Source organism: Faecalibacterium langellae (genome assembly GCF_002549775.1).
Lineage (GTDB): Bacteria > Bacillota > Clostridia > Oscillospirales > Ruminococcaceae > Faecalibacterium > Faecalibacterium langellae.
The window spans coordinates 115,058-158,205 of the sequence record NZ_NMTR01000016.1 but is presented as its reverse complement, the minus strand read 5'-3'; the positions used below and the strand labels follow the sequence as shown (position 1 = coordinate 158,205).

The window sequence follows — 43,148 nt, the reverse complement described above, 5'->3', positions numbered from 1 at the left end:
AGCAAGCTCTCTCTCGCTCGTTCGACTTGCATGTGTTAGGCGCGCCGCCAGCGTTCGTCCTGAGCCAGGATCAAACTCTTTATAAATGATATTTATCACTTTTAAAGTGTTAAATCTTGTTTCGCTCAGCACGCAATCGCTTGCGTCCTGTGTGAATTACTTTTGGAATTGTTTTAAGTGTTTTTCCAAACACATAAAGGTTCCTTACAAGTTTTTCGATATTGTTCAATTTTCAAGGTCCTGTGCGCCTCAGCCTTTCGGCTGACGACCTGTTTATTTTACCACCGAAGTGGTTTTTTGTCAAGTCCTTTTTTCGAAGCTTTTGAACTTTCTGAACTTGAATCGTTCAAGAGTTTCTCGGAACAAACCGGAACATTTGAACGCTCATTGGTTCTTTTCAAGGGCTTCGTGCTGAAGTCATTCTTTTGCCTCAGCGCTTGGCGCTCAAATATAGTACCACATTCAACCCCGTTTGGCAAGCTTTTTTGCAAAGTTTTTCGCCTTTTTTCTTCATTTGTATACAACAGCCAGTTTTTCGTTTCAAACCGACCGGGTTTTGGCTATATTTCCTCACGCTTTCCTATTTATATAATAGCACACAAAAACACCCCGCCAGCCGGTCCTGACGGGGTGTCTGCTGCTTTATTTGTCTTCTTTCATCTGCCGCAGGGTCAGCCAGACGGCCAGCGCCAGCATGGGCAGCATCCCGATCAGGCCAATGGGCATCGGACCCAGCACATTATAATAGGCATCCGCCGGGTAGGTAAGCACCTGTGCGATGCTTGCAATGGCATTGAAGGCACCATGCGCAGCAGCGGGCACCCAGATGCAGCCGGTCTTTTCATAGAGATAGTCCAGCAGGGTGTTGAGGGCAAAGCAGACCACGCACCACACCACAAGGCCCAGCACCGGCGCGCCCAGATAGTGCGTGCCGTACTCGTAGCCGGTGAGCAGCATGATGGGCCAGTGCCACACGCTCCAGATCACGCCGCCCAGCATCCGGCCATTGAGCAGACCGAAGCGCTCTTTCAGGCGGGGCATCATGTAGCCGCGCCAGCCGGCTTCCTCGCCCAGCGCAAAGAACATATTGATGGCCGGGGCCAGCGTGATGGCAACCAGACCGGTTTCCAGAATATAGCTGGCGCTGGACACGCCCAGCTGGCTGCGCAGGGTGGCGGCGTCCATCTCACCGCCGTAAGCCGTCACCAACCAGCTGCCGGAGAGATCCAGCCGGGACGGGAACACCGCAAAGTACAGCACTGCCGCCAGCACCGTGAACACCGCCGGGCCGAACCACGCCGCCAGCCAGTAGCGGCGCTTGCCCTGCACCTTCCAGCCGATGCCGGTGGGCTGGTGCAGAAAGACCTTTTTCACCAGCAGCGTTGCTGCCAGCGGGCAGAACATGCTCACGGCCAGCAGTGCCTGATATGCTGTGGCGTTGCCGTCCCGGATGAGCAGCAGGCTTGCATACACCTGCAGCAGCCACGCCAGACCAAATGCAAACAGGAAATAGAGCCCAAAACCCTGCTTTTCTTTAATACTCATACAAACTTCACCGCCGTTCCATAAGCGATCACTTCCGCCGCGCCCTGCATGACGCTGGCCGAGGCATAGCGCATGCCCACAATGGCATCTGCGCCCAGCGCTTCGGCGTCTTTCACCATGCGGCCGGTGGCGATCTGCCGGGCCTCGGTGAGCATCTCGGCGTAGTCGGTCACCTCGCCGCCCACCAGCGTGCGGAACCCGGCCATCATGTCATGGCCCAGGTTGCGGCTCTGCACGGTGCTGCCGCGCACCACGCCCAGCGCTTCGAGCTTTTTGCCGGGGACTTCGTTAATAGTTACGATAAGCATCTTCTTCTCCCTTTCCGATCTCCTCAATGCGGTCCAGCAGCACCTTCAGCGTGCCCACGATGCACCCCGCCGGGATGCCCAGCAGTACGATGACAAGGGGCAGCGGCGGCGCGCCCTGCGGGTCCGTGTAGAAAGCCCACGCCATGGTGGCAATGATAAAGGCCATCAGCGCCGTGAACAGCCCGGCCCCCACCAGCGCTCCTTTGATGCGCTCCGCTTTTCGGTCTGTGCGTTCAATGTTCACAAAAGTCACTCCCTGTTCCTCGCGTGCAGCAAGGCGCGCAAGCGTCTGCTCCACATCCAGCTCATTGAGGCTGACGGTGTCCTTCTCAAGCATCTCGCAGAAACCGATGGCCTCGTTCAGGTCCTTTCGGCGGGTGCTCAGACGTTCCAGCTGCAGGGCCATGCCCTCGGCCAGCGTCTTGCGCCCCTCCAGCATTTCCCGGATCTCCGCCAGAGGCACATCCAGCTTGCGCAGCAGCTTGATGCGGCGCAGGCGTTCCACATCCGCCTGCGAATAGCTACGGTAGCCGTTGCCCGGCTCGCGGCTGGGGGTGATAAGCCCCTCCTCCTCGTAAAAGCGGATATTCTTTTTGGTCACGCCCACGGCGGCTTCCACTTCGTTGATCTTCATGGTGTCCGTCAGCCTCCTTACACGCACAGCTTACACCTTCCAGAAAGGGGAAGGTCAAGTGTTTTTTGAAAAAAGCCCTTTTCCAAGCAGAGAAAGGCTTTTGAAACGCGATTAGAAATAGCACTTGATCTGGAAACGGTCGGCGTTGTCCTGCTTTTTCTCCACCACGATGTGCTCATGGTTAAAGTCGAAGTGCACCGGGGTACACAGGTCGGTGTTGCGGGTCAGGCGCAGCAGCTCCTGCACCCGCTTTTTCTCCTCCGACACATAGAACAGGTAGCTCACGCCCTCTTTTTTGGCGCGGCCGGTGCGGCCGATGCGGTGGGTGTAATGTTCGTTCTCGCTGGGCACGTCGTAGTTGATGACGGCATCCACATCCGACACGTCGATGCCGCGGGCGGCCACATCGGTGGCCACCAGAATGGCCAGCTTGCCGTCGCGGAAGGCCTGCATGATCTGGTTGCGCTCCTTCTGGGAGAGGTCGCCGTGCAGGCAGTCCACCGAGAAGCCCAGCCGGGCCAGCTGGTTTGCCAGCGTGGCGGTGTTGAACTTGGTATCGCAGAACACCATCACACGCTTGTAGCCCTCGCCGATGATGATCTGGGCAAGGTCCGAGAGCTTGTTGCGGCCGGAGGTCTCCAGCATGTACTGGGTGATCTTGGGCTGGCTCTCCTCTTTGGGCTGGACGGTGATCTCCTCGGCGTTGTGCTGGTACAGCCAGCCGATGTCCATCACCTCGCGGCTGATGGTGGCCGAGAACATGGAGAGGGCCTTGCGGGCCTTCATCATCTCAATGATATGCCGCACATCCTTGTAAAAGCCCATGTTCAGCATTTCGTCGGCCTCGTCCAGCACAATCTGGGTCACATGGGAGAGGTCGATGTTGTGGTGCTTATAGTGGTCCATCAGGCGGCCCGGCGTTGCCACCACGATCTGGCAGCCCTCGGCCAGGCGCTTGGCCTGCTTTTCCATGTTGGCACCGCCGTACACGCAGGCCACCTGCACCTCGGGCATGAAGTAAGTGAGGTTCGTCAGCTCCTCGGCGATCTGCTGGGCCAGCTCGCGGGTGGGGGCCATGATGACGGCCTGGGGGTACTTGTTCTCCGGCTGGATATGCTCCGCCACCGGGATGCCGAAGGCGCAGGTCTTGCCGGTGCCGGTGGGGGCCTTGGCGATGACGTCATGCCCGGCCAGCATAACGGGGATGGTCTTTTCCTGGATCTCGGTCATTTCGGCAAAGCCCATGCGCTCCACGGCCTGGCGGATGGCTTCGCTGCACTGCAGTTCACTGTAAAGCATCTGATTCTCCGTTCCTTTGTCCTTTTATATTCTGAACCCAGTATAGCATGAAATGCCGCGCTTGTCAGCAGATTCTTAACGAACTCCTTCCGTCATCGCTAACGCGATGCCACCTCCCTCAAAGAGGGAGGCTTTTCCGCACGGCGAGGCTCCCTCTCCGAGGGAGTTCCAAACAAAAAGAGCTGCGCCCCGAGTGGAGGGCACAGCTCTTTGCATTTGATTTGAGAATCAGACAGCTTCTTCGGTCTTCTCGTCCTTGCCGGCTTCCAGCTTCTGCTTGAAGCGGCCGCTGGCCTTGAAGCCGGGGATGGAGGTGGACTCCAGACGGCTGGAGACCTTGGTCTTGGGGTTGGTGTAAGCCTTCGGCTTGCGGGGACGCATCTCGAAGCGGCCAAAGCCGGCGATGGTCACCTTCTCGTCTGCGCGCAGGCAGTCGGCGATCTGATCAAACATTGCATCCATCGTGGTTTCAACCTGTGCTTCGGTGAAGCCGGTCTTGCGTGCCACGGTCTCGATCATCTGGGAACGGGTCATGTATCTATATCCTCCTGGAGTGTCCAAAAGTAACGTCTTTTGGCAAATTTTGCGTTGTTGAGTATAACATATTCTGCACACGCTTTTCGATGCATTGCGCACAAAACGTGTTTTATTGCGCACGAACTACATTCAAATCCGTGCACTCCGCACAAACACAGCGCCCACCGTTTTGGCGGGCGCTGCAAATCGCGGTTTTAGGAGTAATTCGCGGGGTAATTATTTGCGGTGGTACAGCGTGGCGATATCCACCAGCGGGATGTTCTCCAGGCTGTGGTCGCTGCGCAGGCAGTTCACCAGAGCGTTGGCGGTATCCACGGCGGTGATGCAGGGGATGCTCAGCTCCACGGCCTTGCGGCGCAGACGCACCGAGTCGCGCTTGGGGTCGCGGCCCTTGGCGCTGGTGGAGAACACATAGTCCACCAGACCGCTCTGCAGCAGGTCCACGATGTTGGGCGACTCGCCGGACATGGGGCGCACTTCGTTGCAGGGCACCATGTGCTTGTTGAGCCATGCACAGGTGCCGGAGGTGCCGTACAGCTTGTAACCCATGCTCTTGAGCTTCCATGCAATGTCCACGAACTCGGGCTTGTCGCTGTCCTTCACGGTGAAGATGCAGCAACTGGCCGGGCCGGGGGTCTTGAAGGTGTAGCCCGCGCCGATCAGGCCCTTGAGCAGGGCATCATGGAAGTTGGGCGCAATGCCCAGCACTTCGCCGGTGGACTTCATCTCGGGGCCGAACTGGGTGTCCACGCCGTGCAGCTTTTCAAAGCTGAACACGGGCACCTTGACGGCCACATAGGGTGCGTTGGGGTGCAGTCCGGTGCCGTAACCCATATCGGTGAGCTTCTCGCCCAGGCAGCAGCGCACAGCCAGGTCCACCATGGGCACACCGGTGACCTTGGAGATGTACGGCACGGTACGGGAAGAACGGGGGTTCACCTCAATGACGTACACCTTGCCGTTGGAGACAGCGTACTGCACGTTGACAAGGCCCGTGACATGCAGTTCGCGGGCAAAGCGGCCGGTGTAGTCCACCATGGTGTCGATCTCGGCCTGGGTCAGGTGCTGGGCCGGGTAGACACAGATCGAGTCGCCGGAGTGCACGCCGGTGCGCTCCACCTGCTCCATGATGCCGGGGATGAGGAAGTTTTCGCCGTCGCAGATGGCGTCCACTTCGCACTCGGTGCCCATGATGTACTTATCCAGCAGCACAGGGTGGTCCATGTCCACATGCTCGGTGATGACGCCCATGTACTCGATGACGTCCGCCTTGGTGTAGGCCACGATCATGTTCTGGCCGCCCAGCACATAGGAGGGGCGCATCAGCACCGGCAGGCCGATCTCGTCGGCAGCGGCCAGCGCTTCGTCCAGATTGAAGACGGTGCGGCCCGGGGCACGGGGGATCTTGCAGCGCTCCAGCAGTTCGTCAAAGCGCTCCCGGTCCTCGGCCTCGTCGATGGCGTCCGCCGGGGTGCCCAGAATGGGCAGGCCGATCTCGTCCATGTGCTTGGCCAGCTTGATGGCAGTCTGGCCGCCGAACTGCACCACGCAGGCGTCCGGCTTCTCGGTGGCGATGATGTTGTCCACGCTCTCCGGGTTCAGCGGGTCGAAATACAGGCGGTCGCCGGTGTCAAAGTCGGTGGAGACGGTCTCCGGGTTGTTGTTGACCAGAATGGCTTCGCAGCCGTGCTTTTTCAGGGTCCACACGCAGTGCACCGAGCAATAGTCGAACTCGATGCCCTGACCGATGCGGATGGGGCCGGAACCAAAGACCAGGACCTTCTTTTTCTTGGGTTCGCCCTTGGCGGCAGCTTCGGCTTCCTTCTCGGCAATGAACTCGGCGGCTTCGTTGTCGCCGTCGTAGGTGGAGTAGAAGTAGGGGGTGTTGGCCGAGAACTCGGCGGCGCAGGTATCCACCATCTTGAAACCGGCACGGTAGTTCTCCACGGGGAGCTTGTCCACCTGTGCCAGACGCTTGATGGTCTTATCCTGGAAGCCGTACTTCTTGGCGGTCTTGTACTGCTCAAGGCTCAGCTGGCCGTTGCACTTGGCAAGGCCGTTTTCGAGGTTGGCCAGATGCTGCATCTTATCGAGGAACCACCAGTCGATCTTGGTGATGCGGTAGATGGTCTGGTGGTCGATGCCGCGCTTCAGGGCCTCATACACGCAGAACACACGCTCGGCATCCTGCACATGCAGGTGCGCCACGATCTCGTCATCGGTCAGCTCCTCAAAGGGCTTGTGGGTTAGGGTGTCCATGCCCAGCTCGATGGAGGAGACCGCCTTCATCATGGCAGCCTCGAAGCTGTTGCCGATGCTCATCACCTCGCCGGTGGCCATCATCTGGGTGCCCAGAGACTTGTCGGCGTAGACGAACTTATCAAACGGCCACTTCGGGTACTTGACCACGATGTAGTCCAGGGCCGGCTCAAAGCAGGCGCAGGTCTTGCCGGTGACGTCGTTGGTGATCTCGTCCAGCGTGTAGCCGATGGCGATCTTGGTGGCCACCTTGGCGATGGGGTAGCCGGTGGCCTTGGAAGCCAGAGCGGAAGAACGGGACACACGGGGGTTGACCTCGATGACCGCATAGTCAAAGCTGTCCGGCTTCAGGGCAAACTGGCAGTTGCAGCCGCCCTCAATGCCCAGCTCGGTGATGATGTCCAGCGCGGCGGTGCGCAGCATCTGGTACTCGTGGTCGGTCAGGGTCTGGGAAGGTGCCACGACCACCGAGTCGCCGGTGTGGATGCCCACGGGGTCAAGGTTCTCCATGTTACACACGGTGATCACGTTGCCCTTGTGGTCGCGCATCACCTCGTACTCGATCTCTTTCCAGCCGGCGATGCACTTTTCCACCAAAATCTGATGGATGGGGGAAAGACGCAGGCCGTTGGTGCCGATCTCGATGAGTTTTTCCTTGGTCTCGCAGATGCCGCCGCCGGTGCCGCCCATGGTAAAGGCCGGGCGCACGATGACCGGGTAGCCGATGCGGTTGGCACAGGCCAGTGCGTCCTGCAGGGTCTCCACAACCTCGGAGGGGATGATGGGCTGGTGCAGCTTTTCCATCGTCTCCTTGAACAGCTCACGGTCCTCGGCGCGGTCGATGGTCTCGGGCTTGCAGGCCAGCAGGCGGATGCCGGTGCGGTCCAGATAGCCGGAACGGGCCAGCTCCATGGAGAGGTTCAGGCCCATCTGGCCGCCGAGGTTCGGCAGCACGGAGTCCGGCTTTTCAATATCCAGAATGCGCTCCACGACTTCCAGCGTCATGGGCTCGATGTAAACATGGTCGGCCACGTCCGGGTCGGTCATGATGGTTGCGGGGTTGGAGTTGAGCAGAACGGTCTCGATGCCCTCTGCTTTCAGGGCGCGGCAGGCCTGCGTGCCGGAGTAGTCGAACTCGGCAGCCTGACCGATGATGATGGGGCCGGAGCCAATGACCAGCACTTTTTTGATTCTAGGGTCCTTCGGCATTTCAGCGTGCCTCCTTTTTTGCTGCTTTGACGTTGTTCAGGAAGCGGTCGAACAGGAACTCGGTGTCTTTGGGGCCGCCGTTTGCTTCCGGGTGGAACTGCACGGTAAAGCAGTTCCACTTCTTATATTTGATGCCCTCACAGGTGCCGTCGTTGGCGTTCACCTGTGCCACCTCGCCCATCTCGGCGGGCAGCTCATCGCCCACAACTGCATAGCCGTGGTTCTGGCTGGTGATGAAGGTGCGGCCGGACTCAAAGTCGGTCACAGGCTGGTTGGCACCGCGGTGGCCGTACTTGAGCTTCATGGTCTTGGCACCGGCGGCCAGAGCGCTCAGCTGGTGGCCCAGGCAGATGCCGAAGGTGGGGATGTTCAGCTCGAAGATGTGCTTGAGGTTCTCAATGACCTCCACGGGCTCTGCCGGGTCACCGGGGCCGTTGGACAGCATGATGCCGTCCGGGTGCAGGGCTGCCACTTCCTCGGCGGTGGCAAAGGCGGGCATGACGGTCACCTTGCAGCCGCGCTTGACAAGGCAGCGCACGATGTTGCGCTTGCAGCCGTAGTGCATCAGCACGATGTGGGTCTCGCCCTGCGGGTTGAACACCTCGGGCTCGGCACAGGTGACGTTCTTCACGGCGTCGGTGACGGCGTAAGCGCGAATTTCTTCGAGCAGCTTGTCCGTCTCGGCCTTGTTGGCCGGGTCGGCCGGGTCAAAGGTGGTGAGGATGGCACCGTTCATGACGCCGCTCTCGCGGATGATACGGGTCAGGTGGCGGGTGTCGATGCCCTCAATGCCGATGGTGTTGTTCTTTTTCAAAAAGCTGTCCAGCGTTTCCTCGCAGCGCCAGTTGGAAGGCGTGGTGCAGGCTTCGCGCACGATGTAGCCCTTGGCCCAGATCTTATCGGACTCCATGTCGTCCTTGTTCATGCCGTAGTTGCCGATGAGAGGGTAGGTCTGGGTGATGATCTGGCCGTAGTAGCTGGGGTCGGTCAGGGTCTCCTGAAAGCCCACCATGCCGGTGGCAAAGACCACTTCGCCCACGGTGACGCCCTCGGCACCCACGGACTGCCCGGCAAAGACCATGCCGTTTGCCAAAAGAAGATATGCGTTCATAGTTTTCCTCGCTTCAACCATTACAGGGTCTGCTTTGCTTCCTGCTTCATCTTGCGGCTGCCCAGGTGCACCAGCGGCAGCTTGCCTTCCTTGCAGATGGGGCACTCCTCCGGTGCGTAGTTGGGCAGGTCCAGCTTGAGGGCGCTTGCCACGATGGGAATGGGCGACGGAGCCTCGGGCTTGGTGCGGTCCACCACGCAGGTGATACCCACGCAGATGCCGCCGTTCTCTTCGATCACGCGCTTGGTCTCCAGAGAGGAGATGCCGGTGGTGACCACATCCTCGGCGATGAGGCACTTCTCACCCGGATGGATGGCGAAGCGCTTCAGGGTCATCACATTGTCCACGCGCTCGGTGAAGATGGCGCGCTTGCCGGTCTGGCGGGCCAGCTCGTAGGCGTACACGATGCCGCCCATGGCCGGGCCGACGATCACATCCACGTCCATTTCCTTGACCTTATCTGCCACGGTCTTCATGACCTCGGCGCAGCGGTCCGGGTACTGCTGCAGGTAGGCCATCTGGCAGTATGCGCTGGAATGGCGGCCGGAGGACAGCAGGAAGTGGCCTTCCAGGAACGCGTCACAGCTCTTCAGGATCTCAAGTGCTTCACTCATTGTACTTCTCCCTCTCTTTTATAAAAATGTCTTTTGAACGGTATTGTACCACGCTTTTGCGTGATTTGCAAATTTATGCGGCGGCTTTGTTTTTATGCGTATAAATTAGCATTTTGCTGGTATATCAATCGGATTATTCAGCATTCCGGGCACATCCGCGGATCTCGTCCAGCGTTTTCACGCCGTTCTTGTCCATCCATGCGGCCATCTCGTCGGCAATGGTCTCCATGGCGCGGGGGTTGGCAAAGTTTGCGGCACCCACCTGCACCGCCGCAGCACCGGCCATGATGAACTCCAGTGCATCGCGGCCCGTGGCGATGCCGCCCAGACCTACCACCGGGATGTTCACAGCGCCCACGGCCTGCCACACCATGCGCAGGGCGATGGGCCGCACCGCCGGGCCGGACAGGCCCGCAAAGATGTTGTTGAACACCGGGCGGCGCTTTTCCAGATCGATGGCGCAGGCCTGGAAGGTGTTGGTCAGGCTGATGGCATCCGCACCGGCGGCTTCCACGGCCTTGCACATCTCAGGGATGTTCTCGGCCTGCGGGCTCAGCTTGACCATCAGGGGCTTTTTGCAGGCAGCGCGCACCATGCGCACCACCTCACCGGCAGCTTCGGCTTTCACGCCGTAGGCCATGCCGCCCACCTTGACGTTTGGGCAGGAGATGTTCAGCTCCACGATGTCCACTGCGCTGTCGCTCAGCATCGCGGCACCTTCCACATACTCTTCCTCACTGTGGCCGCCAAGGTTGGCAATGGCCACCGTGCCGTACTTCTGCTTCAGTTCCAGCATCTCGGGCAGCTCCACGTCAATGAAGTGCTGCACGCCAGGGTTCTGCAGGCCAATGCTGTTGATGAGGCCGGAGGGGGTCTCCCACAGGCGCTCGCCCTTGTTGCCGTACTGGCCGTGCAGGGTCAGGCCCTTGCCGGAGATGCCGCCGATCTTGGCAAAATCAGCCAGCTCTTCGTACTCCACGCCGTAGCCCACCGTGCCGGAAGCGCCGATGACTGGGCTGTTCATCACAAAACCCAGCAGGTTCGTTTTCAGGTCTGCCATCAGAAGAACACCTCCGTTGCGTCAAATACCGGGCCGTTCTTGCACACGCTCTTGCCCTCGCCGCCCTTGGTCTCGCAGGTGCAGCCAAGGCAGGCACCAATGCCGCAGGCCATTTTCTTTTCCATGCTCACAAAGCAGGGGGTGCCTTTCTCGGCACACAGGCGGGCGGCATTGCGCATCATGACCGTGGGGCCGCACACCAGCACCACGTCGTAGTCGGCGGGGTCGTACAGCTGGGTGACAAAGCCGTGGAAGCCCACCGTGCCAGTGTCAGTGGACACCTTGACGAGCTTTGCAATGGGGCGATAGTCCTCCATGCAGTAGGGTGCATCCCGGAAGCCGAAGAATACGTCCGGCTTCACGCCCTCCGCCGCCAGCTCGCGGGTGAGCTGGAACATGGGCGCGGTGCCGATGCCGCCGCCCACCACGGCGATCTTCTGATACTTGCTCACGATATCCGGCACATCAAAGCCGTTGCCCATGGGGCCGGTGAGCTGGAATTTATCGGTCATTTTCAGCTGGGCGATCTTCTCGGTGCCCTCGCCCACCACCTGATACAAAAACTCGATGGTGCTGCTGTCCGGGTTCCAGCGGTGCACGCTGATGGGCCGGGACAGGAAGGGCGCTTCGTCCGCGCCCCAGGCACGCAGGGTGAAGAACTGGCCTGCGTGGGGCACATGCTCGTGGTCGGGCCAGACCACCGTCAGCAGGCGGATGTCCGGTGCAATGACCTCATTGCGCAGGACGGTGGCTTCACAGCAGGCTGCACGCATGGGCAATGGCCTCCTTCATATTCACGCACTCGTTGTAAGCGGCTTCGTCAAAGGCAACGCCCGGCTGCTTTTTGTAAGCCAGCAGGATGCCGCGGCTGGAGTTGACCACACCGCCGTTGCCCTTGCTCAGGTACTGGGCAATGTCCTCGGCCTTGCCGCCCTGTGCGCCGTAGCCGGGGATCAGGAAGAAGCTGTCCTGATACTTGGCGCGGATCTCGGTGGCTTCCTCGATGTGGGTGCCGCCGATGACCAGACCGATGGAGGAGTAGCCGTGCTCGCCCATGTAGTCCTTGCCCAGAGCGTTCAGCTTGTCGCCCACCAGATCGTAGACGTGGCGGCCGTCGGCCAGCTTCTCGTACTCAAAGTCCTTGGCACCGCCGTTGGAGGTGCGGCACAGCACGAACATGCCCTTGCCCTGCTTTTCGGCGTAGGGCAGGTAGGGGCTGATGGAGTCCAGACCCATGTAGGGTGCCAGAGTGACGAAGTCGGCCTCGAAGTCGCCGGTAAAGTGGCCCATGGCGTACATCTCGGCGGTCTTGGCAATGTCGCCGCGCTTGATGTCGGCGATGACCGGGATGCCAGCCTCGCGCACAGCCTTCAGGGTATCGGCGTAGGCCTTCAGGCCCTCCATGCCCAGAGACTCGTAGTAAGCGATCTGCACCTTGTAGCAGCCTGCCACAGCCTTGGTGGCATCAATGAGCTTCTTGTTGAAGCGCACGATGTTCTCGCCCTTGGTCAGGGTGCTGTCCACAAAATCGGCGGGCAGATAGCTGAAGTCGGTGTCCAGACCCACGCACACCGGGCCGCGGGCTTCCACAGCTTCGTACAGTTTATCCATGTTCGTCATTTGGGTGTCCTCCTGTAAGTCGTATTTATAGAAAATAAATTGTAACTATGGGTTTTACTCCTCGGCCTGATAGGTGATCTTACCGCCCTTGATGGTGGCGCAGACCTTGCCGTACAGCTGGGCACCGTCGAACGGGGTGTTGTGAGATTTGGAGTGCAGCTTGTCCTTGTCCACGGTGTAGGGGGTATCCAGATCCACCAGCACAAAGTCCGCATCGTAGCCCGGCTCCAGCTGGCCCTTGGCAAGGCCCAGAATTTCTGCCGGGCGGGTGCTCATCAGGTGCACCAGCACTTCCAGCGGCAGGCCCTCCTGCTTGCAGAGCTTGGTGTAGCACACGCCGAAAGCCGTCTCGCTGCCCACCATGCCGGCCATGCCCTTGAGCTTATCTTCCTCGGAGTGAGGGGCGTGGTCGGTGGCAATGGCATCCACGATGCCGCTGCGGATGCCGTCCACCAGCGCCTGCACATCGTCGGCGGTGCGGATGGGCGGGTTCACGCGGTAATCGCAGGTGTCATTGGTGAACCACAGGTGGTGCGGGGTCACCTCACAGGTGACCGGGGCCCCGTGCAGCTTTGCCATCTGGATGGCATCCAGCGCACCCCGGGTGGACACATGGCACATGTGCAGCTTTGTCTGGTAATATTCGCTCAGCCAGCAGTTGCGCACGGTCTCGATGTCCTCAGCCAGACGGTAGTCCCAGGGGCTGATTTCCATATCCTCGGCGTGGCTCATCACGGTGATATCCTTCTGGGTGCAGATGGCAAAGGCCCGGGCCATCGTGGCGTTGTCCTGCACGCCGTGGCCGTCCTCGGTGATGAACTTGACGCTGGCGGGCAGGGTCTTGAGGTGGTCGATGCTCTTGCCGTCAAAGTTCTCGGTGATGGAGACAGTCTGGTTCACGTCGCACAGGCCCACTTCGGCGGCCTTCTGCTCCACCATCATGGCCTGTGCCGCCGAGGAGCAGACGGGCTTCGTGTTGGGCATCAGGTTCACGAAGGTGTAGCCGCCTGCGGCGGCGGCGCGGCTGCCGGTCTCGATGTCTTCCTTATACTCAAAGCCCGGGGTGCGCCAGTGGCAGTGCAGGTCCACAAAGGCGGGCAGCACGGTCAGGCCGCCCGCGTCGATGACAGTCTCATTTTCTCCTGCCAGCGCTTCCAGTTCCTGGCCCACGGCGGCGATCTTGCCGTCCTTTACAAAAATCTCCAGCGGTCGTCCTTCGGTGTTCACAGCGTTTACCAGCAGCATCGCGGTCCCCTCCTGTAGTCAGCATGTTTTGAGCGGCATCTGCCCGCAAACGGGCAAAAAAAAAACTTTTCCCATAAAGGGAAAAGCTCACTTCACAAAAAAAGGAAACAACGAACCCACGGCAAAACCGGACGCGAACTGCTTGTTCAGTTTGGTGCACATCGCGCTTTTCTGCATGGTGCTGTCTCCTTTTTGTATTTGCAATTTCTTCTTAATATTTTAGCATAGAAACGCGAAATGTGTCAATGCTTCCGGGGGTGTTTTGTTGCAAAAAGGTTTGCCGCTTCCCCCTCTGTTTTTTAGCTACTCTACCCAAAACCGCTCTTTTCCTGCACTTTGACGGGTTAGTCGTGCCAATTCCTAGCATATCACTGTACATTCCAAACCTGCTGTGCTATTATAATAAGGTCAGGAGAGTTTGCCTGTGTTTCCGGAACAGGCATCAGGAAAGAGAGGACATCCCCATGGGTTTGTTGGACGACGCACGGAACATCCAGCGCAAGGACCCCGCCGCGCGCAGCGTGCTGGAGGTCATTCTGCTGTACCCGGGCTTTCACATTCTGGTGTACCACCGCATTGCACATTGGCTGTACCAGCACAAGCGGTTCTTCCTCGCCCGGTGGGTCAGCCAGCATGGCCGCCGCCGCACCGGCATCGAGATCCACCCCGGCGCTACCATCGGCAAGTGCCTGTTCATCGACCATGGCATGGGCATCGTGTTCGGCGAGACCACCGAGATCGGCGACAACTGCACCATCTATCACGGCGTCACCTTAGGCGGCACCGGCAAGGACGCCGGTAAGCGTCACCCCACCCTGGGCAACAACGTGCTGATCGGCGCGGGCACCAAAGTGCTGGGCCCGGTGTACATCGGCGACAACTCCCGCATCGGTGCCGGCAGCGTGGTGCTGCGCAACCTGCCCGCCAACTGCACCGCCGTGGGCGTGCCCGCCGAGGTGGTGCGCATCAACAACAAGGCCGTGAACCCGGCGGACGATCTGGACCAGCAGGACCTGCCGGATCTCGTGGCCCAGCGTCTGACCGATCTGGACCGCCGCCTGGGCGTGCTGGAAAACGCCGCCCAGGGCGACACCCCGCCCACAGCCGAGCAGATCGCCGCCCGGCAGAAGCCGTAATTTTCGACAGACAGCAAAACGCCCTTCCGACACAACGCATCGTATCGGAAGGGCGTTCTTTTTCGGTATTCAGCAGCCTTCCCCGTTGCAGAGGGCCTTCACCTTCTGCACCGCAGCGGCCACAAGGGCGCTGATGGGCTGGTCGGGCACGCCGACGATATAATTTTCACAGTGGTTCACCGGAATGAGCACCCGGGTGGCACTGCTCTGGCACACGGCCGTGGCCATGGCGGGGGTGATCTCTCCCAGCAGCGCATCTGCGATGACGATGCCGATGGGCCCCACGATAATATCCGCACGGCGGCAGTTCACCACCACGGCATTCTCGCCGGTGGCGGCGCGCTGGGCACCGGCTTTCAGCATGGCGTTGGCCGCCAGACTGTTGGTGCCCACAGCGGTGAGCTGGGCTTCCGGGCACTGGGCGCTGAGGGCAGCCACCAGTTGTCTGCCCAGGCCGCCGCCCTGTCCGTCAATGACAAGCACATTCACCGGCTGCATCAGAAGTCGATCTCCTCAAGGCGCAGCAGGGCGATGATATAGATCTTCACGGCTTCCAGCAGCTTGTCGATGGGTGCTGCCTCGTTGGCACCGTGCATCGGGCCGCCGAACTCCGGCAGCGGCAGGTCCACATGCTCGGGGCCAAAGCTGACCGCATAGGGGAAGTGGCGGGCGTAGGTGCCGCCGCCCATGGTGAAGGGCTTGGCGTTCTCGCCGGTGACCTCATTGTAAGTGTTGATGCAGGCCTGGATGGCCGGGCTGTCGGCTTCAATATAGAACGGCTCGGCAGCGGTCACATCCTGCAGCTCGGCACCGTCGCCCAGAGCAGCGCGGATCTGCTTTTCCATGGTCTCGCCGTTGGTGCAGGTGGGGAAGCGGCTGTCCATGGTCTGATAAATGCGGCCATCCTGCATATAGATGCGGCCGCCGATGACGGTCAGCGGGCCGAAGGGGCCGTCGGCGCAGTTGATGCCCAGACCTTCACCTGCGGTGGAAGCGTGCAGCTTGCGGATGGCTTCCAGATAAGCGCGCTCGGCGTCGTTGCACAGGCCGTTGTCCAGCAGGTAGTTTGCCACCAGACCAATGGCGTTCACGGTGCCTTCCGGCATGGCGGCATGACCGGACTTGCCCCAGCCGCGGATGCGCACGCCGTCGCCTTCCGGTTCCAGCGTGATGTTGGGGGCATTCTTCAGCTTGGAGATGTCGGTCTTGACCAGTGCACTGGCGCGGTCCGGCACGGCGTTGTTGGCCACACCGCCCTCAAAATCCACGATCACACCGTTGCACACCGGGCTGACGATCTTGGCACCGAACAGGCCCTTCTCACCGTTGCACACCGGGAACTCCGCATCCGGGGTGAAGCAGAAGGCCGGGGCCGGGTAGTTCTTCAGGTAGTAGTCCACATCCTGCATGTGGGTCTCCTCGTTGTCGCCGATCAGCGCACGGATGGGGTAGCGCAGCTCATAGCCCTGCTCCTTGAGGAACTTCAGGGCATACAGGGTAGCCACCATGGGGCCTTTGTCGTCGGCAACGCCGCGGCCCAGCAGCCAGCCGTCCTGAATGCGCATGGTGAAGGGGTCGGCCGTCCAGCCGTTGCCCACGGGCACCACGTCCACATGGCAGATGGTCGCCAGATACTTTTCAGGGTCTTTGCCGGCCAGCTCTGCATAGCCGATGTAGTTTTCGCAGTTGCGGGTGGCAAAGCCCATGCCCGCAGCCAGCTCCAGCGTCTTGTCCAGCGCTGCACGGGGGCCTGCGCCGAAGGGTGCACCCTCTTCCGGGGTGCCCTCTACGCTGTTGACTGCCACCAGAGCGGCGATATCCTTCAGCAGCTGTTCCTTGTTTTGCGCAATATATGCGTCGATTTTCTGATTCAGTGCCTGATCCATGATCTTATCGTTCCTTTCTGTCCGGCAGCTTTTCGCCGCCGGTTTCAAAACACTTTTTTATTTTAGCATACTCAGCGGCAAAATGCCATTGTCAATTGTTGTTCTTTACCGGAACACAGTCTTTTTTTCCTCAGCCCACCGAGAACAGGCTGCTCAGTGCGCCCAGCAGGCCCGCACTGGCCAGACCCATGATGACGCCCGCCAGCAGCACGCCGCCCATGCAGGCCTTGACCACGTCCTTGAACTTCATATCCAGGATGGAGCCTGCCAGCGTGCCGGTCCATGCGCCAGTGCCCGGCAGCGGGATGCCCACGAACAGCAGCAGCGCCAGCGGCAGGCCGCGGCCCGCCTTGGCTTCCAGTGCGCGTCCGCCTTTTTCGCCCTTGTTGATGCAGAAGCGGCAGATGGGCCCGACGAGGGGCTTGTGATAGCCCCAGATGAGGAACTTGCGGGCAAACAGGTAGATGAACGGCACCGGGATCATGTTGCCGATGACGCACACCAGATAAGTGGGCAGCACCGGCAGGCCCATGCCCAGCCCGATGGGGATGGCACCGCGCAGCTCAATGATGGGCACCATGGAAATGAAAAACACCAGCAGATAATTCTTGAGCATAGCTTCTCCTTTTTCTTGGCTCTCCCTCTGGGAGAGCGGACAAAGCCGATGGGCTTTGGCTGAGAGGGCGATTCTTTCTGAAAAAGCTTACAGGTCGATGTCCAGCTCCACCGGGCAGTGGTCCGAGCCGAAGATCTCGTTGTGGATCTCGGCCGCACGCACTTTTTCGGCGATGCGGCGGGAAACGATAAAGTAATCAATGCGCCAGCCCGCGTTCTTCTCCCGGGCGTGGAAGCGGTAGCTCCACCAGCTGTACTTCACCTCATCCGGATGCAGCAGGCGGAAGCTGTCGGCAAAACCTGCGTCCAGCAGTTCGGTCATCTTGCCGCGCTCCTGATCGGTGAAGCCTGCACTCATGTGGTTGGTCTTGTCGTTCTTGATGTCGATCTCCCTGTGGGCCACGTTCAGATCGCCGCACAGGATCACCGGCTTTTTCGCATCCAGCGCCAGCAGGTAGGCCCGGAAGGCGTCCTCCCACTCCATGCGGTAGTCCAGCCGCTTCAGGCCGTCCTGGCTGTTGGGGGTGTAGCAGTTCACCAGATAGAACCCCGGGTATTCCAGTGTCAGCACCCGGCCCTCGTGGTCGTGCTGCTCGATGCCGATGCCCATAGTCACGGCCAGCGGCACCTCACGGCACCAGCATGCCGTGCCGGAGTAGCCCTTTTTCTCGGCCGAATAGGTGTACTCGGTGTAGCCGTCCGGGGCAAAGTCGGCCTGACCGGGCTGCATCTTGGTCTCCTGCACCGAGAAGATGTCGGCGTCCAACTGCGCAAAGCTCTCGGCAAAGCCGTGGGTCAGGCAGGCGCGCAGGCCGTTGACGTTCCAGCTGATGAGTTTCATGCACTTCTCCTTTTATAGTTATGCGTGATATTTGTTCTTCCATACACCGCTGCGGAAGCGGGCCACAAAGCAGATGACGCGGCACACCCAGTCGATGACCATGGCGATCCACACGCCCACAGCACCCCAGCCCAGCTGCACGCACAGCAGATAGCTGAAGCCCAGACGCCACACCGCCATGCTCAGGATGGACACCAGCATGGTAAATTTCACGTCGTTGGCGGCACGCAGGGCGTTGGGCAGCACGAAGGACACCGGCCACAGGAAGATGGCGCAGCCCGCGTGGATGCGCACCAGCGTTTCGGCCAGCACCATGGTCTCGCCGGACAGCGCATAGATATTGACCAGCTGCGGCAGGAAGATAAGGATGGCACCGTTGAAGACGCCCATGGTAATGTAGGCCCACCCCGTGAGCTTGCGGGTATAATAGATGGCCTGTTCGCTGTCGCCTGCGCCCACACAGCGGCCCACCACCGTGATCATGGCAAGGCCAATGGCCTGGCCGGGGATGCAGCCCATACCGTCGAGGTTGTTGGCCACGGCGTTGGCCGCGATCTGCACGGTGCCAAAGGCGGAGATCATGCTCACCACCAGGATGCGTCCGGCCTGGAACAGGCTGTTCTCAAAGGCCGACGGGATGCCGATGCCGAGGATGCGTTTGGTCATGCGGGCGTCCAGTCGGGTGGTTTTGGGCACATTCAGCGCCTGACCCTTCTGGTAGCACTTGCCCAAAATCAGCACGGCCGCCACCACACGGGAGATAACGCTGGGCCATGCGACGCCGTCCACGCCCATCTTCAACCCGAAGATGCACACCGCGTTGCCCACGATGTTGATGATGTTCATCAGGATGCTGATCTGCATGGAAATTTTCGAGTTGCCCATGCTGCGGTAAAGCGCCGCGCCGCCGTTATAAAGCGCCAGGAACGGGTAGCTCAGAGCGATGATCTTTAAGTACAGCACGCTGGCCTCCAGCACGTCCGGCGCAATGGAGCCATAGCACAGCCGGATCATGGGCCGCGCAAAGAAGAAGCACACCGCGCCCACCAGCACGCCGAACACACCGCTGAGCAGGATCAGCTGGCCGGAACTCCGGTCGGCGTCCTTCTGCTCCCGCGCGCCCAGAAACTGGCTCACCACCACCGCGCCGCCGGTGGCCAGCGCCGCAAACAGCACGATGATGAGCTGGTTGATCATATCCACCAGACTGACGCCCGAGATGGCCGCCTCGCCGCAGCGGGACACCATCATGGTATCGGCCATGCCCACGGTCACTTCCAGCAGCTGCTCCACCAGCAGCGGGCCGGTCAGCCGCAGCAGTTCCTTTTGGGTAAACAGCGGTTTTCTGCCGCCGAACAGCGGCGCTTTTGCCCCGCTGGCAACCTGTTCTGCCATTTAAAAAAATACTCCTTTCCCGGTCCGGAGCCCTCTGCTCCGTCCCCTCCCGTCTGCCGCAAGCCGCAGACCTATCCATTATGCATCCATCTTAACACACCATTCTGCTCTTGTAAAGAACTGCGCATCCCCTGTGGATCTTTTGCACGCCGCCGGCGTTCCCGGTACATTTGGGCTTGTTCGTCAGTTTGCCGGGAACTTTTTGTTAAATTTGTGCGTTTCACCGAAAATGCGATTTTTCGCATGTTTTTTGGTGAAAATTTGAAAAAAGGGCTTGTAATTCTTTTTGAAACGTGGTATGTTGTATCCAACAAAGGCACCGTGTTGGATACATTGGCTTCTCAGAGCGGTCTGCGCTCACCCCGGGCACCTTTGTTCTGAAACTGCTATTTTCTTCATTTACCTTCTTATCATTTACCCTGCCTGCCCTGCAAAGGGCAAGAAAAGCGATGACTCAACCTGCACGAGTCACCGCTTTTTCTTTTTGTTATCGGAAGATGCTTCCCGCGCAGAGCGTAGTCGCGTGTCTGAAATTTTGCGCCTTTTGCAAAAGGCATTGCCGCCGGATATGTTCTCTTTTGCGTGCCAAAAGAGAACCAGAAAGGACGGCGGTGCCCGCAGGGCATGAAAGCCCCAGTGGGGCTTTTAAGCCGCAGACCGGTTTGCGTAGCAAATACCGCGCGTTCAGCGCGGCAAGGTCTCCGCTACTTTCGAGGCGCGGGAGGCACGAACTAGGGGCTACTCGCCCCTAGTAACCCCAATGCTGTTGGGCTCCATACAAAAAATCCAAGTCGCTTCGCTAAAGGATTTTTTGTGTTGCGCCGATTTCAAGTCGCTTACGCGACGAAACGCAAGGGCAACAGCATATTTTCATGCTGACGCGAATGCTCCCGCAGGGAGCCAGCGTCAGCAAATACCGTTTGCCGTTACGACCTTTCCCGTGAAAAAGCAAATCAGGAATGACCGCAGTCATTCCTGATTTGTAATATTAAAAATAATTTTTCCGCTAATATTGCCAAAGCGAACGCGGCGGCAATTCCAAATCTTCAGCCTTTTGCAAGCTTTGCAAACGCTTCCCGTACATCGCCGGAAAAATACAGCGTCCCCAGCGCGCACACCGGGCCTTTGCCGCCCAGTTCCACCGCACGGGCCACACCCGCTTCGATGGACGCCGCGGCTTCTGCCGTGCAGCCGTAATGGCGGATATGCTGTGCCAGCGTTTCGGCAGGCATGGCGCGGGGCGTGTGCGCCGCCACCGTCACGAACCGCACCGCCAGCGGGGCCAGCAGGCTGAGCATCTCGTCCACATCCTTGTCCGCCATGATGCTTATCAAAAAGACGAACTTCTGCCCGGGGAAGCGGTCTTTCAGGCTCTGCACGGTGGCGCGCATCCCGTGGGCGTTGTGACTGCCGTCCAGCAAAAAGGCGGGCTGGTGCCGCAGCAGCTCGAAGCGGCCCGGCCAGCTTACGGTCTCAAGGCCGGTGCGGATGGCGCTCTCCGGGATGTTCCAGCCATGGGCACGCATCACCCGCAGCGCCGTGATGGCCAGCGCGGCGTTGCGCGGCTGATAGCTGCCGATGAGCGGCAGGCGCACACCGTTCAGCCCGTCGAAGTCGAACTCCACCGCATCGAGGTTTCCACCATCGTACTGCAGTTTGTTGAAATCCACCTCCGTCAGGGCGGCATGCTTCTCAGCACAGACGCGGCGGATCACGGCGTCCGCTTCCGGCACGCCGCCGTAGCTCACCACCGGGCAGCCCTCTTTGATGATGCCCGCCTTCGCGGCGGCAATGTCCGCGATGGTGGGGCCCAGCTCCTTCACATGGTCCATGCCCAGCGCCGTGATGACCGCGCACGCCGGCGGGTCAATGACATTGGTGGAGTCCAGCGTGCCGCCGAGGCCCACTTCCAGCACCACGATATCGCACTTCTGCTGGGCAAAATAGAGCATGCCCAGCGCCGTGATGATCTCGAACTCGGTGGGCACATCCTGCATGGCGTCGGCGGCAGGCTGCACCTGCTCCACCAGCCGCACCAGCGCGTCATCCGAAATTTGCTCTCCGTTCACCTGAATGCGCTCGTTGAAGCGGTTGATGAAGGGCGAGGTGTACAGGCCCACCCGATAGCCCGCTGCCTGCAGGCAGGACGCCACCATGGCGGCGGTGCTGCCCTTGCCGTTGGTGCCCGCGATGTGCACGAATTTCAGCTGCTTGTGCGGGTCGCCCAGGGCGGCCAGCAGGGTGCGGGTGCGGGTCAGACCGGGCTTATGGCCGGCCCATTGAACGGCATGGATGTATTGCAGGGCTTGTTCGTAGTTCATAGGTACTGCCTCTTTTTAAGGTCACGATTTAGAATGCCCTCCGTTTCACTCTGGGCATATTCAGCGGAAATAATATTTTTATAATTTGTAAATCCGAAACGACTGCGGTCGTTTCGGATTTACTTTTTTCACGGGTAGGGGTTATAACGGTCAACTGCATATGCTGCTGTCAGCCTGCGGCTGTCGCGCAGCAGATAGAGCTCAAGCTTATCCTCACGGCTCGTCGCGTAGCGACTCTAAATCGGCGGAACACAAAAAATCCTCTAGCGAAGCGATTTGGATTTTTTGTATGGAGCCTTTCTTCTTTGGGATTATCAAGGGCGAGCAGCCCGTGATTCGTGGGTCCAGCGCGTCGAAATCGCTGGTGGTTTTCTGGTTCTCTTTTGCCATCAAAAGAGAACATATCCGGCGGCAATGTTTTTTATAAAAGCCATTAAATCTGCCCTACGCGGAATCGCTCTGCACGGGAAACCCGGCCCAGCGAATCGTTACTTCTTCGCCAGCTTCATCAGGCTGCGATTTTCCAGCAAAATGCGCAGCAGCACGGTGTTCACCGCCGCCAGCACGATCGCGTTCGGGATGCGGGTCAGCAGCACGCTCCATGCGTAACCGTAGAAGATGCGCAGGGCCAGCGAGTTGATGACCATGGAGCCCACAAAATGACCCAGCAGCACACTGATCTGCAGCCGCAGACCGGTGCGCAGGTTAGGCAGCTTCTGCCATGCATACCCCGCCACAAGGCCGATGGCACCTGCGCCCAGCGTGATGAGCGGGTTGATGGCGTAACCGGCCAGCACGCTGCCGATCATGTCGGCCACCACCCCCACGGCAAAGCCTGCCCACGGGCCGAACAGCAGGGCCGCCAGCAGCACCGGCAGGCTGCCCAGATTGAACCGCACAAAGCCGGTGGAGATGCTCAGCACCCGGCTGAACACGATGCTCATGGCCACCAGCAGGGCCATCATGGTGAGGGTACGGACGGAAGTTTTCGAGTCGTTCATATCAACTGTCCTCCTTATAAAAGGAATACCGGGCGGGCAGTCTAACCAAATAGAAACGCCCTCCCTGTGACAAACCGCACAAAGGAGGGCGTGAATCCAACAACTTTCACTTCCGGGCAAGGCGGCAGACCGTCTCGCCTGCACCCAAGTCCATGCAGCAGCGGGATGCAGACCATGCACCGCGGGTACACCTTCGTCCACAGCACAACTCCCCGTTGATGCGGCACTTAACGCACATGGTCTTACTCTGTTGATACTTTTATTATAGTCCTTTTGCGGCAGTCTTGCAATCACTCGCGTGGACAACTTTGCCAAAATGCATCGTCAAATTTTGGTGCATGTGCATAGCATCTGCCGGGTTTTGCCCTGCGTCCCCTTTTCATTTGCCGCAGAACGTGGTAAGATGAACCTGACATTTATAATGTGGAGTTTTCTCCCGGAAAGGAATGTTCCCCCATGAAATTCAATGAAATGCCCTATACCCGCCCGGACATCGACGCCCTGCTGGCCCGCTGCAAAGAGCTGGCCGCCAGGGCTGCTGCCGCACCGGACGGCGACGCCCTTGTAGCGCTTTACTATGAGCAGAGCGAAGCTTTTGCCGAGTACAACACGGCTTCTCAGCTGGCTAACATCCACTACACCTGCGACACCCGCGACGCATACTGGAAGGCCGAGCAGGACTTCTTTGACGCCAACGGCCCCGCCGTGACCAACGCCAGCGTGGAGATCAGCCGCGCCTTCCTCGCAAACCCGCATGTGGACGCCCTGACGGCAAAATTCGGCACTACCTGTGTGGCCGGCATGAAGAACGCCGTGCTCAGCATGGACGACCGCACCGTCGAACTGCAGCAGCAGTTCAATGCACTGGTGAGCAAATACCAGCAGATCTACGGCGGCGCACTGGTGGAACTGGACGGCAAGCAGCTCACCATCCCGCAGCTGGGCCCCTACAAAGAGGACCTCGACCCCGCCGTGCGCCGCGCCGCCTACGAGGCCGAAGCCGGTTATTTCGACGCGCATCGCGATGAACTGGATGCGCTGTACGGTGAGATCGTCAAAAATCTGAACACACAGGCCAAGGTTCTGGGCTATAAGGACTACAGCGAACTGTCCTACGTGCGTATGAACCGCATCGGCTATGGTCCCGAGGAGATCAAGAAGTTCCGCGACCAGGTGGCAAACGATGTGGTGCCCCAGCTGCAGAAGGTCATGGCCATGCGTGCCAAGCGCACCGGCATCGCCCACCCCACCTTCACCGACCTGCCCATCATGTTCAAGGACGGCAACCCCAAGCCCATCCCCGGCTACGAAGCCCGCATGAGCGCCGCCCGCACCATGTACCACGAGCTGAGCCCGGAAACGGCCGAGTTCATCGACTTTATGCAGGACAACGAGCTGTTCGATGTGGAGAGCCGCCCCGGCAAGATGTCCGGCGGCTATATGACCAGCCTGCCCAGCTACAAGGCCCCCTTTATCTTCGCCAACTGGAACAACACCTCCGGCGATGTGGATGTGCTGACCCACGAGTGCGGCCACGCTTTTGAAGGCTATGTGGCCGAGCGCAACCCGGAGGTCCCCGCCGACCTCGAGTGCCCCGGCATGGAGAGTGCTGAGATCCATTCCATGGCCATGGAATTCCTCACCGCACCCTGGCACCACCTGCTGTTCGGCAAGGACACCGATAAATATGCCCTGCTCCACGCTGAGGACAGCTTTGTGTTCCTGGCCTACGGATGCGAGGTGGACGAGTTCCAGCACATCATGTACCAGAACCCGGACCTGACCCCCGACCAGCGCAACGCCGAGTGGCTCAAGCTGGAAAAGAAGTACCGCCCGTGGATCGACTTTGCCGATCTGCCCTTCTATGGCCGCGGTGCAGGCTGGCAGCGTCAGCTGCACATCTACGAGTGCCCCTTCTACTATATCGACTACTGCCTGTCCACCATGGCGGCCCTGCAGTTCTTCCTGCTGAGCCTTACCGACCACAAGGACGCATGGCAGCGCTATCTGCGTCTGGTGCGCCGCGCCGGTCTTGCCAGCTACACCGAGCTGCTCCAGACTGCCGGGCTGAAGGTGCCCTTCGAGGACGGCAGCATCAAGGGCATTGCCCAGCAGATGACCGACTGGCTGGAAGCCCATCAGGTGTAAAAAAGTCGTTTCGTGTCGTTCTGCGGGCCTTTCGTGCAGTTCCCGGCCGCAGTGGGCGTCCGCCTGCTATACTCAGGGCAAAGAACCCCGCTGCCGCATGGCAATGGAACTGGAAAGGAGCCCTGTTTTTATGAAACTGTCTGCATGGTCCAAGCGCCTTCTCGCCGGTGTGTGCACGGCCGCCCTGCTGGCGGGCGGTGCCTCTGCGCTGGCCCTCAGCCCCGCCGCACTGCCCACGCCGGAAGCGCTCTCGGTCACAAACGTCTCCGACGCACAGCTGCGCGCCGCCCTGTCCAAGCTGGCCGTCGTCTACAGCAGCGACACCCATGGCTGGCAGGTTTCCAGCCCCTACGAGGACGCAAGCCTGAGCAGCGCTTCCTGCGGGCTGTACCCCTATCTGTTCCTTTCGCAGGACGACGCCACCGTCTCCCTCACGCTGGGCATGAGCTGCTTTGCCGCCCAGAAGATGGAGCTGCAGTCCATCCGCGTGGAGACCAAGGACAGCACCTACAATTTCACCTGCGACGACCAGTACGACGGCGGCTATGACGCCGACCTCAAATCCTGGTTCGATTTTGAATTCTTCGCCATGGACGACCACGCCGAATATCTGACCGAGTGGGCCGCCGCCAAGAGCGTCACCGCCACCTTCACCGGCAAGGACGGCTCCACCAAGGCCTACACCCTGACCAAGGATAACCTGCAGGCCATCCGCGACATCATGGCCGCCTATACCACCCTGCTGGATTCCGACGCCTCCACTGCCCAGAGCGTGCTGAGCAGCCTGGCAAAGTAATTTTTCCCGCTGCCGCAAAGCGGCCCCGGCGTTTGAGCCGGGGCCGCTTTTTTGCGTTTATTCCGTGGCAACCGCCGCCATAATGGCCTTGATGAGCTCCCGCTGCACGGCGGTCACGCGGCGTCCGCGCTTGCCGTAGATGTAGAACTCCCATTTGAGCTGCAGGTCCTTCACCTTCCGCTTCAGAATATCTTCGGGCAGGGCGCTCTCCTTGCCCGCATAGAAAGAGACGAATCCCTGCCGCAGAAGATCGACGGTCAGCTCCCAGTCCGCATCGCCCAGCACACTGTCCACGGTCAGGCCGTATTTCTGCAGGCATTCCAGCAGCCGCGCCTGGGACTGGTTCTCGGTGTTCAGGGTGATGAGTGGAATGTTTTTCAGGTCGGCAAGGGCCAGTGCATCCCGCTGCGCCAGCGGATCCTCCCGCGACAGGATCACCCCGATGGCGCTTTCCGACCGGGCCAGCCGGACAAAATCGCTGCTGGTCAGCGGCGAGGTCGTAATGACCAGATCGCAGTCATAGTTGCGGTAGCTGCGGCTGCGCTCGTTGTCCGTGTAGCTGTGGTAGTGCAGCTTCAGTTCCGGGTGCAGGCGCTGGAACTGCGGGAAAAAGTGCGGCGGCAGCTCCTGCAGAAGGCCCATGAAATACCCGATGCGCAGCTGGGGCTGGGCGTGGAAGCGGTGGAGTTGTAATAAGATCTCATCCCGCTCGTTCAGGTGCGGCCGCACCTGCTGCTCGAACAGCCGCCCGGCCTCGGTAAGGGCCACGCCGCCGGAATTGCGCACGAACAGCTGTACGCCCAGCTCCTGCTCCAGATTGGCCAGCGATTTGCTGATGGCCTGCTGGCTGACATAGCACACCTCGGCTGCACGGCTGAAGCTTTTCTGCTCGCAGACAGCCAGAAAGAACTCAAGCTGCTTATACTCCATGGGCTGCGCCCCTCCTACAACTGAAATTTGTACCAAGCTAACTTTTATTTGATTGCCAAAATCTTAACAAAAAGCTAAACTGTACATAGTATAATGCTTTTGCCCACACGATGCAAGAGCAGGACACACACACAGGAAAAGAAGAAAGGAAGTACCACACCATGGAAAAGATCTCCCGCTCCGGCTTTCTGAAGCTGGCTGCCGCCGCTGCCATGAGCGGCGTGACCGCAGGTGCCCTGACCGCCTGCAATAACTCCGCAAGCTCCTCCACCGCCGCCGCTTCCGGTGCCGCCGTCTACACCCCCGGCACCTACACCGCCAAGGCCACCGGTATGGGCGAAGTGACCGTCAGCATGACCTTCACCGAAAACGCCATCACCGATGTGACCGTGGACACCGCCAATGAGACCATCGACCTGGCCCGCAACTCTGCCGAGGACTTCCAGAAGGCGCTGCTGGACGCCCAGAGCGCCGAGATCGACGGCGTTTCCGGTGCCACCTACACCTCCACCGCCGTGAAGGAAGCCGCCGCCAACTGCATCCAGCAGGCCATGGGCGTGGCTGCCGAGGCCCCTGCTGAGGCTCCTGCTGCCGAGGTGCAGAGCGGCTTCCCCGCCTGCGAGGAGAACCTGGGCGGTGCTGCCGCTGCCGGTCAGGGCGAAGTTGCCTTCGTGGCAGACCCCATCGCCGACAGTGAGATCACCGACACCGTCAACGTGGACGTTCTGGTCTGCGGCCAGGGCCCTGCCGGTATGGCTGCTGCTCTGGCCTGCGCAGAGCAGGGCCTGAAGACCGTCGCCGTGGAGAAGGGCGCTTCTCCCACCTGGCGCAGTGCCACCATGGGTGCCTTCCACGACCGCGTGCACAAGAAGTTCGGCGTGGAGTTCGACACCAAGCAGTGGCTGGACGATGCCATGGTCAACTGCTCCTACCGCGGCGAGCAGACCATCTACCAGAAGTGGATCAACACCTGCGACGAAGCGGTGGACTGGTTCCTGGACGAACTGGAAGTGCCCGTGGAGAACTACTTCCTCACCTTCAATGCCGGCGATTTCCCGGAGTTCACCGCTGCTTACGATGAGCTGAGCCTCTCCCGCAGCTGGAACACCTCCATGAACATCCCGCTCTCCACCGACGAGATCAGCGCAAAGCTGCAGGAGAAGATCACCGCAGCCGGTGCCGAAGTGCTGTTCAACACCCCTGTTGTGCAGCTGATCACCGAGGGTGAGAAGGTCGTGGGTGCCATCGTCAAGGGTGAGAACGGCTATGTGAAGTACCTGACCGCCAAGGGCGTCGTGCTGGCCACCGGCGGCTACGAGTTCAACCCCGAAAAGCTGGCCGCCTGCTGCCGCCCCCGCGACCTGGCTCTGGGCCACTGGATGAACGGCACCAAGACCAACACCGGCGACGGCCACGAGATGGCCAAGGCCATCGGCGCACTGGAGGACGAGTACCCCCACCCGCTGATGCTGGACCCCGAGCAGCTGATGCCCTACCTGCGCGTGAACAAGCGCGGCGTGCGCTTCACCGCCGAGTATGAGGCTTACAACCATCTGGCAAACGCCATTCAGGCGCAGCCGGGTGCCTACGATTACTACATCGTGGACGCCAACGTGATGGACATTCTGGAAAGCATCTGGACCCCGTCCTCCAGCTGCTACGGCCCCAAGGAAGTCTGGGCCGGTGCCGCCACCAGCGATAACGCCCTGAAGGCTGACACGCTGGAAGAACTGGCCGAGAAGATGGGCGTGCCCGCTGACGCTTTCGTCGAGACCATCAACCACTGGAACGAGATGTGCGACGCCGGTGAGGACACCGACTTCCACTTCCCCGGCAAGATGATGCACAAGATCGACACCGCTCCGTTCTATGCCACCAAGGAGATGGCTTCCGCTCTGTGCACCGCCGGCGGCCTGCAGATCACCGATAAGAGCGAAGTGCTGAACACCGAGGCCCAGCCCATTGAGGGCCTGTACGCCATCGGCAATGTGTCCGGCAGCATGTTCTCCGGCACCTATCCCCACAACGAGAACTGCCTGAGCCACAGCCGCTGCGTCACCTTCGGCTACAACGTCGCAAAGACGCTGGCTGCCCTGTAAAACCTGGATCCAATCCCCGATACCGCAAAACGCCCCCGGAACAGAAACCGTTCCGGGGGCGTTTTCATGTCTTATAAAAGAGACGGGGAAGACTTACAGGGCGAAGTAACGCTTTGCATTGTCGAAGCAGATGCCCTTGACGATCTTCTCCAGTGCCTTCTCGTCATCGGGATACTCGCCGTCCTCGACCCACTGGCCGATCAGGTTGCACAGGATGCGGCGGAAGTAATCGTGACGGGTGTAGCTCAGGAAGCTGCGGCTGTCGGTCAGCATGCCAACAAAGTTGCCCAGCAGGCCCAGGTTTGCCAAGCTCTTCATCTGGTTCTCCATGCCGATCTTCTGGTCGTTGAACCACCATGCGGAACCATGCTGGATCTTGCCCGGCACCTCGGTGCTCTGGAAGCAGCCCAGAATGGTGCCGATCTGCTCGTTGTCAGCAGGGTTCAGGCTGTAGATGATGGTCTTGGGGCACTCGTTGGTCTCATCCAGAGCGCTCAGCAGAGCAGCGATCTCGCCGCCGCAGGATGCAGTATTGATCATATCAAAGCCGGTATCGGGGCCGAACTTTGCATACTGGCGGCGGTTGACATTGCGCAGGCAGTTGTAGTGGATCTGCATGGCAATGTTCAGACGATGATACTGCTTACCCAGATGGATCAGGATGTAGGTCTGGTACTTCTCTGCTTCCTCGGTGGTGCAGGTCTCACCGGCCATGACCTTCTGGTAGATGGCGTTGACCTCGTCCTTGGAAGCCTCGCGGTAGGGGATGTAATCCAGGCCGTGGTCAGAAGCGCGGCAGCCCATCTCGGCAAAGAACTCGATGCGCTTGGTCAGGGCATCGGTCACGCAGTCGATGCAGGCCAGCTTTTCCTTGCCCACAACGGCAGCCAGCTTAGCCATGTACTCAGCAAAGCCGGGCTTGCTGATGTTGAGGGCCTTATCCGGGCGGAAGGAGGGAGCCACGGTGAACTTGATGGTGGGATCCTCCTTGATCTTCTTGTGCCAGTACAGGTCATCGATGGGGTCATCGGTGGTGCCGATGAAGGCCACGTTGCTCTGCTCGATCAGGCCGCGGACGGTCAGCTTGGGATCGTGCTGCAGCTTGTCGTTGCACAGGTTCCACACTTCCTCAGCGGTGTCGCCGTTCAGCACGCCGTCGTAGCCGAAGAAAACGTGCAGCTCAAGGTTGGTCCAGTGGTACATCGGGTTGCCGATGGCCATGGGCAGAGCCTCTGCAAACTTCTGGAAGCGCTCGCGGTCGGGCTTATCACCGGTGATGTACTCCTCGGGCACACCGTTGGAACGCATCACGCGCCACTTGTAGTGGTCGCCAAAGTAGCTGCCGTCCGGGTTGCGGCCGCCCAGCCACACCTGAGCGATGTTCTCAAAGCGGCGGTTCTCGTAGATCTCACGGGGAGGAATGTGGCAGTGATAGTCGCAGATAGGCATATCCGCAGCGTAGTCGTGGTACAGATGCTGCGCAGTGGGAGACTGGAGCATGAAGTCCTTATCCATAAATGCTTTCATGGGTCGATAACTCCTTTTCTCTGATGGTTTTTGTTAAAAATCCGTCAAACCTTGTGTACAACGGGACACCCGCCTGCACGGGCAGGTTTGTCTTACCTTTAGTATAGCGGAAAACGCGCATGTATACAACTGAAAAAGTGACAAATTTTCTAGCACACAATTGTGCTTTTCGCTGGAAATGCCCCAAATCGTCACCTTAGGGCTAAAAATATTGCACAAAGCTCTTGACTTATTTGTATACAACAGCATAAAATAGGGATAAGGAACAGAGGGCAGGCAAAGCGGCCTTCTGGTGAGCAAAGCAAGTTTATAAAGGAGATCAATGAGATGGAAACTTTGAACTACAAGGTTCTGGAGAACACCGGCTACAACGGCTACATCCTGAAGGATGCTCCCGTCAAGGTCATGCAGTTCGGTGAGGGCAACTTCCTGCGCGCCTTCGTGGACTACTTCTACGATGTCGCCAACGAGAAGGCCGGCTACAACGGCAAAGTCAAGCTGGTGCAGCCCATCGGCAACTTCCCCCAGATGGCTGACTGGATCAACGAGCAGGAGGGCCTGTACACCCTGTACCTGCGCGGCAGCGAGAAGGGCCAGAAGGTCGATGCAAAGCGCGTGATCTCCTGCGTGTCCGACTGCGTGTGCCCCTACGTTGACAACAAGTGGGACGAAGTGCTGGAGCTGGCACGTTCTGCCGATCTGGAGACCATCGTCTCCAACACCACCGAGGCCGGCATCGCCTACACGCAGGGTGACAGCCAGTTCGATCAGGTTCCTCCCAACAGCTTCCCCGCAAAGCTGACCCGCGTGCTGTTCGAGCGCTACAAGGCATTCAACGGCGCTGCTGACAAGGGTCTGGTCATCCTGTCCTGCGAGCTGATCGACAACAACGGCAAAGAGCTGAAGAAGTGCTGCAACAACTACGCCAAGGACTGGAACCTGGAGCCCGCCTTCATCGACTGGATGAACAACGCCAACACCTTCTGCTCCACTCTGGTGGACCGCATCGTTCCGGGCCGCATCCGCGATCCTCAGGAACTGGCTGCTCTGGAAGAAGCCAACGGCTACCACGACACCGTTCTGGATGTCGGCGAAGTCTTCGGCGTCTGGGTCATCGAGGGCCCTGCTGGTCTGGAGGACAAACTGCCGTTCAAGAAGGCCGGCGTCAACGTCATGGTCGTGCCCGATGTCACTCCTTATAAGAAGCGCAAGGTCCGCATCCTGAACGGTGCCCACACCGGTTTCGTTCTGGGCGCATACCTGGCCGGTTTCGACATCGTGCGTGACTGCATGCACAACGATACCATCCGTGGCTTCATGAACAAGATGCTGCACGAGGAGATCATCCCCACCCTGCCGCTGGACAAGAAGGATCTGGAAGACTTCGCTTCCGCTGTGGAAGACCGCTTCAACAACCCCTTCGTCAACCACGAGCTGATGAGCATCTCCCTGAACTCCACCTCCAAGTGGAAGGCACGCAATATGCCCTCCTTCCTGGCTTACATCGAGGAGCAGAAGCAGCTGCCCAAGTGCCTGACCATGTCTCTGGCTGCTTATATCGCATTCTACTCCAACGACATTCAGGAGCGCACCGCCGACGGCCTGATCTGCAAGCGCCCCGCCGGCAACACCTACAAGATCCAGGATGACGCATGGGCTCTGGACTTCTACTACGCACACAAGGACGACACCGCTGCACAGCTGGTGCACGCCGTTCTGACCAACACCCAGATGTGGGATCAGGATCTGACCAAGATCGAGGGCCTTGAGGCTGCAGTTCTGGCTGACCTGGAGAAGATCCGCACCGAGGGTGCCGAGGCTGCCTACAAGAGCTGCCTGTAAGCTTGTAATATTACCCGCACAACAAAGGGCTGCTGCTTCGGGCAGCAGCCCTTTTGTGCTTTGAACTGTCAATAAGGAGAACAACTATGCCGCAGGCAATTCATATCAGCCCCATCGACAACGTGGTCGTTGCTCTGCATCCCATTGCCAAGGGCACGCTGGTGGAAGTGGACGGCCTTGCCGTGACTGCTCTGGAGGATATCCCTCAGGGCCACAAGATGGCCGTCAAGCCCATCAAGAACGGCGAGAATGTCATCAAGTATGGCTTCCCCATCGGCCACGCCACCGCCGACGCCGAGCCCGGCACCTGGATGCACACCCACAATGTGCACACGAACCTCTCCGGTGAGGTGGAGTACAGCTACAATCCGTCCCCCGATCTGGCTCCGCTGCCCAAAGTGCAGCCCGAGACCTTCATGGGCTTCCGCCGCAAAGACGGCCGCGCCGCCATCCGCAACGAGATCTGGATCATCCCCACCGTGGGCTGCGTCAACGACATCGCCAAGAAGATCGTCAACGACAATCAGGATCTGGTCACCGGCTCCATCGAGGGCCTGTACACCTTCACCCATCCCTTCGGCTGCAGCCAGACCGGCCATGACCACGCGCAGACCCGCAAGCTGCTGGCTGCGCTGGTGCGCCACCCCAATGCCGCCGCTGTTCTGGTGCTGCATCTGGGCTGCGAGAACCTGCAGCACGATCAGTTCGTGGAAGAACTGGGCGAGTACGATCATGACCGCGTGAAGTTCCTGACCTGCCAGGATGTGGACGACGAGTTCACCGCCGCCCGCGATATCCTGAAGGAGCTGGCCGCTTACGCCGGGCAGTTCCACCGTGAACCCATCCCCGTGTCCGACCTGGTGGTCGGCATGAAGTGCGGCGGTTCCGACGGCCTGTCCGGCATCACCGCCAACCCCACCATCGGCCGCTTCTCCGACATGATGGGCCAGCGCGGCGGTTCCACCGTGCTGACCGAGGTGCCCGAGATGTTCGGTGCCGAGGGCTTCCTGATGGACCGCTGCATCAACAAGGATGTCTTCGTCAAGGCCGAGCACATGATCAACGGCTTCAAGGAATACTTCATCAGCCACAACGAGGTCGTCTACGATAACCCGTCTCCGGGCAACAAGCAGGGCGGCATCACCACGCTGGAGGATAAGAGCTGCGGCTGCGTGCAGAAGGGCGGCACTGCCCCCATCATGGACGTCATCGGCTACGGCGACCCTGTGGTGACCAAGGGCCTGAACATGCTGTACGGCCCCGGCAACGATCTGGTGTCGGCTACCGCCATGACCGCAGCAGGCGCACACCTGATCCTGTTCTCCACCGGCCGCGGCACCCCGTTCTCTGCCCCGGCTCCCACCCTGAAGATCTCCACCAACACCCCGCTGGCCCAGAAGAAGTCCGGCTGGATCGATTTCAACACCGGTGTCATCGCGGATGGTGAAAAGACCATCGACGAGGCCGCAAAGGACCTGCTGGATCTGGTCATCCGCGTTGCAAGCGGCGAGCAGACCAAGGCCGAGAAGCACGGCTTCCGCGAGATCTCCATCTTCAAGGACGGCGTCGTTCTGTAAAAATCAAAGGCTGCTGAGCGGTTCGCGCCGCCCGGCGGCCTTTTTGTGCATCTGTGAGCCACAGAAAGGATGTGTTTTTATGGCTATGACCACCCGTATGATGATTTATGCATTTCTGCTTTACGGCGGCATTTTTGCCGCCATCGTGGCGGTTGTTGCAAGGGTCATAAAATATCTCATCCGCTATGGCATTGATTATTATTTTGAAAAACTGGCCGAATACCAGAAGCATAAGGAGGACTGAACTATGAATCAGATCACCACCCGTTATGTCACCGAAAACGGTGCCTGCTACGAGCAGTATGTCATCTCCGACCCCGCCGCCAAGACCGAGCTGGTCATCACCCCGGAGCGCGGCGGCATGATCACCGGCTTTACCCTCGACGGCGACGAGTACATCTGGACTCGCCGCCCCAACTTCTCTGAGTGCAACCGCCCCCGCTTTGGCGTGCCGGTGCTGTTCCCCAGCTGCGGCAACCCGGATAACGGCGTGCACATCTTTGACGGCAAGGCTTACCCCATGGAGAACCATGGTCTGGCCGACCTGTGCGCATGGGAAGTGGAAAGCGTTGGCCCGGACGGCGTGACGCTGGCACTGGAGTCCACCCCGCTGACCAAGTTCCTCTACCCGTTCGATTTCACCCTGCTGCTCAACTATAATCTGGAGGGCAACAAGGCACTGGTCAGCCTGACCGTCATTAACGAGGGCAACACGGATATGCCTTTCAGCTTTGGCTACCACCCCTACTTTACCGCCTCCAAGCTGGAGAATGTGGAGTTTGATATCAAGTGCGCCACCTGCTCCGAAAACGCCAAGGGCGAGCAGCCCGCAGCCCCGGAGAAGATCACCCTTACCCGCAAGGAGGGCGCAGACAACACCATCCGTCTGCTGACCGGTGTGCAGTTCCCCATGACCCTGACCGATAAGGGCAACGGCCACAAGGTGACGGTGGATGCCGACGAGACCTTTGACAACGGCGTGCTGTGGCAGCAGGATGCCGAGAACTTCGTCTGCATGGAGCCCTGGAACGGCTGGGCCAACAGCGTCAACGAGGAAGGCAAGCACGAAGTGCTGGAGCCGGACGAGGCCATGACCAGCGAGTGGAGCATTACCATCGAGAAGGTCTGACCTTTTAAATATTTTATCTTATAGCAAAAAGCAAAACAGCCAGGCCCACGGGCCTGGCTGTTTTGCTTTTTCATAATACTTTCGCGTGAAAAAGTGGTTTAAAAAATAAAGTTTCCGCTAAAGATGGCCAGAGCAAAGCGGTGCCCATTCAAAATCGTCACCCCTTCGCCGGGATGGCAAAGCTTTTGTTGTCCGCCGGGTCCCAGTAGAGCAGCTCTACCCGGCCGCCCTGCGCCAGAAGCTTCTCCTTCGGCTCCTGTTTCTGCCAGCAGCGTTCCAGCAGCTTTTCCACGTCTGCATCGGCGGAGACCTTTTCCGGGCAGAGGGCGCTGCCCAGCCAGTGGTCTTCTGCATACAGGCTCAGCACACCGGCATTGCCCGCCAGCAGGGCGGCGATATCCTGTTTCATGCGGTCGTAGTCCTGTTCCTCCGCCTTGTATTGCCCGTGCCACAGGCCGAAGAACAGCGAGAACTCGCCGCCCAGCTCAATGAGCAGGTCTTCGTCGTTGTGCGGGTTCTTGACCACAAAGGCCACGTCCTCGTTCTCCATATAGTCGAAGTCCGGCTCCTCGCTGGTGTGCACGGTCACATGCTGGCCGCTCAGCGCCGTGAGCAGGTCCTCCTGCACGGCACCGGTGTCGGGGATCTCATCATAATTGATATTTGCGTTCATGGGTAGATGCTCCTTTTCTTTGCGTTATTTGTGTTGTTGCTTTTCACCAGACTGCACACGACCTCAATATGCTCACTGTGGGGGAACATATCCACCGGTGTACTGCTCTCCACTTTATACCCCTTGCGGGTCAGCAGTTCCAGGTCCCGGGCCAGCGTGACCGGATTGCAGCTGACGTAGGCCACGCGCTTCGGGGCCATGCGGGCCACGCTGTCGATGAACTGCGGGGTGGAGCCTTCGCGCGGCGGGTCCATAAAGATCACGTCGGCGCGCTCGCCTGCAGCGGCGGCTTCGCTGATCCACTTGGTGGCGTCTGCTGCGAAGAAGCGGGCGTTCTTTACGCCGTTGTGCTTTGCGTTGCCAATGGCATCGTGCACGGCGTCACGGTTCACTTCCACGCCAACCACCTGCTTTGCGTGGTCGGCGGCGGTCAGGCCGATGGTACCGATGCCGCAATAGGCGTCCAGCACCACCTCTTTGCCGGTGAGGTGTGCGGCCTCCACGGCCAGACCATACAGCACCTCGGTCTGGGCGTGGTTGATCTGGTAAAAGCTGCGCGGGCTCAGGGCGTAGGTCTTGCCGCAAAGTTCATCCAGAATGAACCCTTTGCCGTACAGCACCTTTTCCATATCGCCCAGCACGACGCTGGTTTTGCGGGGGTTCACGTTCTGCACCACGGTGGTGATGGTCACATCCTGCTTTTTCGCTTCGGCCAGCAGGGCTTTCACAAAGTTCTTTGCACCGGGCAGCACCGGCTGAGCCGTTACCAGCACCACCATCACCTGCCCAGTCACGACGCCACGCCGCAGCAGGCAGTGGCGCAGCAGGCCGGTGCCCTTGTCCTCATCATAGGGCTGGTAATGGCAGGCGTTTGCCGCCGCACGCACGGCCAGCATGGTCTTGTCCAGCACTTCGTCCTGCAAAAGGCAGCTTTCCACCGGCAGCACCTTGTGGCTGTTTGCCGCGTAGATGCCGGAGGTGAGTTTTCCGCCCCAGCCGGTGGTAAAGGTGGAGATCACCTTATTGCGGTAGTGGTACGGGTCCTCTGCACCCCGGATGGCGTTCACCGGGCCGAATTTGCCCAGCAGCTTTTTCACCGTTTCTTCTTTCTGTTTCAGCTGCGCAGCGTAGTCCATGCCCAGCATCGGGCAGCCGCCGCAGTTCTTGGCACGCAGTTTGCAATCCATGTTCTTCTCTCTCCTTTTACCCGTAAGGGTCATACAGATCGTATTCTTCCGCTTCCAGGTGCTTTTCTTCCAGCACCTTCATAGCCTGTTCCAGCTCGCTCTGGCCGCAGCCGCTCTCACTCACCAGCGCGTGCACCGCCGCCGCCAGGTCGCCGCCAAAAAGGACGTCCAGCCGCTCGCGCATACTCCACACGCTGTAGGCGCGCTGGGTGATGGCCGGGGTGTAGGTATTGTGGTTGCCGTCTCTGCCGCGCTTCACCCAGCCTTTTTCTTCCAGCCGGTAAAGGAAGTTGAGCACCGTGGCCGGGGCCCAGCCTTTGGCACGCAGACGCGCGTCGATGTCCCGCCGGGTGACGGGCGCACGGCAGGCCCACACCGCCAGCATGACCTGCTCCTCTGCCGCCGAAAGCGGCTTTACATTGTCCGGGATGCCGTACATCCTGCTTTTCCCCCTCCTTTCGGCGCCTTTTTTACTTTTACATTTGTCTTTGTTTCTCCATTATACCCGTTTTCTCTCCAAAGTGCAAGAGCCGGAATCGCCCGTGAAATCAGGCATTTTCAGCATTATTTTACATTTGTCTTTATTTTTGTTTTTCTGGCGTGGACATTTGTGTGCTTTGTGCCTGCGCGGCAGCTTTTCCGGCCTTATCTTTGTGCAAAGATGCTCTTGTTTTCATTCTCTGTGATTCTGTATACTACAGCTACAGTCAAAAACAAAAGGCACCCCAGAAAGCCACGGTGCATCGTGATACAGGAAAAGGAGAGTTCATTATGGCACGAGTTTATAACTTCAGCGCAGGCCCCAGCATGCTGCCCGAGAAGGTGCTCAAGCAGGCACAGGCAGAGCTGCTCGAGTACGGCGACAGCGGTCAGAGCGTGATGGAGATGAGCCACCGCAGCAAGTGGTTCGACGCCATCATCAAGGACACCGAGGCCACCCTGCGCCGGGTGATGAACATCCCCGACAACTACAAGGTTGGCTTCTTCCAGGGCGGTGCCACCCAGCAGTTCGCCATGGTGCCGCTGAACTTTATGACCACCGGCAAGGCCGATTACCTCGTCACCGGCAACTTCTCGAACCTCGCCGCTAAGGAAGCCGCCAAGTTCGGCGAGGTGAACATCGTTGCTTCCAGCAAGGACAAGAACTTTACCTACATCCCGGATGTGAACGCCATCAACTACGATAAGGACGCCAGCTACATCCACATCTGCCAGAACAACACCATCTTCGGCACCCAGTACGTCGAAGTGCCCCAGGTGGAGGGTGTGCCGCTGGTGGCGGACATGAGCTCCATGATCCTCTCCAAGCCCGTGGATGTGACCAAGTACGGCTGCATCTACTTTGGCGTGCAGAAGAATGTAGCCCCTGCCGGCATGGCCATTGCCATCGTCCGCGACGATCTGCTGGGTCACGCCGCCGACAATGTGCCCACCATGATGAACTACACCACCCTGCTGGGCAAGGACAGCATGTACAACACTCCGCCGTGCTGGTGCATCTACATGACCGGCCTGGTGCTGAAATATCTGGATAACGACATCGGCGGCCTTGCCAACATGCAGAAGATCAACGAAGCCAAGGCCAAGGTGCTGTATGACTACCTCGACGGGCAGGACTTCTTCAACAATCCGGTCGAGCACCGCTACCGCAGCACGATGAACGTCACCTTTACCAGCCCCAACGCCGACCTCGACAAGAAGTTCTGCGCCGAAGCAGCGGACGCCGGTTTCGTGAACCTGAAGGGCCATCGTCTGGTGGGCGGCATGCGCGCTTCCATCTACAACGCAATGCCTGCCGAGGGCGTGGACAAGCTGGTGGACTTCATGGAGAAGTTCCGCAAAGAGAATGCATAAAGATTAACATCCTCGCCCTCTCCGTCATCACTTGCGTGATGCCACCTCTCCCAAAGGGAGAGGCTTTGGCAGTCCACACAAAGTTTCTGGTTTCGCCAGAGGCTCTCCCTTTGGGAGAGCTGGACGCGAAGCGGCCTGAGAGGGCGAGCAAGTTTGCAATTACAAAGGGGTTTCTTATTATGTACACCATCAAAACGCTCAACGCCATCAGCCCGGTAGGGCTGGCAAAGCTGCCCAAGAACCAGTTCGATGTCTCGGTGGATGCCGATGCCCCGGACGGCATTCTGGTGCGCAGCGCCGACCTTTTGAACACTACCTTCAACGACAATCTGCTTGCCATCGCCCGCGCCGGTGCGGGTGTGAACAACATCCCGCTGGAGCGCTGCAGCGAGCAGGGCATCGTGGTGTTCAACACCCCGGGTGCCAACGCCAACGCCGTGGCGGAGCTGGTTATCGGCATGCTCATCGCGGGCAGCCGCAACGTGGCCGCCGCCGCCCAGTGGTGTCAGGGACTGGCCGGTGACCCGGCCATGTCCAAGAGCGTGGAAAAGGGCAAAAAGCAGTTCGTGGGCAACGAGATCAAGGGCAAGACCCTTGGCGTCATCGGTCTGGGTGCCATCGGCTCCCGGGTGGCAAACTGCGCCATCGAGCTGGGCATGGAGGTCTACGGCTACGACCCCTACATCTCCATTGAAGCCGCATGGAACCTGAGCAGTCAGGTGCACCACTGCGTGAACCTGAACGACATGCTGCCGCTGTGCGACTACCTCACCATCCATGTGCCCTACCTGCCCACCACCAAGGACACCATCAACGCCCAGACCCTCGCCCTGTGCAAGGACGGCGTGAAAATCTTGAACTACGCCCGCGGCGAGCTGGTGAACACCGAAGCCCTGCTGGATGCCATGGAGACCGGCAAGGTGTCCGGCTACATGACCGACTTCCCGTCCGAAGCCATTCTGGGCAAGCCCGGCATCGTGTGCACCCCGCACCTGGGCGCCTCCACCCCGGAAGCCGAGGACAACTGCGCCGTCATGGCCGCCAAAGAGCTGAGCGACTACCTGAAGAACGGCAACATCACCCACTCGGTGAACATGCCGGAGGTCAACCAGCCCCGCGCCGGCGGCAAGCGCATCTGCATCATCCACAAAAACGAGCCCGGCATGATCAGCCAGATCACCGCCCTGACCACCGAAGCCGGCCTGAACATCGAGAACATGGTGAACAAGAGCAAGAAGAACATGGCCTACACCATGCTGGACGCCACCGGTGCCGTGGACGCCAAGCTGAGCGAAAAGCTTTCCGCCATTCCCGCCGTGATCCGGGTGCGCATCCTGTAAAGCAAAACGATTTAAAATGCCCGCCGCTTCGCTCTGGGCATCTTCAGCGGAAAACGATTTTTATTTTAGCAACCCGGAAAAATCTGCGGATTTTTCCGGGTTGCTTTTTTCACAGAGAAAGGCCGTGGCGGCAAACTGCATTTCCAAACCAGGATTTTTTACAAACTGGAAATTCTTTCTCGTCCCATCTGCCGGTTAGTTTCCGTTTACAAACTGTAGTTTGTCTTAAAAAACGCGTTAAGGATAGCTTTTTCTAACTACACATCGTAAAAAGTTTACATGTATTAACATTCGAGGAAAGCCTTGAAAATGGAAAATTCTGTGCTACAATAGGCTCAAAACAAGGGAAATGTCCCCCTGTTTTTCGGCCTTTGGACCGGTATATTCATCTTACAGGTCCTGCGGATGCAGGGCCTCTGACAGGAAATAAAAAAGGTAGGGAAGTTACTATGGATATCAAGAAGATCGCTCTGTTCGCCGCTGGCACGCTGTTCGGCTCTGCCGGTTTCAAGCTGCTGTCCAGCAAGGATGCCAAGAAGGTCTACACCCAGACCACCGCTGCTGTGCTGCGCATGAAGGACTCCACCATGGAGACCGTCAGCAAGGTGCAGGAGCAGGCCGGTGACATTCTGGCTGACGCAAAGGCCATCAACGAGGCCCGCGCTGTTGAGGCCGAGGCTGCTGTCATCGAGGACGCTGCTGAGGAGACCACTGAGGCTGCCGAGTAATCACAGCATCCCATTGGGTATCGGGGAGCCGCCTTTGTGGGCGGCTCTTTTTCATGATAGAGGCCTGCGCACAGGCGGCGGGGACGTTTTGCCTGCCGCTGTGCGCACAAACGTAAGAAGGTATTCTGACTATGAAATGTACCATTCTGCATGAAGGCAAGGGCCGGATGCGTGTGCATGTGGAAAAAGTCCGCATGACCCTGCACCGCGCCGATGTGCTGGAAGCTTATCTGAACCACAATGACGCCATCGTCCACGCCACCGTCTACGAGCGCACCGGCGATGTGGTCATCACCTATACCGGCAAGCGCTCTGCCGCCGTTGCTCTGCTGGCAGGCTACAAGTTCGACGTGGCCGAGTATGACGCGCTGGTCACCTCGGCCGACAGCCGCAAGCTGAACCGCGAGTATCAGGATAAAATGTTCAATCTGGTGGCGGGCCGCTGCCTGCGCAAGCTGTTCCTGCCCGCGCCCATCGCCGCCGCCTACACCGCCTTCCGCTCCATCGGCTTCATCTGGAAGGGCGTGCGCTGCGTGCTGCGCCGCAAGCTGGAAGTGGAAGTGCTGGATGCCCTGAGCATCGGCGTGTCGATGCTGCGCGGCGACTTTGCCACCGCCGGGTCGGTGATGTTCCTGCTGAACCTGGGCTCCCTGCTGGAAGAATGGACCCGCAAAAAGAGCCTGGACGATCTGGCCCGCAGCATGGCCCTGAATGTCGATAAGGTCTGGGTGCGCAGCCAGGGCACCGAAGTGCTCATGCCGCTCACCAAGGTGCGCACCGGCGATCAGGTGGTGGTGCGCAGCGGCAACATGATCCCGCTGGACGGCACTGTGCTGGAAGGCGAAGCCATGGTGAACCAGGCCGCTCTCACCGGCGAAAGCATGCCCGTGCGCAAGGTGGAAGGCTCCACCATCTACGCCGGCACCGTCGTGGAGGAAGGCGAGTGCGTCTTCGTGGCCAAGGCCGAGGGCGGTTCCAACCGCTACGACAAGATCGTGGCCATGATCGAAGAATCCGAAAAGCTCAAGTCCAGCACCGAGAACCGTGCGCTGGTGCTGGCCGACAAGCTGGTGCCCTGGTGCCTGGGTGCAACAGTGGTCACCTATGTGCTCACCCGCAACGTCACCCGCGCCATCTCCTGCCTGATGGTGGACTTCTCCTGTGCGCTCAAGCTCTCCATGCCGCTGGCGGTGCTGTCCGCCATGCGCGAGTGCAGCAGCAACCACATCACCGTGAAGGGCGGCAAGTATCTGGAGGCCCTCTCCAAGGCGGACACCATCGTGTTCGATAAAACCGGCACCCTCACCCGCGCCACCCCGCAGGTGGTGGATGTGATCCCCTTCTCCGGCTGTGACGAGCGCGAAGTGCTGCAGCTGGCCGCCTGCCTGGAGGAGCACTTCCCCCACTCCATGGCCAACGCCGTGGTGCGCGCCGCCAAGGAGCGCGGCATCTCCCACGAGGAGATGCACTCCGAGGTGGAGTACATCGTGGCACACGGCATCGCCAGCCGCGTGGGCGGCGAGCGCGTGGTCATCGGCAGCCATCACTTCGTCTTTGAGGATGAAAAGTGCATCGTGCCCGCAAACGAGCAGGAAAAGTTCGACGCCCTCAAGCCCGAGTATTCGCACCTTTATATGGCGGCCAGCGGCCAGCTGTGCGGCGTCATCTGCATCTCCGACCCGCTGCGCCCGGAAGCCGCTGCCGTGCTGAACGGCCTGCGTGCCCTGGGCATCAAGAACACCGTTATGATGACCGGCGACAGCGAGCGCACCGCCGCCGCCATTGCAAAGCAGGTGGGCGTGGACCACTTCTTTGCCGAGGTGCTGCCGGAGGACAAGGCAAACTTTGTCCAGAAGGCCAAGGCCGAGGGCCACACCGTCGTGATGATCGGCGACGGCATCAACGACTCCCCCGCCCTGTCCGCTGCCGACATCGGCATTGCCATCAACTCCGGTGCCGCCATCGCCCGCGAGATCGCGGATGTGACCATCAAGGCCGACAGCCTGGAGGAACTGGTGGTGCTCAAGGCCATCGCCAACTCCCTGCAGAAGCGCGTGCACGCCAACTATCGCTTCGTGCTCACCTTCAACTCGGCCCTCATCGCGCTGGGTGCACTGGGCATCCTGCAGCCGGCTTCTTCTGCCATGCTGCACAACCTGTCCACCATCGGCATCAGCCTCAAGAGCATGACCAATCTCCTGCCGGAGAATCAGGTTCCGCAGCTGAAGGCGTAAACCACCTAACCATAAACAGAAAAGCCCCCGGGCAGAGCGCACCGCCAAACGGCCTTGCATGTTCCTGCCCGGGGGCTTTCATTGTTTCGCATTGCTCCACAAACGCGAAGTTGTAAATACATGTTTTCCCAAGTTCTTTTGCCATATCATGTATTCTTGAATTTAACATCAAATCTACAATTCTATCAGGCTCTTACTTTTCCATTTTCCACTCTTCCATCTAAGCACCATTCCAATTGCTCTAGCGCACTCATCACCCGCCATGGCAATATATGCTCCTACCGCCAGAAGTCCCATGTGTATTCCAAGAAAATATGTTCCACCAACTGCAAACAGATACATAAATATTGCACCAATTATAACTGGAAAAATAGCATCTCCACTTGTTTTTAATGCCTGTCCATATACAAGATTTGTCACTCTTCCAAATTCAAGGAATATATCTACT

Annotated in this window: 37 protein-coding genes, 1 rRNA gene and 1 riboswitch (1 of these 39 cut by a window edge); of the genes, 12 read left to right on the top strand and 26 right to left on the bottom strand. The window is 59.4% G+C overall.

The genetic code is table 11. From position 1 onward, the window contains the following. The 13 genes from CGS49_RS06990 to CGS49_RS06930 form a co-directional block, all read right to left on the bottom strand. Positions 1-86, bottom strand: a 16S ribosomal RNA gene (locus CGS49_RS06990); the annotation flags it as partial. A gap of 556 nt (positions 87-642) precedes the next feature. Beyond that, positions 643-1,545, bottom strand: coding sequence for a CPBP family intramembrane glutamic endopeptidase (locus CGS49_RS06985; RefSeq protein WP_097801155.1), 903 nt, complete (start codon positions 1,543-1,545; stop codon positions 643-645). Next, positions 1,542-1,853, bottom strand: a complete 312-nt coding sequence (locus tag CGS49_RS06980; protein WP_097801154.1) for a heavy metal-binding domain-containing protein — start codon at positions 1,851-1,853, stop codon at positions 1,542-1,544. Before CGS49_RS06980 ends, CGS49_RS06985 begins: the two co-directional genes overlap by 4 nt. Continuing rightward, a complete protein-coding gene (locus CGS49_RS06975; protein WP_097801153.1) occupies positions 1,834-2,487 on the bottom strand; it encodes a MerR family transcriptional regulator in 654 nt (217 codons plus the stop codon). Before CGS49_RS06975 ends, CGS49_RS06980 begins: the two co-directional genes overlap by 20 nt. 111 nt (positions 2,488-2,598) lie before the next feature. After that, entirely contained in the window at positions 2,599-3,786 is a 1,188-nt protein-coding gene (locus CGS49_RS06970; RefSeq protein ID WP_097801152.1) for a DEAD/DEAH box helicase, read from the bottom strand. A 228-nt stretch (positions 3,787-4,014) separates the two neighbouring features. Further along, on the bottom strand, positions 4,015-4,320 hold the full coding sequence (locus tag CGS49_RS06965) for an HU family DNA-binding protein (protein ID WP_097801151.1): 306 nt from the start codon (positions 4,318-4,320) through the stop codon (positions 4,015-4,017). A 219-nt stretch (positions 4,321-4,539) separates the two neighbouring features. Beyond that, on the bottom strand, positions 4,540-7,791 hold the full coding sequence (gene carB, locus CGS49_RS06960; RefSeq protein WP_097801150.1) for a carbamoyl-phosphate synthase large subunit: 3,252 nt from the start codon (positions 7,789-7,791) through the stop codon (positions 4,540-4,542). Between the two features lies 1 nt (position 7,792). Continuing rightward, a complete protein-coding gene (locus CGS49_RS06955) occupies positions 7,793-8,902 on the bottom strand; it encodes a carbamoyl phosphate synthase small subunit (RefSeq protein WP_097801149.1) in 1,110 nt (369 codons plus the stop codon). 20 nt (positions 8,903-8,922) lie between these two features. Next, positions 8,923-9,516, bottom strand: coding sequence for an orotate phosphoribosyltransferase (gene pyrE, locus CGS49_RS06950; protein WP_005944207.1), 594 nt, complete (start codon positions 9,514-9,516; stop codon positions 8,923-8,925). A gap of 133 nt (positions 9,517-9,649) precedes the next feature. Then, positions 9,650-10,576, bottom strand: coding sequence for a dihydroorotate dehydrogenase (locus tag CGS49_RS06945; protein ID WP_005944201.1), 927 nt, complete (start codon positions 10,574-10,576; stop codon positions 9,650-9,652). Next, on the bottom strand, positions 10,576-11,349 hold the full coding sequence (locus tag CGS49_RS06940; RefSeq protein WP_097801148.1) for a dihydroorotate dehydrogenase electron transfer subunit: 774 nt from the start codon (positions 11,347-11,349) through the stop codon (positions 10,576-10,578). The genes CGS49_RS06945 and CGS49_RS06940 overlap by 1 nt, the downstream gene beginning before the upstream one ends. Beyond that, complete coding sequence (gene pyrF, locus CGS49_RS06935; protein WP_097801147.1) at positions 11,330-12,196, bottom strand: orotidine-5'-phosphate decarboxylase; 867 nt, start codon at positions 12,194-12,196, stop codon at positions 11,330-11,332. Before pyrF ends, CGS49_RS06940 begins: the two co-directional genes overlap by 20 nt. 54 nt (positions 12,197-12,250) lie before the next feature. Then, positions 12,251-13,441: a dihydroorotase gene (locus tag CGS49_RS06930; RefSeq protein WP_097801146.1), complete on the bottom strand. Its 1,191-nt coding sequence runs from the start codon at positions 13,439-13,441 to the stop codon at positions 12,251-12,253. Positions 13,442-13,905: 464 nt separating this feature from the next. On the opposite strand from CGS49_RS06930, the gene epsC reads away from it, so the two are divergent. After that, a complete protein-coding gene (gene epsC / locus CGS49_RS06925; RefSeq protein ID WP_097801145.1) occupies positions 13,906-14,577 on the top strand; it encodes a serine O-acetyltransferase EpsC in 672 nt (223 codons plus the stop codon). A gap of 69 nt (positions 14,578-14,646) precedes the next feature. Here the strand turns inward: epsC and CGS49_RS06920 are convergent, their stop codons facing one another. The 7 genes from CGS49_RS06920 to CGS49_RS06890 form a co-directional block, all read right to left on the bottom strand. Beyond that, the gene (locus CGS49_RS06920; protein ID WP_097801162.1) at positions 14,647-15,066 is read right to left on the bottom strand and encodes a DUF3842 family protein; all 420 of its coding nucleotides are present in this window, start codon (positions 15,064-15,066) and stop codon (positions 14,647-14,649) included. Positions 15,067-15,074: 8 nt separating this feature from the next. Further along, entirely contained in the window at positions 15,075-16,463 is a 1,389-nt protein-coding gene (locus CGS49_RS06915) for a Sapep family Mn(2+)-dependent dipeptidase (RefSeq protein WP_097801144.1), read from the bottom strand. A 130-nt stretch (positions 16,464-16,593) separates the two neighbouring features. Beyond that, positions 16,594-17,079: a COG2426 family protein gene (locus tag CGS49_RS06910; protein WP_097801143.1), complete on the bottom strand. Its 486-nt coding sequence runs from the start codon at positions 17,077-17,079 to the stop codon at positions 16,594-16,596. An 87-nt stretch (positions 17,080-17,166) separates the two neighbouring features. Continuing rightward, positions 17,167-17,919, bottom strand: a complete 753-nt coding sequence (locus CGS49_RS06905) for an exodeoxyribonuclease III (RefSeq protein ID WP_097801142.1) — start codon at positions 17,917-17,919, stop codon at positions 17,167-17,169. A gap of 18 nt (positions 17,920-17,937) precedes the next feature. Continuing rightward, positions 17,938-19,314, bottom strand: a complete 1,377-nt coding sequence (locus tag CGS49_RS06900; protein WP_097801141.1) for an MATE family efflux transporter — start codon at positions 19,312-19,314, stop codon at positions 17,938-17,940. Positions 19,315-20,360: 1,046 nt separating this feature from the next. Continuing rightward, positions 20,361-21,635, bottom strand: coding sequence for a bifunctional folylpolyglutamate synthase/dihydrofolate synthase (locus CGS49_RS06895; RefSeq protein WP_097801140.1), 1,275 nt, complete (start codon positions 21,633-21,635; stop codon positions 20,361-20,363). Positions 21,636-22,123: 488 nt separating this feature from the next. Continuing rightward, positions 22,124-22,780, bottom strand: coding sequence for a folate family ECF transporter S component (locus tag CGS49_RS06890; protein ID WP_275542718.1), 657 nt, complete (start codon positions 22,778-22,780; stop codon positions 22,124-22,126). Positions 22,781-22,792: 12 nt separating this feature from the next. Beyond that, positions 22,793-22,888: riboswitch (THF riboswitch) on the bottom strand. A 204-nt stretch (positions 22,889-23,092) separates the two neighbouring features. Here CGS49_RS06890 and CGS49_RS06885 point away from each other — a divergent pair. Beyond that, a complete protein-coding gene (locus tag CGS49_RS06885) occupies positions 23,093-24,784 on the top strand; it encodes a M3 family oligoendopeptidase (RefSeq protein WP_097801138.1) in 1,692 nt (563 codons plus the stop codon). Positions 24,785-24,914: 130 nt separating this feature from the next. Further along, positions 24,915-25,580, top strand: coding sequence for a hypothetical protein (locus tag CGS49_RS06880; RefSeq protein WP_242975403.1), 666 nt, complete (start codon positions 24,915-24,917; stop codon positions 25,578-25,580). A gap of 57 nt (positions 25,581-25,637) precedes the next feature. On the opposite strand, the gene CGS49_RS06875 is transcribed toward CGS49_RS06880, so the two are convergent. Beyond that, positions 25,638-26,510, bottom strand: coding sequence for a LysR family transcriptional regulator (locus CGS49_RS06875; RefSeq protein ID WP_097801137.1), 873 nt, complete (start codon positions 26,508-26,510; stop codon positions 25,638-25,640). A 161-nt stretch (positions 26,511-26,671) separates the two neighbouring features. On the opposite strand from CGS49_RS06875, the gene CGS49_RS06870 reads away from it, so the two are divergent. Continuing rightward, complete coding sequence (locus tag CGS49_RS06870; RefSeq protein ID WP_097801136.1) at positions 26,672-28,609, top strand: FAD-binding protein; 1,938 nt, start codon at positions 26,672-26,674, stop codon at positions 28,607-28,609. Between the two features lie 93 nt (positions 28,610-28,702). On the opposite strand, the gene uxaC is transcribed toward CGS49_RS06870, so the two are convergent. Further along, positions 28,703-30,136: a glucuronate isomerase gene (uxaC, locus tag CGS49_RS06865; RefSeq protein ID WP_097801135.1), complete on the bottom strand. Its 1,434-nt coding sequence runs from the start codon at positions 30,134-30,136 to the stop codon at positions 28,703-28,705. Positions 30,137-30,463: 327 nt separating this feature from the next. On the opposite strand from uxaC, the gene CGS49_RS06860 reads away from it, so the two are divergent. From CGS49_RS06860 to CGS49_RS06850, 4 genes are all read left to right on the top strand, one after another. Continuing rightward, positions 30,464-31,978, top strand: a complete 1,515-nt coding sequence (locus CGS49_RS06860; protein WP_097801134.1) for a tagaturonate reductase — start codon at positions 30,464-30,466, stop codon at positions 31,976-31,978. A gap of 86 nt (positions 31,979-32,064) precedes the next feature. Further along, positions 32,065-33,555, top strand: a complete 1,491-nt coding sequence (locus CGS49_RS06855) for a UxaA family hydrolase (protein WP_097801133.1) — start codon at positions 32,065-32,067, stop codon at positions 33,553-33,555. A gap of 79 nt (positions 33,556-33,634) precedes the next feature. Further along, the gene (locus CGS49_RS14205; RefSeq protein ID WP_179859045.1) at positions 33,635-33,799 is read left to right on the top strand and encodes a hypothetical protein; all 165 of its coding nucleotides are present in this window, start codon (positions 33,635-33,637) and stop codon (positions 33,797-33,799) included. A gap of 3 nt (positions 33,800-33,802) precedes the next feature. Next, a complete protein-coding gene (locus tag CGS49_RS06850) occupies positions 33,803-34,684 on the top strand; it encodes an aldose epimerase family protein (RefSeq protein WP_097801132.1) in 882 nt (293 codons plus the stop codon). Between the two features lie 157 nt (positions 34,685-34,841). On the opposite strand, the gene CGS49_RS06845 is transcribed toward CGS49_RS06850, so the two are convergent. Genes CGS49_RS06845 through CGS49_RS06835 form a run of 3 tightly spaced genes read right to left on the bottom strand, consistent with a single transcriptional unit; the run spans position 34,842 to position 36,983 of the window. Further along, the gene (locus CGS49_RS06845; RefSeq protein ID WP_097801131.1) at positions 34,842-35,357 is read right to left on the bottom strand and encodes a hypothetical protein; all 516 of its coding nucleotides are present in this window, start codon (positions 35,355-35,357) and stop codon (positions 34,842-34,844) included. Beyond that, entirely contained in the window at positions 35,354-36,544 is a 1,191-nt protein-coding gene (gene rlmD, locus CGS49_RS06840) for a 23S rRNA (uracil(1939)-C(5))-methyltransferase RlmD (RefSeq protein ID WP_097801130.1), read from the bottom strand. Before rlmD ends, CGS49_RS06845 begins: the two co-directional genes overlap by 4 nt. Positions 36,545-36,560: 16 nt before the next feature. Then, on the bottom strand, positions 36,561-36,983 hold the full coding sequence (locus CGS49_RS06835) for a BlaI/MecI/CopY family transcriptional regulator (protein ID WP_097801129.1): 423 nt from the start codon (positions 36,981-36,983) through the stop codon (positions 36,561-36,563). A 332-nt stretch (positions 36,984-37,315) separates the two neighbouring features. On the opposite strand from CGS49_RS06835, the gene serC reads away from it, so the two are divergent. From serC to CGS49_RS06815, 4 genes are all read left to right on the top strand, one after another. After that, positions 37,316-38,398, top strand: a complete 1,083-nt coding sequence (gene serC / locus CGS49_RS06830; RefSeq protein ID WP_097801128.1) for a 3-phosphoserine/phosphohydroxythreonine transaminase — start codon at positions 37,316-37,318, stop codon at positions 38,396-38,398. Between the two features lie 179 nt (positions 38,399-38,577). Next, complete coding sequence (locus CGS49_RS06825) at positions 38,578-39,738, top strand: phosphoglycerate dehydrogenase (RefSeq protein ID WP_097801127.1); 1,161 nt, start codon at positions 38,578-38,580, stop codon at positions 39,736-39,738. A 449-nt stretch (positions 39,739-40,187) separates the two neighbouring features. Continuing rightward, positions 40,188-40,466: a DUF6110 family protein gene (locus CGS49_RS06820; RefSeq protein ID WP_097801126.1), complete on the top strand. Its 279-nt coding sequence runs from the start codon at positions 40,188-40,190 to the stop codon at positions 40,464-40,466. 131 nt (positions 40,467-40,597) lie between these two features. Next, on the top strand, positions 40,598-42,700 hold the full coding sequence (locus tag CGS49_RS06815) for a heavy metal translocating P-type ATPase (protein WP_179859044.1): 2,103 nt from the start codon (positions 40,598-40,600) through the stop codon (positions 42,698-42,700). A 174-nt stretch (positions 42,701-42,874) separates the two neighbouring features. Here the strand turns inward: CGS49_RS06815 and CGS49_RS06810 are convergent, their stop codons facing one another. Beyond that, positions 42,875-43,148 carry the final stretch of an MATE family efflux transporter gene (locus CGS49_RS06810; RefSeq protein ID WP_343215857.1) on the bottom strand. 1,061 nt of this gene lie beyond the right edge of the window, so only the last 274 of its 1,335 coding nucleotides appear in the window; its start codon lies beyond the right edge, outside the window; the stop codon is at positions 42,875-42,877.

Coding starts and splice junctions, on each gene's coding strand:
- CGS49_RS06985 (WP_097801155.1), bottom strand. CDS start 1,545: ATGAGTATTAAAGAAAAGCAGGGTTTTGGGCTCTATTTCCTGTTTGCA.
- CGS49_RS06980 (WP_097801154.1), bottom strand. CDS start 1,853: ATGCTTATCGTAACTATTAACGAAGTCCCCGGCAAAAAGCTCGAAGCG.
- CGS49_RS06975 (WP_097801153.1), bottom strand. CDS start 2,487: ATGAAGATCAACGAAGTGGAAGCCGCCGTGGGCGTGACCAAAAAGAAT.
- CGS49_RS06970 (WP_097801152.1), bottom strand. CDS start 3,786: ATGCTTTACAGTGAACTGCAGTGCAGCGAAGCCATCCGCCAGGCCGTG.
- CGS49_RS06965 (WP_097801151.1), bottom strand. CDS start 4,320: ATGACCCGTTCCCAGATGATCGAGACCGTGGCACGCAAGACCGGCTTC.
- carB (WP_097801150.1), bottom strand. CDS start 7,791: ATGCCGAAGGACCCTAGAATCAAAAAAGTGCTGGTCATTGGCTCCGGC.
- CGS49_RS06955 (WP_097801149.1), bottom strand. CDS start 8,902: ATGAACGCATATCTTCTTTTGGCAAACGGCATGGTCTTTGCCGGGCAG.
- pyrE (WP_005944207.1), bottom strand. CDS start 9,516: ATGAGTGAAGCACTTGAGATCCTGAAGAGCTGTGACGCGTTCCTGGAA.
- CGS49_RS06945 (WP_005944201.1), bottom strand. CDS start 10,576: ATGGCAGACCTGAAAACGAACCTGCTGGGTTTTGTGATGAACAGCCCA.
- CGS49_RS06940 (WP_097801148.1), bottom strand. CDS start 11,349: ATGCGTGCAGCCTGCTGTGAAGCCACCGTCCTGCGCAATGAGGTCATT.
- pyrF (WP_097801147.1), bottom strand. CDS start 12,196: ATGACGAACATGGATAAACTGTACGAAGCTGTGGAAGCCCGCGGCCCG.
- CGS49_RS06930 (WP_097801146.1), bottom strand. CDS start 13,441: ATGCTGCTGGTAAACGCTGTGAACACCGAAGGACGACCGCTGGAGATT.
- epsC (WP_097801145.1), top strand. CDS start 13,906: ATGGGTTTGTTGGACGACGCACGGAACATCCAGCGCAAGGACCCCGCC.
- CGS49_RS06915 (WP_097801144.1), bottom strand. CDS start 16,463: ATGGATCAGGCACTGAATCAGAAAATCGACGCATATATTGCGCAAAAC.
- CGS49_RS06910 (WP_097801143.1), bottom strand. CDS start 17,079: ATGCTCAAGAATTATCTGCTGGTGTTTTTCATTTCCATGGTGCCCATC.
- CGS49_RS06905 (WP_097801142.1), bottom strand. CDS start 17,919: ATGAAACTCATCAGCTGGAACGTCAACGGCCTGCGCGCCTGCCTGACC.
- CGS49_RS06900 (WP_097801141.1), bottom strand. CDS start 19,314: ATGGCAGAACAGGTTGCCAGCGGGGCAAAAGCGCCGCTGTTCGGCGGC.
- CGS49_RS06895 (WP_097801140.1), bottom strand. CDS start 21,635: ATGAACTACGAACAAGCCCTGCAATACATCCATGCCGTTCAATGGGCC.
- CGS49_RS06885 (WP_097801138.1), top strand. CDS start 23,093: ATGAAATTCAATGAAATGCCCTATACCCGCCCGGACATCGACGCCCTG.
- CGS49_RS06880 (WP_242975403.1), top strand. CDS start 24,915: ATGAAACTGTCTGCATGGTCCAAGCGCCTTCTCGCCGGTGTGTGCACG.
- CGS49_RS06875 (WP_097801137.1), bottom strand. CDS start 26,510: ATGGAGTATAAGCAGCTTGAGTTCTTTCTGGCTGTCTGCGAGCAGAAA.
- CGS49_RS06870 (WP_097801136.1), top strand. CDS start 26,672: ATGGAAAAGATCTCCCGCTCCGGCTTTCTGAAGCTGGCTGCCGCCGCT.
- uxaC (WP_097801135.1), bottom strand. CDS start 30,136: ATGAAAGCATTTATGGATAAGGACTTCATGCTCCAGTCTCCCACTGCG.
- CGS49_RS06860 (WP_097801134.1), top strand. CDS start 30,464: ATGGAAACTTTGAACTACAAGGTTCTGGAGAACACCGGCTACAACGGC.
- CGS49_RS06855 (WP_097801133.1), top strand. CDS start 32,065: ATGCCGCAGGCAATTCATATCAGCCCCATCGACAACGTGGTCGTTGCT.
- CGS49_RS14205 (WP_179859045.1), top strand. CDS start 33,635: ATGGCTATGACCACCCGTATGATGATTTATGCATTTCTGCTTTACGGC.
- CGS49_RS06850 (WP_097801132.1), top strand. CDS start 33,803: ATGAATCAGATCACCACCCGTTATGTCACCGAAAACGGTGCCTGCTAC.
- CGS49_RS06845 (WP_097801131.1), bottom strand. CDS start 35,357: ATGAACGCAAATATCAATTATGATGAGATCCCCGACACCGGTGCCGTG.
- rlmD (WP_097801130.1), bottom strand. CDS start 36,544: ATGGATTGCAAACTGCGTGCCAAGAACTGCGGCGGCTGCCCGATGCTG.
- CGS49_RS06835 (WP_097801129.1), bottom strand. CDS start 36,983: ATGTACGGCATCCCGGACAATGTAAAGCCGCTTTCGGCGGCAGAGGAG.
- serC (WP_097801128.1), top strand. CDS start 37,316: ATGGCACGAGTTTATAACTTCAGCGCAGGCCCCAGCATGCTGCCCGAG.
- CGS49_RS06825 (WP_097801127.1), top strand. CDS start 38,578: ATGTACACCATCAAAACGCTCAACGCCATCAGCCCGGTAGGGCTGGCA.
- CGS49_RS06820 (WP_097801126.1), top strand. CDS start 40,188: ATGGATATCAAGAAGATCGCTCTGTTCGCCGCTGGCACGCTGTTCGGC.
- CGS49_RS06815 (WP_179859044.1), top strand. CDS start 40,598: ATGAAATGTACCATTCTGCATGAAGGCAAGGGCCGGATGCGTGTGCAT.